This window comes from Hyphomonas sp. NPDC076881 (assembly GCF_050269995.1).
GTDB lineage: Bacteria > Pseudomonadota > Alphaproteobacteria > Caulobacterales > Hyphomonadaceae > Hyphomonas.
Genome location: NZ_JBNNJJ010000021.1, coordinates 1 through 41,142 on the forward strand (window position 1 = coordinate 1; position 41,142 = coordinate 41,142).

Here is a 41,142-nt window from a genome sequence, read left to right on the forward strand (position 1 = left end):
TCCACCGGCATCAGGAACGGCTTGTCCAGCGGACGCTCCGGGGTCGGGATGTACTCATCGACGGCTTTCATCAGCTCGAGGATCGCGTCCTGGCCGATGGCGGCGTCGCGGTCTTCAACAGCGGCAAGCGCCGAGCCCTTGACGATCGGGATCTCGTCGCCCGGGAAGTTGTAGGACGACAAGAGGTCGCGCACTTCCATCTCGACGAGCTCGAGCAGCTCGGCATCGTCAACCATGTCGACCTTGTTCAGGAACACGACGAGCGCCGGCACGCCGACCTGACGGGCCAGCAGGATGTGCTCGCGGGTCTGCGGCATCGGGCCGTCAGCGGCCGAGCACACCAGGATCGCGCCGTCCATCTGCGCCGCGCCGGTGATCATGTTCTTCACATAGTCCGCGTGGCCGGGGCAGTCGACGTGCGCATAGTGACGGTTGGCCGTCTCATATTCGACGTGCGCGGTGTTGATCGTGATGCCGCGTGCCTTCTCTTCCGGCGCCGCGTCGATGTCGGCATATGCCTTCGCCGTCGCACCGCCAGACTTCGCCAGCGTGATCGTGATCGCTGCCGTCAGCGTCGTCTTGCCGTGGTCAACGTGGCCAATCGTGCCAATGTTCACGTGCGGCTTCGTACGCTCAAACTTTGCCTTGCCCATCGGGCCTCTCCTCTAGTTCTTGTACAAGGGGCCCGATTAGGAGCCCGAGACTTCCTGAATGATCTTCTGTGCTTCAGCGCGCGGAACTTCGTCATAGTGATCGAAGAGCATGGTGAACTGAGCGCGGCCCTGCGACATGCCACGCAGCGTGGACACATAGCCGAACATGTTCACCAGCGGCACCATCGCCGTGATCGCAGTGGCGTTACCGCGGGCTTCAGAGCCCTGGATCTGGCCACGGCGGGAGTTCAGGTCGCCAATCACGTCGCCCATATAGTCTTCCGGCGTGACGACTTCCACTTTCATGATCGGCTCCATCAGGCGCGGATCACCCTTCCCTTTCAGCTCGCGGAACGCGCCGCGGGCCGCAATCTCGAAGGCGAGAACGCTGGAGTCGACATCGTGGAAGGCGCCGTCCGTCAGCGTGGCGCGGAAGTCCGTCACCGGATAGCCAGCCAGCAGACCGTTTTCCTTGGCCATTTCCAGGCCCTTCTGGACGCCGGGGATGTATTCCTTCGGAACCGCGCCGCCAACGATCGCGCTGACAAACTGGAAGCCCGAACCCGCCTCAAGCGGCTCGAAGGTCAGTTTGATACGCGCAAACTGGCCGGTACCGCCGGACTGTTTCTTGTGCGTGAAGTCGATCTCGGCCGCGCGGCCGATCTTCTCGCGGTAAGCCACCTGCGGCTGACCGATATTAGCCTCAACCTTGAACTCGCGGCGGAGACGGTCGATCAGGATGTCGAGGTGAAGCTCGCCCATGCCTTTCATGATCGTCTGACCCGACTCGAAGTTCGTTTCGACGCGGAAGGACGGGTCTTCGGCAGCCAGACGCTGCAGACCAACCGACATCTTCTCCTGGTCAGCCTTCGACTTCGGCTCCACAGCGATCTCGATAACCGGATCGGGGAAGGTCATGGTTTCGAGGACGACCGGCTTGTTCGGATCGCAGACCGTATCACCGGTCGTGGTTTCCTTGAGGCCGGCGAGCGCCACGATGTCGCCTGCGAAGGCTTCCGTGATCTCGTCCTGCTTGTTGGCGTGCATCATGACCATCCGGCCCACGCGCTCGCGCTTGCCTTTGGTCGAGTTGAGGAAGGAGTCGCCCTTCGACAGCTTGCCCGAATAGATCCGGGTGAAGGTCAGCGTGCCCATATAGGGGTCGTTCATGATCTTGAAGGCAAGACCCGAGAACGGCTGATCATCATCGGCAGACCGCTCGATATTCCGCGTCTCGGTCTCGTCGCCCGGAGCAAAGCCCATATAGGCGGGAACGTCGAGCGGGCTCGGCAGGAAGTCGACCACAGCGTTGAGCATCGGCTGAACGCCTTTGTTCTTGAACGCGGAGCCGCAGAGAACCGGCATGAAGGACAGCGTCAGCACGCCCTTCCGGATCAGCTTGCGCAGCGTGTCGATGTCCGGCTCTTTACCTTCAAGGTAGCCCTCCATCGCCGCGTCGTCCATTTCGACCGCGATCTCGATGAGCTTGCCGCGCCATTCTTCGGCCAGCGGACGCAGGCTGTCGCGGATTTCGCGCACTTCCCAGGTCGCGCCGAGGTCTTCACCGGCCCACACCCATTCTTTCATGGTGATGAGGTCGATATGGCCTTCGAGCTGGTTTTCCGAACCGATCGGCAGCTGGATCGGCGCCGGCGTTGCGCCGGTGCGGTCCTTGATCATGCGGACACAGTTGAAGAAGTCAGCGCCGATCTTGTCCATCTTGTTGACGAACACGATGCGCGGAACCTTGTACCGGTCGGCCTGGCGCCAGACGGTTTCGGTTTGCGGCTCAACACCGGCGTTGGCATCTAGCACGCAGACCGCGCCGTCAAGCACGGCCAGCGAACGCTCGACTTCGATGGTGAAGTCAACGTGCCCGGGGGTATCGATGATGTTGAAACGGTATTTCGGCGACAGCGCCGTGGAGCCGTCTTCGGTGCGTTCCCAGAAGGTGGTCGTGGCAGCCGACGTGATCGTGATGCCGCGCTCCTGCTCCTGGACCATCCAGTCCATGGTCGCCGCGCCGTCATGCACTTCACCAATCTTGTGCGACTTGCCGGTGTAGTAGAGGATACGCTCTGTGGTCGTGGTTTTGCCGGCATCAATGTGGGCCATGATGCCGAAGTTGCGGTATCGCTCCAGCGGATATTCGCGGGCCATGAGATCAAACCTTCGTTTCTGCTTCCCGGAAGGAAGGGTGGGTCACTCGCCGGGCGAGGTAACCCTGCCGCCCGGCGATTGTACTTGTTACCAGCGGTAGTGGGCGAACGCCTTGTTCGCATCCGCCATGCGGTGGGTGTCTTCGCGCTTCTTGACCGCGTTGCCGCGACCCTGGCTTGCATCCATCAGCTCGCCGGCAAGACGCTCACGCATCGTGTTCTCGTTGCGGCCGGCAGCGGCAGACGCCAGCCAGCGGATCGCCAGCGCCTGGCGGCGCTCGGTGCGGACTTCAACCGGAACCTGGTACGTTGCACCACCGACGCGGCGCGAGCGCACTTCAACGGCCGGAGCGACAGCTTCGAGCGCATTGTGGAAGACTTCCACCGGGTTCTTTTTCGAACGGGTTTCGACCAGATCGAAGGCACCGTACACGATGCGCTCGGCGACGGACTTTTTGCCGTCGCGCATGATCTGGTTCATAAATTTGGTAACGACGATGTCCTTGAACTTCGGATCGGGCAGGACTTGGCGCTTCTCGGCACTGTGACGACGGGACATGAGCCTCTAGCCTCTTACTTCGGTTTCTTCGCGCCGTAATGCGAGCGGCGCTGTTTACGGTTCTTGACGGGCTGGGTGTCGAGCGCGCCGCGCACGATGTGGTAGCGCACACCCGGAAGGTCTTTCACGCGGCCGCCGCGGATGAGCACAACGGAGTGCTCCTGAAGGTTGTGGCCTTCACCGGGGATGTAGCACAGCGATTCAAATCCGGAGGTCATGCGCACCTTGGCCACTTTCCGGAGTGCCGAGTTCGGCTTCTTCGGGGTCGTAGTGTAAACACGGGTGCAGACACCGCGGCGCTGAGGGCAAGCCTTCAGGGCGGGGGTCTTGGTACGGGTGCGCTTTGGCTCGCGCGGATTGCGGATCAGCTGCTGAATCGTGGGCATTCGGGCCTACTGTCTCTTCGTACGTTGCGGCCCGGGGGCCTATAATGACGTGTGCCCCGAAGGCCCTCAATCGGGCTTCCGGGACGAGCGGAAATTGGGGGTCAGCTTCGCCGGAACATTGCTGTTTCGGTGCGGCACTGGACGAAAAGCCCATTTGCCTCTCTGACGATCCGGGGCGTGTAGACTCGCGCGCGCGGCGCGTCAAGGGCGCTGGCGCGGCTTTCCGCATGGCGGCATGTCGTTCTTGTATCGAATCAGAACGGAGACAGGCCGCCCCAGCTTTCAAAGCACATCCAGGCAATCAGCCCGACAGCGGCAATCGCGCAGAGTATGCCCGCAATCTCAGTCCGCCCTGCCCTCATGATCCATGCCCGAAAAGTGAAAAAGCCTGCCATTGCTGGCAGGCTTTTCCGTTTGGTTCAAGTCAGCCTGGCTTATTCGCCGGCCGTGTCCTTCTCGGGAGCCGGCAGGCTGACGAGGGTGATCCCCTCCTCCGCCTTGGCCATTGCGGCGGCGCGCTTTGCCTTCAGCTTCTGGTCGCGTTCGGCAGCCACACGGCGATACTGGCGGATGCCGCCACCCGTACCGGCCGGGATCAGGCGGCCCACGATGACGTTCTCCTTGAGGCCGTCGAGCGTATCGACCTTGCCCTGGATCGCTGCCTCGGTGAGCACGCGGGTCGTCTCCTGGAAGGAAGCCGCCGAGATGAAGCTCTTGGTCTGCAGCGAGGCTTTGGTGATGCCCAGCAGCAGCGGGGTCGCCGTGGCTTCGCGCAGGTCTTTCTTGCGCGAGCGGCGGATGGCCTCATTGGCCTCCTCGAACTCGATCGCATCGATGTGCTCGCCGGTGATGAACGGCGTATCGCCGCCCTCGGTGATCTCGACCTTCTGCAGCATCTGGCGAACGATCACCTCGATGTGCTTGTCGTTGATCGGCACGCCCTGCAGACGGTAAACCTTCTGCACTTCCTCGGTGAGGTAGTTGGCGAGCGCTTCCACGCCCAGCGTCGAGAGGATGTCCTGAGGCGCGGGGTTACCGTCCATCAGATACTCACCGCGCTTGATGAAGTCGCCATCCTGCACCGCAAGGTGCTTGCCCTTCGGCACCAGATAGTCGATCGGCTCGCGCCCTTCCTCGGTCGGAACGATCGTGACCTTGCGCTTGTTCTTGTAGTCGCGGCCGTATTCGACGCGGCCATCGACTTCCGCGATGATCGCATGGTCCTTCGGACGGCGGGCTTCGAAGAGTTCAGCCACGCGCGGCAGACCGCCCGTGATGTCCTTCGTCTTGGCACCGCCCGTTGCGACGCGGGAAAGCGTGTCACCCGGCTCGATCCGGTCACCATCGGAGACCGAGAGGATCGCGCCCACGGAGAGGACATAGCTTGCCGGCGAACCGTTGGGCAGTTTCACCGGTTTGCCATTGGCGTCCACAATCTGGATCGTCGGCTTGAGGTCAGCAGACTTCGAGCTCGTCCGCGGATCAACGACCACGCGCGCCGAGATACCGGTCGCTTCGTCAGTCTCTTCACGAACCGTCTGGCCGTCCACCAGGTCGATGAAGCGGGCTTCACCGCCGACTTCCGACACGATCGGCTGGGCGAAGGGGTCCCAATCGGCAAGCAGCTTGCCGGGGGCAACCTTGTCGCCATCCTTGATCATCAGGCGCGTACCATAGGCGGGACGGAACGACTGGCGCGTGCGGCCGTCGGCGTCCACGATCTCGACCTGCATACGGCGGCCGACAACCACAATCGTCTTGTCCTTGCGGGTAACGATCTCGGCATCGGTAAAGCGCACGGTGCCTTCGAAGCTGGCTTCCAGCGACGACTGGTCGGCCACCTGGGCCGCGCCGCCGATGTGGAAGGTACGCATCGTCAGCTGCGTACCCGGCTCACCGATGGACTGGGCAGCAATCACGCCGACAGCCTCCCCCCGGTTGACCAGCGTACCGCGCGCGAGGTCACGGCCATAGCACTGGGCACAGATGCCGTTCTTGGTTTCGCAGGTCAGCGGCGAGCGCACTTTCACGCGGTCGACAGAGGCAGCGTCGATCTGGGCGGCCACGTCCTCGTCCACATAGGTGTTGGCCGGAACAACAAGCTTGCCATCGGCGCCCTTGATGTCTTCGGCAATCACGCGGCCGAGGATACGCTCGTTCAGCGAGACCACAACGTCAGCGCCTTCCATCACGGCCGTGATGTCGATGCCCTTCTCGGTGCCGCAATCATCTTCATTGATGATGCAGTCCTGGGCCACATCGACGAGGCGGCGGGTCAGGTAACCGGAGTTTGCCGTCTTCAGAGCGGTATCGGCCAGACCCTTACGGGCGCCGTGGGTCGAGTTGAAGTACTCGAGAACGGTGAGGCCTTCCTTGAAGTTCGAGATGATCGGCGTCTCGATGATCTCGCCCGACGGCTTGGCCATCAGGCCGCGCATACCGGCGAGCTGCTTCATCTGGTTCTTCGAACCACGCGCGCCGGAGTCGGCCATCATGAAGATCGAGTTGATCTGCTCCTTGCCCTTCTTGATCTGGACCTTGGAGGCAGACTCCATCATGGCGTCAGCCACCTTGTCGGTGCAGCTCGACCAGGCATCAACGACCTTATTGTATTTCTCGCCGCGCGTGATGAGACCGTCAGCATACTGACGCTCATAGTCGGCCACGAGATCCTTGGTCGCGTCGACCAGTTTCTTCTTCGCTTCCGGAATGACCATGTCATCCTTGCCGAAGGAGATGCCGGCCTTGCAGGCTTCACGGAAGCCCAGCTCCATCATCTTGTCACAGAAGATCACCGTCGCCTTCTGGCCGCACAGGCGGTAAACTTCGTCGATGATCTTGCCGATGGCTTTCTTGGAAAGCACGGTGTTGACGAGTTCCGGACCGATCGCTTTCGAGCGCGGCAGGATGTTCGCCACCATGTAGCGGCCCGGCGTCGTGTCGATGATGCGGCGTTCCGCTTTGCCTTCCGAATTGACGCCATCATACAGCGCCTTGATCTTCGAATGCACGGTGATCAGGCCAGCGTCCAGCGCATGTTCGATCTCGGCGAGGTCTGCGAAAACCATGCCCTCCCCCGGCTCGCCCTTGCGGTCGAGCGAGAGGTAGTAGAGGCCGAGAATGATGTCCTGAGACGGAACGATGATCGGCTTACCGTTGGCGGGCGAGAGGATGTTGTTGGTCGACATCATCAGCACGCGGCATTCCAGCTGGGCCTCAAGGCTCAGCGGAACGTGGACCGCCATCTGGTCGCCGTCGAAGTCTGCGTTGAATGCAGCGCAGACGAGCGGGTGCAGCTGGATGGCCTTGCCTTCGATCAGTTTCGGCTCGAACGCCTGGATGCCGAGGCGGTGCAGCGTCGGCGCCCGGTTCAGGAGAACCGGGTGCTCACGGATAACCTCGTCGAGGATATCCCACACTTCCGGCTTCTCTTTCTCCACGAGCTTCTTGGCCGCCTTCACCGTGCCGGCGAGGCCCTTGGCGTCAAGGCGCGCATAGATGAACGGCTTGAACAGCTCGAGCGCCATCTTCTTCGGCAGGCCGCATTCATGCAGCTTCAGGTTCGGGCCGACCACGATGACCGAACGGCCGGAATAGTCGACGCGCTTGCCGAGTAGGTTCTGGCGGAAGCGGCCCTGTTTGCCTTTCAGCATGTCGGAGATCGACTTCAGCGGGCGCTTGTTGGTGCCCGTGATCGTGCGGCCGCGGCGGCCGTTGTCGAACAGGGCGTCCACCGACTCCTGCAGCATCCGCTTTTCGTTACGGATGATGATATCCGGCGCGCGAAGCTCCATCAGGCGCTTCAGGCGGTTGTTCCGGTTGATCACGCGGCGATAGAGGTCGTTGAGGTCGGAGGTGGCGAAACGGCCGCCATCCAGCGGAACCAGCGGGCGCAGGTCCGGCGGGATAACCGGAATGACCGTCAGGATCATCCATTCCGGTTTCGCTTTCGACTGGAGGAAGGAATCCACCACCTTCAGGCGCTTGGAATACTTCTTCGTCTTCAGTTCCGAACTGGACTCGCGCAGCTCCTCGCGCAGCGTCTCGGCCAGCGTCGGCAGGTCGAGGCTCTTGAGGATCTCGCGGATCGCTTCAGCGCCGATCATCGCGGTGAAGGCATCTTCGCCCAGGCGGTCCTGCGCGTCCATGTATTCTTCTTCGGTCAGCAGCTGGTGCGGCTCAAGCTCGGTCAGGCCGGGCTCGATGACCACATAGCTTTCGAAGTAGAGCACGCGCTCTACGTCTTTCAGCGGCATGTCCACCAGCGTCGCGATGCGGGACGGCAGCGACTTCAGGAACCAGATGTGGGCCACCGGAGCGGCCAGGTCGATATGGCCCATGCGCTCGCGCCGGACGCGCGCCAGGGTCACTTCCACGCCGCACTTCTCGCAAACGATGCCGCGATACTTGATGCGCTTATACTTGCCGCAAAGGCACTCATAGTCCTTCGTCGGGCCGAAGATCCGCGCACAGAACAGGCCGTCGCGCTCCGGCTTGAACGTGCGGTAGTTGATGGTTTCGGGCTTCTTGATTTCACCAGACGACCATGAGCGGATCTTCTCCGGGCTCGCAATCGAAATACGGATCGCCTCGAAGCTCGGGGCGGGCGTATTGGTGTTGAACATATTGGCGACGTCCTGGCGCATAGGGTGTCTGCTCCTTGGGGCGGGCGTTTATGGGGAGGTCTCTCTCCCCTGCCCTGAATAAATCCGGGTCGGCGAGGCCCCGCCGGTAGGCGGGGCCCTATTTTGCAGAAGTCTACTCGGCGGCCACCGGGGCCTCATCTGTTGCGTCGCGCTCCAGGCCATTTTCCTCGAGCAGCTCGACGTTGAGACCGAGCGAACGCATCTCCTTGATAAGCACGTTGAAGCTCTCCGGAATGCCAGCCTCGAAGGTGTCGTCCCCGCGGACGATCGCTTCGTAGACCTTGGCACGGCCGGCCGTATCGTCCGACTTCACCGTCAGCATTTCCTGCAGCGTGTAGGCAGCGCCATAGGCTTCCAGAGCCCAGACCTCCATCTCGCCGAAGCGCTGACCGCCGAACTGGGCCTTGCCGCCCAGCGGCTGCTGGGTGACGAGCGAATACGGACCCGTGGAGCGGGCGTGGATCTTCTCGTCGACCAGGTGGTGCAGCTTCAGAAGGTACTTGTAGCCAACCGTGACCGGGCGCGTGAACGCCACACCGGTGCGGCCGTCGAACAGGCGGACCTGACCCGACGAGTCGAGACCGGCGCGAACCAGCAGGTCGTTGATGTCGTCCTCGCGGGCGCCATCGAAGACCGGGGTGGCAATGGGAACGCCGTTCCGGAGGTTGCCGGCCAGCTCGATGATCTCCTCATCACCCTCCGGCAGATCCTGGCTTTCGCCATAGGCATGGGTCAGCGAGGCTTTCAGCGCCTTGATGTCATGCTTCTGGTGGTACTCTTCCAGTGCCTTGTCGATAATGTGGCCAAGGCCGCGGCAGGCCCAGCCAGAGTGGGTCTCGAGGATCTGACCGACGTTCATCCGTGAAGGCACGCCCAGCGGGTTGAGAACGATGTCGACCGGCGTGCCATCTTCCAGGAAGGGCATGTCTTCGAGCGGGTTGATCTTGGAGATAACCCCCTTGTTGCCGTGACGGCCGGCCATCTTGTCGCCCGGTTGCAGCTTGCGCTTCACAGCCAGGAAGACCTTCACGACCTTCATCACGCCCGGAGGCAGATCATCGCCGCGCTGGACCTTCTCGACCTTGTCGTTGAAGCGGGCATCAAGTTCGCGGATCGAAGCATCGAACTGTTCGCGCAGGGCCTGGAGTTCGGCCTGAGCCTTTTCAGACTTCAGCTCGATATCCCACCACTGACGCTGGTTCAGCTCTTCGAGAGCCGCTTCGGCGATCTTGCCGGCCTTGAAGCCTTTCGGGCCCGTAGCTGCTTCCTTGCCGACGAGAATGTCGTGCAGGCGCGAATAGGTGTTCCGCTCAAGGATCGACTGTTCGTCTTCCTTGTCTTCCTGCAGCTTCTCGATCTGCTCACGCTCGATCTGCAGCGCGCGCTGGTCCTTGTCGATGCCGTGGCGGTTGAAGATGCGGACATCCACAACCGTACCGGCGTCGCCCGGCGGCACGCGCAGCGAGGTATCGCGCACATCAGAAGCCTTCTCACCGAAGATGGCGCGCAGGAGTTTCTCCTCCGGCGTCATCGGGCTTTCGCCCTTCGGCGTGACCTTGCCGACGAGAATGTCGCCGGCCTTCACTTCGGCGCCAACCGCCACGATCCCGGCTTCGTCGAGGTTGCGGAGCGCTTCCTCACCGACGTTGGGAATGTCGCGGGTGATCTCTTCCGGACCGAGCTTGGTGTCGCGGGCGGCAACTTCGAATTCCTCGATGTGGATCGAGGTGAACACATCGTCGCGCACGATGCGCTCGGAGATCAGGATGGAGTCTTCGAAGTTGTAGCCGTTCCAGGGCATGAACGCGACGAGCACGTTCCGGCCGAGCGCCAGCTCACCAAGATCCGTAGACGGACCGTCGGCGATGATGTCGTTCTTCGACACAACGTCGCCAACCTTCACGATCGGGCGCTGGTTGATGCACGAGTTCTGGTTCGACCGGCGGAACTTCGCGAGACGGTAGATGTCCACGCCCGACTTGGAGCCTTCCAGCTCGTCGGTGGCGCGCACAACGATACGCATCGCATCGACCTGCTCGACCACCCCTGCCCGGCGGGCAACGATGGCGGCGCGGCTGTCGCGGGCAACGACTGCTTCCATACCGGTGCCGACGAAGGGCGCTTCGGACTTCACAAGCGGCACCGCCTGGCGCTGCATGTTCGAGCCCATCAGCGCGCGGTTGGCGTCGTCATTCTCGAGGAACGGAATGAGCGAGGCAGCCACCGAGACGACCTGCTTGGGCGAAACGTCCATATACTGAACTTCTTCACGGGCAACCATGGTCGCTTCGCCAGCCACACGGGCGTTGACGAACTCGTTCACGAGTTCGCCCTTCTCGTTGACCGTCGCGTTGGCCTGAGCAATCGAATAGATGCTCTCTTCCATCGCGGAGAGGTACACGACCTCTTCGGTCAGCTTGCCGTTCAGCACGCGGCGGTACGGGCTCTCGATGAAGCCGTACTTGTTGACGCGGGCATGGGTCGCGAGGCTGTTGATCAGACCGATGTTCGGGCCTTCCGGCGTCTCGATCGGGCAGATACGGCCATAATGCGTCGGGTGAACGTCGCGGACCTCGAAGCCGGCACGCTCGCGCGTCAGACCGCCCGGGCCAAGGGCCGAAAGACGGCGCTTGTGGGTGATCTCGGAGAGCGGGTTGGTCTGGTCCATGAACTGCGACAGCTGCGAGGAGCCGAAGAATTCGCGGACAGCGGCCACAACCGGTTTGGCGTTGATCAGGTCGTGCGGCATCACGGTGTCGATGTCGACCGCGCCCATACGTTCCTTGATCGCGCGCTCCATGCGCACGAGACCGATGCGGTAGTTGTTCTCCATCAGCTCGCCGACCGAGCGGACACGGCGGTTGCCGAGGTTGTCGATGTCGTCGACTTCGCCCTTGCCATCCTTCAGGTCGAGGATGACCTTCATGACGCCGATGATGTCCTCGTTGCGCAGGGTGCGCATGTTGTCTTCAGCCGACTCATACTCGCGCACGGCCACCGACAGACGCATGTTCATCTTCACGCGGCCAACGGCCGAGAGATCATAACGTTCGGCATCGAAGAACAGTTGGCCGAAGAGGGCCTCTGCCGCTTCCTGCGTCGGCGGCTCGCCGGGGCGCATGACACGGTAGATGTCCGAGAGCGCCTCGAAGCGGGTCTCGTTCTTGTCGGCTTTCAGCGTGTTGCGCAGCCAGGGGCCACGGCCACCGGCGTCGATGTCCAGCACTTCGATCAGGTCGATGCCGTAATCGCGCATTTCGGCGATGGTCGCCTCCTCCAGCGCATCACCGGCTTCCCCGAAGATTTCCCCGGTTTCCAGATTGACGACATCGCGGGCCAGGAACTTGCCGACGAGGGCTTCGGAGGTAACGAGGATCTCGTCTGTGCCGCTTTCAGCCGTACGCTTTGCCTTGAGCGCGGTGATCTTCTTGCCGGCCTCGGCCACAACCTTGCCGGTCTTTGCGTCGATCAGGTCGAATTCCGGCTTCACACCCTTCCAGGCATCGGCGCGGAAGCTGGTGATCCAACCCTTCTTGTCGAGGCGGTAGATGGAGCGGGTATAGAACTGGTCGAGGATCTGCTCGGTGTCATAGCCGAGCGCATAGAGCATCGTCGTCGCCGGCAGCTTGCGCTTGCGGTCGATCCGGATGTTCAGGATGTCTTTCGCGTCGAACTCGAAGTCGAGCCAGGAGCCGCGATACGGAATGATGCGGGCCGCAAACAGCAGCTTGCCCGAAGCGTGGGTCTTGCCCTTGTCATGGTCAAAGAACACGCCCGGCGAACGGTGCATCTGCGAGACGATCACGCGCTCTGTGCCGTTGACGACGAAAGTGCCCTTCTCGGTCATCAGCGGGATGTCGCCGAGATAGCATTCCTGCTCTTTCACTTCCTTGACCGAGCGGGCGCCGGTGTCTTCATCAACGTCGAACACCACGAGCTGGAGGCGAACCTTCAGCGGCGCCTGGAATGTCAGGTCGCGCTGGACGCACTCTTCAACGTCGAACTTAGGCTGTTCGAACTCGTAGGAGACGTATTCGAGGGTCGCGCGCTCAGAGAAGTCCGTGATCGGGAAAACCGATTTGAAGACACCGCCCAGGCCATCGTCCGTGCGCTTTTCGCGCGGCGTGTTCATCTGGAGGAAGGCTTCGTAGGACTCGCGCTGGACCTCGATCAGGTTTGGCATTTCGATGGCTTCGGGAATGCGGCCGAAGTTTTTGCGGATACGTTTCTTTTCCGTGAAGGAGAGTGCCATCCCAGGTTCCCAGTCTTTCGGCTTGTCCGCACGCGCGCAGACAGCCTGTGATTAGAACGCGAGTACGCGGCGATCCCCAATGGAGACCGCCGCGCAGATCCTTGAACGGGTGACGCCTCGCGCGAACGCCGCCCGGATGCGAAACCGCAGAGCTTACTTCAGCTCGACTTTTGCGCCTGCAGCTTCGAATTTCTTCTTCATCTCTTCAGCGTCAGCCTTAGACACGCCTTCCTTGACGGTCTTCGGAGCGCCTTCGACGAGGTCTTTGGCTTCTTTCAGGCCGAGGGCCGGAACGACTTCGCGGACGAGTTTGATGACTTCGATTTTCTTCGCGCCAGCGTCGGTCAGCACGACATCGAATTCGGTCTTCTCTTCAACAGCAGCAGCCGGAGCAGCGCCGCCGCCAGCAGCAGCGACAGCCACCGGAGCAGCAGCAGAAACGCCCCACTTTTCTTCGAGCATCTTTGCGAGCTCAGCGGCTTCCAGAACGGTCAGAGCCGAGAGATCTTCGACAATCTTTTCGAGATTTGCCATGGTTTCAATTCCTGTTTGGTTCGGTTGTTAAGGTCTTGGTGTTGCGAAAACGGGTGTCTTATGCGGCGTCTTTCGACGCATACGCGGACACCACGCGGGCAAGTTGCGAAGCCGGTGCCTGAATGACGCCCGCAACTTTCGTTGCCGGTGCCTGGATGAGGCCGATGAGCTTGCCACGCAGTTGGTCGAGGGACGGCAGTTTCGCGAGGGCTTCGACGCCTTTGGCATCGAGGACCTGCTCACCCATCACGGCGCCGATGATGACGAGCTTCGAATTTTCCTTCGAGAACTCATCGGCCGCTTTTGCAGCCGACACCGGATCCGGCGAGTAGGCGATTGCCACGGGGCCCTGGAAGAGCTCCTGTGCCTTGTCGCCACCTGCCCCGCCCAGCGCGATTTTCGCGAGGCGGTTCTTGACCACTTTGAAGTGCGCGCCGTCCTTGCGGAGCAGGCCACGCAGCTTCGTCATTTCCGCCACGGTAAGACCGGTATAGTGGGTCACGACGACCACGCCCGCCCCTTCGAAAACCCCTTTGAGGTTCTCAAGAGCCGCGCTTTTTCCAGCTTTATCCATTGCGGGTCTCCATTGAGGCGTCCGGACCATCCGGCCGCCCTGGTGATCGCCAAAACTCCCGAAAGAGCCTCAGCGCCTGCCCAGGGATTGGCCTGCCCGGCTTGCACCCCCTGGAAAATTCCAGAAGATTCCGAACCGTATCAACGCCTCACCCCGTCTGCACAGGCGGCCAGATGGCCCTTAGCAACCCCGAAGGGTATGACCTATGGTCTAGGACAGGAAAACGGGAGGCCGCCGATGCATATCGGAGAACTCCCGTCAAGCGGGGGGCATTAACGCTTTTTCCAGAGGTTCGCAAGCCCCTTCCCTCATTTTTTCACAGGGGTACAAAAAAGCCCGGAGCGGCAAGGCGCTCCGGGCTTCTTCCAATTTCAGTCCCGAAGGGACGAAGATCAGCCTTTGGCTTCAGCCAGGTCGATCGTGACGCCGGCGCCCATCGTCGAAGACAGGGTGACCTTGCGCACGAACGTGCCTTTTGCGCCCGACGGGCGGGCCTTCACGACAGCGGAGATGAACGCCTGAACGTTCTTCTCAATGTCGGCGTCGGTGAAGCTGGCCTTGCCAACGCCAGCATGAACGATACCGGCCTTCTCAACCTTGAACTCGACGGCGCCGCCCTTGGCGTCCTTGACGGCCTGGGTGACGTTCGGGGTCACGGTGCCGACTTTCGGGTTCGGCATCAGGCCGCGGGGGCCGAGCACCTTACCGAGACGGCCGACGAGGCCCATCATGTCCGGCGTCGCGATCACGCGGTCGAAGTCCATGAAGCCGCCATTGACCTTTTCGAACAGGTCTTCTGCGCCGACGATGTCTGCGCCAGCCGCCAGGGCTTCCTCGGCCTTCTTGTCCTTGGCGAACACGGCCACGCGGACGTCCTTGCCGGTGCCGGCCGGCAGGTTCACCACAGAGCGGACCTGCTGGTCAGCATATTTGGGGTCAACGCCGAGATTGATGGCGATTTCGATCGACTCGTCGAACTTCGCCTTGGCGTTCGATTTCACGAGCTTCACAGCCTCGGAGATCGTGTAAGCTTTCGTCTTGTCGACGGTCTGCTCGATTGCGCGGGTGCGTTTACCTTTGGTCGCCATGTCGCTTACTCCACGATCTGCAGACCCATCGCGCGGGCAGAGCCGGCGATGATCTTGGTGGCTGCGTCAAGGTCGTTGGCGTTCAGGTCGTCCATCTTGACCTTCGCGATCTCGCGGACCTGGTCCATCGTCACTTTGCCGACGGTGTCATAACCGGGCTTTTTCGCGCCAGAAGCAGGCTTCTTGCCGAGTTTCAGGCCAGCGGCCTTCTTCAGCAGAACGGTTGCCGGCGGCGTCTTGGTGACGAAGGTGAACGACTTGTCCTGATAATACTGGATCACAACAGGGGTCGGCAGGCCTTCTTCCATACCCTGGGTACGGGCGTTGAAGGCTTTGCAGAATTCCATGATGTTGATACCGCGCTGGCCGAGGGCGGGGCCCACTGGCGGCGACGGGTTGGCCTTGCCGGCCGGGATCTGGAGCTTGATCTGCCCCAGAAGTTTCTTAGCCATTTTGTCCTCACAACTTTGGCGAAGGGGCGGTGGTCTTTCGATCCGCCCGGTTGAATACGAGGCTCCGCGGTTCGGCTGGCAGCCTCCCGCAGAAGCGGGGCGTATGGCCGAAAGCCCCTGCCCGGTCAAGCTGCAGGCATGAAAAAGCCCGGAGCGCGTGGCGTCCGGGCCTTTCGCAGAGGGGGCGGCCCCTTCCCTACATCATCGCATAGCCGCGCGCATTGATGTACTGGCGCAGCTCCTGAGCGCGGCGGACCGGGTCCGGATGGGTCGACATGAACTCCGCCGGGCGCTGGCCCTTGGACTGGGCATCCATCAGCTCCCACAGGCGGACAGACTGTTTCACGTCATATCCGGCATTATACATGTAATCGACGCCGAGGCGGTCGGCTTCCAGCTCATGATTGCGGCTGTAGGGCAGAATGACGCCGAACTGCACCGCCGCCCCGCCGAGCGCGCCGATGGCCGAGCCATACTTGCTGAGCTCCTCGGAAGACGCCACGGCGATCTGGCCGACCATCATGCCGGCCTGCGCCGCCATGGTCACAGACATCCGCTCTGCCGCATGGCGGCCCGTCACATGTCCCGCCTCATGACCCAGCACTGACGACAGCTGGTCGTCATTCTCCGTCAGTTCGGTAATGCCGCGATAGACGCCCACCCGGTTGCCCGGCATCACGAAAGCGTTGACATCATCGGTGTCGAACACCGCCACATCCCACTGTTCATGATCGCGCTTGGCCCCCTTTGCGGTACGGTTCCAGACATTCAGCACGCGGTTGCGCAGAGCCGAATTGGAAGTCTGCGGCACCTGGCTTTTCATGTCAGACCAGGCGGCCGTCGCCATGCTCGCCACTTCCGCGTCGCCCATCAGCAGGAACTGGCTGCGGCCGGTCTCCGGATTGGTCGTGCAGCTCGACACGAAAGGCAGCACCGTGCCAGCCGCGATGCCGGTGATGATCGCGCGGCGCGACATCCGGATCCTGGGCGCGCCAGCGAGAATCTCACCGTCAAAATCAATGCGTTCGACCATTTTTCTCTCCCTGAAACCGGCCATGGAAAGGGTAACTCCCCGGCGGTAAATTGCAATTCCAGCCTGCGATCCCTAGGCCCCCGCCCGTGAACCGCTGCTGAATGTGAACGGCCTCAGGGCTCGGCGCCCTCGCCCACCAGAATGGCCGCCTGCTCCACCCAGCCTTCGCGCTTCACGCGGCCATTGAAGTGCAGATAATCGTCAATCCAGGCGATGTTTTCGGGGCTCCAGTCAGCAATCTGGTCGAAATGATAGATGCCCAGCGAATTCAGCACTTCCTGAATGCGCGGGCCGATGCCGCCGATCAGGGTCAGGTCGTCCGGCGCGCCTTCTACCGGCCGCTCCAGGGCCAGCGGCCGGGCGGGCACCACATCGGCCGCCCCTCCGGCATCGGCCAGCGCATCTTCTTCCTCAAGCCGGCCGAGGATGGTTTCCGCAGCAAACGCGCCCTCATCTTCTTCTTCGTCCTCGTCTTCGAAACCTTCATCATCGCCGTCTTCATCCCCGGCGATGTCTTCCAGCTCGTCATAGGCCTCATCAACCTCAGCGGCCTCATCGAGCGCTTCCCCGGTCTCGTAGTCGGTCTCCACCTCGAACGCCTCGCTGGCGGTCTCCTCGCCCTGCGCAGCGATCTCGTCGGCGACGCTTTCCTGGTCCCCTTCAAAATAGGCCAGCCGGCCTTCCAGATAGCGGTTGCGCCAGCGCAGACGGGCCAGTTCTTCCTCGGGCGACTCCTCATCAGCCTTCGGCTCGGCGGGGGCGATCGCTGCGGCCACCCGGGCCGGCTCTTCCACCTCGGGCGCGGGCGCCGCCGGGGCGGGCTGGGCAGCCACTTCGTTTTCCAGCGCCTTCACGCGAAGCGCCAGATACGAGACTCTCCAGGCCAGCTTGGGGTCTGCCTCGGCGGCGGGGGGCGCCTCAGCCTGAACAGGCGCAGGCACGGGCGCCGCTGCCGCAGCGGCTTCTGCGCGCGCCACTTCGGCGTCCGTCAGCGCCCGGCGGGCTTCGGCCAGCTCTGCTTCAAGCCCGGCAACCTGCGCCTCAAGCTCCTGGGTGCGCAGCATCGCGGCCCCGTCAATCGCAGGCACCGCCGCCATTTCCGGCGCCGGCGCCAGCACGGGCGGCGCGGCCTTCAGCGCGTCGAGTTCATCCCGCGCCGCGCGCAGGGCCGAGAGGGTTTCGGCAAGTTGTTGTTCCAGCGCCGGGTCAGCCTGGGGCGAGACTTGCGCCGCCTCGAAGGCCTGCGCCCCGCCCTGCCCCGCCAGCAGCTTGCGCTGGGCGGCAAACAGGCGCTCGATCTCGTCACGCGCTTCGCTGAGTTCCACCTTCGTCACATCGCGGTCGACTTCCGCCCGGCGCAAGCGCCCGGTCAGCAACATGCCGCGGAGCGACCAGCCCAGCAGCAGTGCCACGAGCGCTGCCCCGGCCAGTGCGATCCACATATGCGCCACAAGCCAGGTCATTCTCCGCTCCGTTCCAAAACTCTGATGTCTACCGGCCGGGCCGCTGCCGTTTCCGCGTCAGCTTCCTGATTAGCCGCCTCGCCGCCGGGGCGACTATAGCTGATAGCAGCCAGCTGCGCGCGAGGCACCCCTGCCGAAACAAGGAAATCCACCAGTTCGGACGCCTGCACATTTCCGGCAGCGACAACCTCGAACCGCTCGGACGCGCCACAGCGGCGGATGATCCCGGCAATCTGGTCGAGCTGCGGGCCGCTTTCGCGGGCGATGGCCGCGCCGCCATGGATGAAGCGGATCTGACCGGCGGCAAGCGCCGCGCGAAGCTCTCCCTGGCAGTCCATTCCCGCGTCCGCTGCAGACATCGGCAGGACATTTCCGGACATTTCCTGGACACTTCCGGACATTTCGGCACCAATCGCCGTCTTCCAGCGGCCTGCGACGCGCGCCATGTCGTCCTTCAGATAATAGAGTGTGCTGGGCCGGGCCTCGCCGTCAAAAATGAACACGCCGCCCGCCGCATCGAATGCCATCTCACCGGTGCGGAACTTTGCAAATTCCGGCAACCCCGCCAGCGCGCCGGCCAGCCAGCCCTCCGGCAGTGCCGCGCCCGGTTGCATCTCGTCACGGATCTCGCCGGCAAAGCCCTCCTCGGCCGCCGCCAGCAGCTGGCGCCGCTCGCCCGCATCGGAGATGGTGCCCGACAGCGTCAGGACATTGTCCGCAAGGCGCGCCCGCCAGCGGATGTCGCCGGTCAGAAGCGGCTCCCCCCGGAAGGGCGCGGCCACGCCCGACACCGCCCTGGCAATCTCCGCCCGAAGCGCCGGATCAGCCACCTCGCCGCGCAGCACCAGACGGTGATCGGTCAGGGTCACTTCCCCTTCGTCCATCTGCGCAAGCTGTTTCAGTGCCAGCCGGGCCACCCCTTGGAAGTTGCCTGCCGGCGCGCCTGCGGCCAGCTGCATCTCGTTATCCACTGCCGCGCGGCCCACAAGGCGGGCATCCTCCACCAGCGTAGCCTGGATCGCCTTGGAGGGCACAAGGCCCGACAGCACGATCCGCCCTTCCGGGGTCTTCGTGGCCCGCCAGACAAAGGGGGAAACCGGCGGGGCCGCGTCGGCCCGGTTTTCCACCAGGGTCACGCCGCCAAAGATCACGCCGCCGGGGCCGCTGCTGCGCCGCACGAAGCGCGCCGCTTCAGTCACCGCGTCATGGGAAGGCGCTGCGCCGGTGATGACGGCCCGCTGGCCATCCATGCGAACGCTGGCCCAATCGGCCCCACCTTCGGCAAGCGCCGCCTTGGCCCGCGCCTCAAGCCGCGCTTGGAGGTTTACAGCGCTCTGTGGGGATTGGTAGATGCCCCACCACATAAGGAAAGGCAGGGCCAGGAGGGCGAGCCCCCCAATAAGGTAGTCAAGCAGGCGCATGACGTCGCTGACCTCCCAAAACCAGTACCCCCACAGCACTCTCTCGGGCGAGGCATGCCCTAACCCTTAACTGATCGCAAGATGAACCAGGCAGGCCCAACCCGGCGATGAAACAGCCCCTCGAACTGATCACCAGCCCCTCCAATCCGCTGATCAAGACCCTGAAAGGCCTTGAGCGCAAGAAGGAACGCACTGAAACTGGTCTGTTCCTGGCCGAAGGCGCCCGGATTGTCAGCGAAGGCCTGGCCCGCGGCTGGCAGCCGGAAACCGTGATTATTGCTGCCGATATGGCAGAACGGCCACAGATCCGTGACCTGGCGCGCGACGCGGCGAAGGCCGGCGCCCGCGTGGTGATGGCGCCTGAGCGGCTGATGAGCAAGATCACCCAGAAGGACAACGCCCAGAGCGTTGTCGCCGCCTTCCGCCAGCGCCATCTCAGCCTTGCGAACCTGCCCGCGCCCAAGGCCGCCCCGCTCTACATCGCCCTTTATGAAGTGCGCGATCCAGGCAATCTCGGCACCATCCTGCGCACGGCAGACTGCGCCGGGGTGAGCGGCGTCATCCTCGTGGGCACCTGCTGTGATCCTTACAGTTTCGAGGCCGTGCGCGCGTCCATGGGGTCAGTGTTTGACGTGCCCTTTGCCCATGCCGATTTCGACAGTTTCAACACCTGGCGCAAGGCCGCCGGAATGCGCCTCAGCGCTGCATCTGTAAACGGGACCGTGCGTCATGACGGGGCTGATTTCACCGGCGGATCCATCATCCTGATGGGCAATGAACAGGCCGGCCTGCCCGGCTGGGCCGAAGCGGCATGCGACACGCTCTGTCTCATCCCCATGCGCGGGGGCGCCGACAGCCTCAATCTTGCCCAGGCCAGCGCCATCATGATCTATGAGGCCTGGCGCCAGCGGGGCTATGCATGACCATGAAGACCGAAACCCGCCTGCTGATCGCCGATGACTGGGAAGACTATGCCCTGCTCGATTCAGGCCACCTGCAGAAGCTGGAACGCTTCGGCAGCCAGACCGTGATCCGGCCCGATCCGCAGGCCTTCTGGGAACCGGCCCGGCCGGTGCAGAGCTGGAAGGCGGACGCCCGTTTCGTCACCAAGGCGCAGGATGAAGACGGCGCGGGACAATGGGAGGTGCTTTCCCCCCGCGCCGCCGAAAGCTGGCCGATGCGCTGGAACGGCCTCACTTTCACCGCGCGCCGCACCGCCTTCCGTCATATGGGCGTGTTCCAGGAACACTCCGTGCACTGGCGGTTTGCGCAGGACCAGATCCGCGCCGCAAAGCGCCCGCTGAAAGTGCTGAACCTCTTTGGCTATACCGGCATGATGTCGCTCGCCTGCGCGGCGGCCGGCGCCGAAGTCGTGCATCTCGATGCCAGCCCGAAATCCAATGGCTATGGCAAGGACAACCAGTCCCTCTCCGGCCTTGATGACCGCACCATCCGCTGGATTGCCGATGACGCGATGAAATTCGTCGCCCGCGAAATCCGCCGCGGCAGCAAGTATGATGGCATCGTGCTCGACCCGCCGAAATTTGGCCGCGGCCCCAAGAATGAAACCTGGCGCTTTGAGGAAAGCCTGCCCGAACTGCTTGACGGCGTGCGCGACCTTCTGAGCGAGGAACCGCGCTTCGTCATCGCGACCGCCTATGCTGTCCGCCTCTCCTATCTCGCCGTGGCGCAGGCCCTTGGCGACCGGCTGAAGCCCTATGGCGGCGTTATGGAAACCGGCGAAATGGCCCTGCCCCAGCAGGGGTCTGACCGCCTGCTGCCGACCGCGCTCTACGCCCGCTGGCGGGCGGCCTGACGCTGCCCTGCCCCGTCGTGGGCGCTAGAGGCTAGAGCGCCTTGCTGCCCGGGATTTTCGCCCGCTCGCGCTCGACCCAGCCTTTTCCGCCGGAGACGACGTCCATCCCCTCCCAGGGCGCATTCTTGCAGATGACATCGCGGGAGCGCGCCACCGCATGCCCGATGATCGGGTAGAAGGCCGTGTCTTCGTCCTGCCCGAAGGTGTTGCCTTCGAAATCATAGCGTGTGCGCGGGCCCATCATCACGGTATCCCGCGCGCAGTTAAGCACCGCATACGGATATTCCTGCCAGGCTACATACCGGCCTTCGAAGGAAACCTCATCCGGCATGTAGACATACACCATCCGGAAAAAGGCAAGGTCTCCCTCGCGCACGGCCGGCTGGCTGATGAAGACCGCAAAGCGCTCGTCCTGCTGGATGATTTTGCGCCATTCCGGCGCGGGCAGGTCCGGCACCGGCGCAAGCGGCGCGGGCGCAGGCGCGGGCGGCGCGCTGGCACACGCGGCGGCGAGGCCCGCCACGGCAAGCCCCGCCAGCATCTTCAGGGGTCGGTTGAGGGTCATGTTGATCTCCCATGTGATGGATGATCCCAGAATGACAGACCCGGCCGGCCTGTAATCCCCCTCAACAGGGGGTGCCCTTCCCCGATGCGAGGCAAATCTGGGCCCAGACAGCCTTGAGCCCGGTTCATGTGAGGCCCCAAGGGGGCCGATACGGAACCCGCCAAAAAAAGAAAACGGCGGCCCCGAAGGACCGCCGTTCCTGTAGGAGAGAGAGAATGGCCGGATTGCTCCGGCCGATCCCGATTAGAAGCGCAGGTTGATACCCACGAAGGCCGAGCGGCCAACCACGTCATAGGTCGACGGGTCGGTGTTGGCCTGAACGTTCGGCGAGTACAGACGCGGCTCTTGGTCGAGCAGGTTGTTGATACCTGCACGGATCGTGACGTAGTCGGTCAGATTGTACGAGCCATTGAGGTCGAAGTACCAGGTCTCCGGAACGCCCGTGTTGGTGATCGAGCTGCCACCGGTGACCGTGTTCGCGTGCTTCATGTTTTGAATGTAGCGCGTCGTCAGGTTCAGCGACAGGTCCTCATACGTGTAGCCGGTACGCAGCGTGACTTTCCACTCCGGCGTAGCCGAACCGGTGGTCGAGCCAATCGTGCCCACGAAGTCGTTGACCGGGTCAACGATGGTGGTTTGCGTCGTGTACTCTTCAACCCAGGTTGCAACGAGGTTCCAGTTCAGGGCCCCCATTGTGTTCAGGTCCACACCCCAACGTGCCGAGATATCGACGCCGCTGGTGTTGATGAAGGCCTGGTTCTGCGAGGATTGCAGGAGGTCGATAACGCCACCGGTATTCTGATCGCGGGTGAACAGCTGACACCAGCTGTTGGACGGATCGTAGGTCGGGTTCGCACCGTCACGGTTGTAGCAACGCTGAACGATCGTCGTTGCGGCCACAGCAGCGATAACGTCTTCCAGTTCCACAGACCAGTAGTCGACGGTCAGACCCAGGCTTTCGACGAACGAGTTGCCCGTGAAGGGCGAGGTCGCGACGAAACCGAAGGTGTAGGAGTTGGAGGTTTCCGGCTCGAGGTTCACGTTACCACCGGTAAGACCCGTTGCCTGACCCGACGGCTGGAAGTAGCTGGAGCCACCAGCAACAACCGACTGAGCCGCGCAGAGTGCTGCCACGTTGGCACCGTTGGCGCCGTTACGGCCCCATTCAGCGTTGCTAGCGTTGGCACCCGTCGTGTTGCAGGGGTCCTGGTTGGTGAAGGTCGGGAAGTTGTTCAGCACCGGAGCGAAGAGCTCGGTAATGCTCGGTGCACGGATGGCTTTCTGATAACCACCGCGGAAGCGGAAGGCATCGTTGACCTTCCAGTCACCGTTGATCTTCCAGGTGTCCGCCGTACCGGAACTGCTGTTGTCCGTCACGCGGTAGCCGAGGGTGAAGTTCAGCTCTTCCATGAACGGCATGTCTTTGACGACCGGAACAAGCGCCTCGGTGTAGAGGTCGTACCAGTCAAGATAGCCGGAAGTGGGGAGCTGCTGGTTGAAGCCGGCAACGAGGCCCGGCTGCAGACCGGAGTCAGGCTGGAAGTCGTAGTCAAGCTCACGGTACTGAACACCGAAAGCCGTTTGGATCGGACCAGCCGGCAGCTGGAACAGCTCACCCTGGATCGAGCCCTCGATGATCCGCTGCTCGATTTCGGTGAGGTTTTTCGCCGTCAGCGAGATGTAATCGATACAGGATTGGCTGATCGCCGCGTTGCCGAATAGGTTGAGACCGCCTGTGCAGAGCGATGCGCCGCCGTCTGCAGCGTCCAGAAGCGTCTGAACGCGGTCACGGCGAACGTTACCCGTTTGGATTTCGTTCAGCGTCGAACGGCCATGCGAGTAATAGACATCATAGGTCCAGGACTCGGTGCCCATCAGAGCGCCGTCGAAACCCATCGTCATCTGCCACACATCGTGCGTAGTCGAACCAACGCGGCCGCCAAGTGCGTTGAAGCGCTTGGAGAGAGCGAACGGAGCCGTCGGGTCTGCACGGGTTGCAAGCAGGGCGGCGAGTTCAGCACCGATGAAGGGGTTCGTGACCGGGACAGTGAAGCCCGTCGTACCACCTGCCGGGGTCGGAGCAAGCTCCTGCTCGGCATTGTAGTTGGTGAAGATGAAGCTACCGTAGGCACGGACGTAATCGTTGATGTCGTAATCAACAGACGAATAGATGTTCCAGCGGTTGAGCGGCAGGATCAGGTTGTTGTCCGGCTCGAAGTTGTACGAGAAAATATCCGGCGCAAAGTTGGTTGCGATAGCCGAATCGGGACCAGTATAGCCGACAATGTCACGCGGATCGTTGGCAACGCCAGTACAGAAGAGCGAACCGTCCGGGTTGAAGCCGAAGCCACCGACGCCGCCGTTCGCGGCACAGGCGCCAGAACCGAAGAGACCGTTAACTGCAGCAAGGCTCGGAGCGTTTGCACCGGGAACCCACGAACCGTCCGGATAGATCGACGTTGTGCTGGATGCCTGTGCCGAGAAGTCACGTGCACCTTTGCCAAGCACTTCACGGGTGAAGTAGTTCATGGAGAGGACTGCGTTACCACGATCATTGGCAAAATTGCTGCCCATCGTGATGCCGCTGCTCCACTCGACAGCGTCGCCGTTTTCCATCGCGGCACGGTACTGTCCGTCGATTTCAACGCCTTCGAAGTTGTCGCGGAGGATAAAGTTGGCAACACCGGCCACAGCGTCGGCGCCGTAGGTCGAAGCTGCACCACCGGTGATGATTTCAACGCGCTCGACAAGTGCCGAAGGGATCGTGTTGATATCAACAGTGCCGCCAGCAAAGGAAGGCATGCCGCGGCGGCCGTTGACGAGCACGAGGTTACGGCCCGAACCCAGACCGCGAAGGTCAAGAACCGCGCGGCCGTTGGAGCTCGGGTTGTTCGACTGGGACGACAGGTTCGGCGTGATCTGCGGCAGCGTGTTCAGGTACTGCTCGACAGTGGTGAGACCCGAGGTGACCAGCGCGTCCTGACCAACGGTGAGGATCGGGCTTTCAGCAACTTCGTCACGGCGCACCAGGCGCGAGCCGGTGACGGTGATGCGCTGCTGGCGTGCTTCGGTTTCGTCGCCCGGCGCAGCGGTGGTTTCAACAACAGGTTCATCTGCTTCTTGCGCAACAGCCACAAACGGGCTGGTGGCAGCAAACAGTGCACCGGCAAACAGCGATGTGGTGAACAGTCGCTTTTTCCAAGTAGGTTCGTTCAACTTACCCTCCAAAAGATAATGTAGCGCGCATGCACGCTATAGCGGCACTCAGCATAAATTTGAGTGTTGGGTCCGACTCCCCGGACCTTAACTGTGAGTAATGAAGTCAAGAATTTGACAGTCAACCACAGTGTCGCAAAACCTTCGACAAATTCCGCGAGTGTGACTATTTGGCTTCAGGTTTATGCGAATCTCCACCCGGAATTACGCAAAATGCGAATTCAATGGGTGCGCCAGCCCCAGCTAGCGGGCATGATCGTGCCAGAATTATTGGATATGGAGCGAAATATCGTGGTCCTCAAAACAGCTTTCAGCGCCGCCGCTTGTCTCTCAGCCACGCTTTCGTGTGTCGCGGTGGCACAGGCGCGCCCCTCCCACCCGATCGATCCCATCTATGCCTGCCAGACCATTCCGGCCGATGCCGAACGGCTGGCCTGCTTCGATCAGGCGGTCGCAACTCTCAAGGCAAGGGAGACAGCCGGTGAAGTCCAGACTGTGGATGTAGCGGCCATCGAGACTATAGAAAAGGAAGCCTTCGGCTTTTCTCTGCCCAGCCTCCCTTCCCTCTTCCGTAGCAACGCAGGCGATCCCGCTCAGCGGGAATCGGTCTCCGAAATCACCGTCCCGGTAAAATCGGCGCGGGTCCAGGGCGTCACCGGCAAGGTCATTGTCGTGCTGGAAAATGGCCAGACCTGGGAACAGACCGACACGGTCAAGCCGAACGCCTTTGCGGTGAAGAAGGCCAAGGAAGCCACGATCCGGAAAGCCGCGCTGGGCAGCTATATGCTGAGCCTCGACGGCGCCAGCGGCTTCCGCGCCAAACGTATATCCTGACTTGGAGGACACGCGCCCCGGCATTAAGGTTTGGCAATCTCTGGCCTGACGCATCAGGACCGCGATCAATATTGTGCCGGACGGCCATTCCCCCGGCGCCGGCAGCACAAGAATTACAGGAGTGTGATCAACATGATAGGTTCCCTGCCCGTGCGCGGGTTGGTTCTGGCGCTTGCGGCCAGTCTTGCAGCCCCCGCAGCGCTGGCCAAACCGATCCCCATCGAGGATCTGGCCAGACTGCCGGCAATGTCTTCCGTATCGGTGTCTTCGGACGGAAAAACCATGGTGGCCCTGGTCGGCCCATCCACCGGCAATGATCAGGACCGCGCGGTTGTCGCCGCCTGGGATCTGACCGATCTCTCCAAACCGCCGGTTACCGTTGCCCCGGATGGGCGGGATTCGGAGTTCATGGTTGTCCAAGCGTTGAAGGACAGCGCTGTGCAGGTCTGGGTCCGTCAGCCCTTCACAGGTCAGCTTCAGGGCTGCGATGAAGGCAATGCTGTGGGGGGAACCCGCACCTGGAGCCGCAAAGCACTGTTGACCGATACAACTTTCAAGAAGTTCAGTGAGCCGTTTATCAATCTTGGCAGCACCCGTGCCCTAAGCAAAGCGCGGGAGGAGTGCATCCGCATGAGCGCGCGTGGGGCCGTTATGAGTGATCTGCCAATGGTTCCGGACAATATCTTCATTCAACGGATGAATTCTGACTTCGTTTTCGAGTTCGGTTTGCTGAACCTCAAGACTCAGGCGTTCCGGCAGACCTTCAAGAATTCCCGGGATTCCGATATGGGATATTTTGATCCGGCCGACGGCGAAGTCATGAGTTCATCCGGCCGTGACGAGAAACGAAACACTTTCGAAGATTATACCCAGCTAAAGGCAACCAAGGGGGGCGCGTTCGAGACACATGACGCCCTCACAGTGGATACCGTTAAGCGCCAGAGTTTGACGATTGCTCACCGTGACCGTGAGTCGGGGCTGTATTATGTGATCACCAACAAGTTCACAGACAAGCAGGCGATCTACACTTACGATCCTGTCAAACGCCAGCTGAGCACCGAGCCGGTCTTCCACAATCCGGATTTCGACGCGGTCAGCGTGGTGACGTCTTCCTCGCCACATGATTTCGGCAAGGTTCTTGGCTACGCCTTCTTGGCGGATATTGTACATTATGAATGGCTGGATGCAGATTACGGCAGCATCGTCCTTGGGCTCCAGCAGCAACTCGGTGCTGAAATAGTCGATATCCTTTACCGATCGGCAAATTATGATCTGATCGTCTTCAGCGCATCGGGCTCCAATATGCCGCCGCGGTACTATATTCTGCGGGACCGCTCGAGCCTTGAACTGTTGGGCGCCGAGCGTCCCTGGATCGATACGGATGATCTCAGCCAGACCAAGCTGGTCTACTATCAGGCACGCGATGGCCGCACTCTCCCCGCGCTCCTGACGCATCGCCAAGGGTGGAAAGAAGGCGATGCGCCAGGCAAAGCCATAGTCCTGCCGCATGGGGGCCCTTGGGCGCGCGACTATGGGGGCTGGGACAGCTCAAACTGGGTGCCCTTCCTGACATCACGCGGATTCACCGTTCTGCAGCCGCAGTATCGCGGCAGTGAAGGATGGGGACTGGACCTTTGGCTGGCCGGCGACGGAAAATTCGGCAACGAAGTCCAAGATGATAAGGATGACGGGGCCGCCTGGCTCGTTTCTCAAGGATATGCCGATGCGGATAAAATCGCGATGTTCGGGTACTCCTATGGCGGCTATGCAGCCATGGCTGCCGCCACACGCCCCAACAGCCCTTATCAGTGTGCAATCGCTGGAGCCGGTTACGGGGAAAATAACAAGATCAGATCAGGCATAGACCGCAGCCGCCTCGGCCGCCTAGTCTACGAGAAAGGCCTCTCCGGCCGGGATGTCATCAAGGATGTCGCCCAGGCGGAAATCCCGATCCTGATCTATCATGGCGACCGGGACGTGCGCGTGCCGGACACGTTCGGCAAGGCCTTCTACAACGCCATCCGCAAGCATACGAAGGCGAAATATCTGAACGTTCCGGACATGCCCCACAGCCTGCCCTGGACGCCGGATCAGCAACGCCTGACACTGACGGAAATCGAGAAGTTCCTGACCGAGGATTGCGGGCTCTAGCCCCTGTCCATTGCCGGACTAAAAATGGAAAGGCGCGCCGCAGGGCGCGCCTTTTTTCTTTGCGTCGTTGGGGACTCATGGGGCCGGTTGCAGCCCCCCTTCCCTGCGCGGTCAGGCGTAGCCCAGCAGCGCGCGCATGCCGGGCATGGCCACATCCACGAGGCGCTTCTGGATCTCCGGCAACTCGTCCGGAATCATGCTGTTGTCGACGCTCAGATTCTCCCGCGCCGTTGCGCTTTGCTCCCGGTCGCTGCCGATACGGATACGCGCCCGCCAGTCCGCCGGCATATCAATGCCGCAATCGTCCAGCAGGCCCCGGAAGAACACTTCTGCTTCCGGTGTGTCGAGGGTCTTCACAGCGCGGACGATATCCTCATACCGGTAAAGCTTGGCGCCCGTACCCATCCAGGCTGCGGCGTTGAATTGGAAGATGTCCACCATCGGCGGGGCTTTCCCGTGGATGCCGAAGATCATCATGTTCATCAGCGCTTCGGCAGAAACCCCCGGCCCCTTCAGATGGCTGAGATTGGCCTCGAAATTTTCCGACACGAAGAAGCGCGCCCGCGCCAGAACCCAGGTATAGGGATCGCGCACCAGCAGGACGTGCCGTGCGGCGCGGGTTGCGATGGCAGAATCGTCCGAAAACAGAAGATGCCCCCAGCTCAGCATCGGCTTGGCCGGGTTCAGCGCCGCGCCGGCATGCCCGCGCAGATTGGGGATCTGGAGGAAGGTTGCGTGATACTGCTGCTCCACCGGCACGAACATGCGCATGATATTGCGGATGAGGTGAGTTCCGGATTTGGGAACGGAGTTCAGGAAAACCGGATGCTGCAGGGGCTGCTGAGTAAACTCGGCATTCCGCTCGTTCAGATTGTCCATCTTCATGGTGATGCGCGGCATGGATCAAACCTTCCATTCACAGGGCCACATAAAAGAAAGCGGCGGGTGAAGCACCCGCCGCTTTCGGTTCTTTCCCGCGTGAAGTCTAGAACTTTTTGCTCATGTTCACGAAGAAGCGGCGGCCCAGCCAGTCATACTGCGAGTAGAACGCCGAGGTACCCACGGTGTTGTATTCGCCCAGACCCAGCGTGGTGACTGCCGGGGGATGCTCGTCGAAGATGTTGGCCACACCCACCCGCACGTCGATGTCGTAGGGCAGTTCCCGGCCGATCGATGCGTTGTGGTAGGTCGTCTGCTCGGTTTCCAGCTTGTAGACAACCGGCACACCGAAATAGGTGCCCGTATTGCCGCCATAGCTGGCAACGTTCGACGTCTCGCCGATGAAGTCCATGCCATAATAGGCCGACCACGGGCCGCGCTCGAAAGCGAAGGAGATTTCGCCCACCCACTCCGGACGGCCGGCTTCGCCGGAGAAGTCTTGCGGCACGCTGGTTGGCAGAGCCTGGAACTCGCTCTCCAGAGTGAAGGTGTGTTGGGTATCCACCGTCAGTGTACCAAAGCTGAAGTCACGGCTGTAGGTCGCCGCCACATCGATGCCTTTGACCGATTGCTTGGCAATGTTGATGAAGTTGTCGGTAACCGTTTCGATCAGATCGTTCTGCGTATTCCGTGTGAACAGGTCGCAGAGTGGATCGGTCCCAAAATTGTCCGAGTTATAGCAAGCCGAAACAATCCTTGCCGGGCCGAGTTGGTCGATCTGGCCATCGACCTCGATCTCGTAATAGTCAACCGACATACGCAGATCGGCGAAATTCGGTGCCCAGACGAGACCAACGTTTAAAGCATCCGACGTTTCAGCCTTCAGGGTACCCGTGGCGTTACCCGAAGAAATGATTGTCGCAGAGGAACCCGAACCCGAGTGGGTCGGGCTGACGCCGTCCAGAGCACAGTTGTCAGCCAAACGCTGCGAGATCGCACCGGTGTCCAAAGCAGCCCCCCAATTGATGCAGGGGTCGATGCTCCGTTGACCAAGGAAGCTGGTCTGGCCAGCCAGGAACAGCTCGAAGAGCGCTGGCGCGCGGAACGACGTGCCGTAGCTCGTACGTGCCCGGACGGTCGGCGTGATCTGCCAGCCGAGGCCTGCCTTGTAGGTCGTGTCGGACCCGTACACGTCCACATCCGTCAGACGTGCCGAGAGCGACAGGTCAACAGCTTCCGCCAGCGGAAGGTCCTTCACCACCGGGATCGAGACCTCGCCGAAGACCGCGCGGGTCATCTTGCGGCCGCGGGTGATGCCCGCGCTGGAAGAACCCCAGGTGTTTCCAGCCCGTGTTGCTTCACCTGGGATGTCGTTGATACGCTCATGGATGCGGCTGAAGCCGATACCACCGCGCACCTCGCCAGCCGGCAGCGTGAACAGCGGACCGTCGAGGAAGAGCTCGAGCTGAGACTGTTCGTAGATTGTCGATCCTTCGTCCACGCCGAACAAAAACGCCCTGTCTTCTGCCGAAATGTTGCCGGCCAGGAATTCCGGATTGTACCAGTCCGGCGTACGGCAAGCGACGCCGCGCACCGGGGTCACATCACCCGCGCCGCAAGGCGTGCCGACGAACCATGCATAGGGAGAAATCGCATCATCATAGATGATGTCGTTTTTGTACGAACCATCAGATTGCGAGAACTGAAAGAAGGCATCCCAGTTCCAGCCCGGCACCGCGAAGTCGCCTTTGGCACCGATGACGGCGTTGATGTAATCAACACTGATGAAATCGTCAGCATGGTCCGTAATTGCCGTGGGGCTCATGCCAATGAAGCTGAAAGCCGTCGGATCGGCTGTCCAGCCAGCGTTACCATAGGCAGGCGTGTTCGTGTACTCATAGCCGAAGTAATTGTACATGTAGTCGTACTGCCAGAACTGGCGGTAGCCGTTGACCTTCGTCTCGCGGCGGTTGACCAGCACTTCCCCATACATCGTCATGGAGTCAGTCAGCTCGTACTCGCCGCTCGCATAGAAGGTTATGCGCTCGACTTCCGGAACCATCGTCTCCTGGTCCTGGAACGGATGGTCGTAGTTGAGCAGCTGCTCCGACAGGAGGGCCGTCGGACCATAGAACGGATCCGGCGTCGCGCCAGGCAGGGTGAGTTCACCAAGACCAACCGGGTACCAACCTGCGGGCAGGTTCAGGCCAAACGAGTTTGGTCCCCAGGGAGCAAGTCCGTTGGCAGCCAGCGTACCATCATAATCATACTGCAGAAGCTGCGGACGGCCCTGCCACGGACGGCCGATAGCGCCTGTCGCAGTGTAATCATACATCCAGACATGGCCCCACAGGAGGTCCTGACATTTGTAGGTCCCGGTGGTGGGGTCGATCAGGTCGGCGCGCGAGCCGTCCTGATTGTAGATGTAGGGCTGGCCGCAGCTGAAATAGCTGCGATCGCCCTGTGCGAGTTCCTCTCGCTTGAAGTAGTCGAGCGAGACCAGCAGGTTGCCGCGATCGGTCACCTTGCCGCTCCAGGTGCCGCTGGCGCGCAGTTCTTCACCGCCGCCCTCTTCCGGGCCGCTGTAGAAGAAGTCCACTTCAGAGCCAGCGTCTTTCTTGGTGATGATGTTCACAACACCGGCCACGGCGTCAGAACCGTAGATCGATGAGGCACCATCTTTCAGGATCTCGATGTTCTCAACAGCCGACAGCGGAATGGCGTTAAGGTCGAACGCCGAAACACCGCCGCGCGTACCGGCCGGGCCTGCCCGGCGGCCGTTGATCAGAGTCAGTGTGCGGTTGGCGCCCAGGCCGCGCAGCGACACGGTTTCCGCACCGATACCGCCGTTCTCGACGAAGGCAGCGGACGTTGCCGCGGTCACCTGCGGCGCGCCAGCGGCAACCGTAGCCGTCTGGAGCAGTTTACCGACGTCAGAGATGCCTTTGAGGCTGGCCGAGTCGGCCGTGATGATGTCGAGCGGGGCAATGCTCGTATAGGGGTTGTTGAGGCGGGAACCGGTAACCCGGACAACGTCCTGACGCGCTTCGTCTTCAACAACTGGCGCCGGCGATGTCGTCACCGGTGCATCTTCTGCCTCCTCGGCCGTTTGGGCGGCCGCCGTGAAGACGAGGCTGGAGCACAGCGCCGTGATAGCGGCCGTGCGATAGAGAAAACTATTGTAATTGGTTCTGGCCATGTCCGCCATAACTCCCCGTTAAAACCAAAAAATGATCCGCTGACGCGCAAAACGCGCCTACGGTAACGCCCTGAACCGCAACATTGCAGTTCTGTTACAAAACAATCAATCCGGAAATTTATGCTGTGGGGGCATCATCTTCCCCCTGTGTGCTTTTTGAGCACCACGAATTAGCGCAAGATTTACCGCGTTTTGGCCGTTTCAGCGCAATAATTCGCAAAAGTCGCGAGATCGCCGCGAAATTCCTGTTCAGGAACTGTTCAGATTGGCACAAGGTCGAAGGCGATCGTCAGGCGCGGCTCCGTCCCCGTAAAAGCCTCGGTTCCATGCCACATATAGGACGGGAAAAGCGCCACCAGGCCCGGCTCCGGCCGCACCCAATGTTCCGCTTCCGGCCCGCCAGCAACGGGAATGCCGGGCCTGCCAAATCGCAGCCAGCCCTCCCGCCCTCCTGCATTCACGGCTGGCGGCAACTCAATGTAGCAGGCCGAGGACAGCCAGCCTTCCTGATGCACATGGTCGACATGATATCCGCCCGGCCGCAGCCAGACCGACCAGTTGCCGATCATCCCCACCCGGCCCGTATTCCGGCGGGTCAGAACATCGCTTCCCTGCCCTATCCGCTGCAGATGCCGGCTCAGCGGCCCCTGCAACGCCTCGAGAAAGGCGGCAATCGCCGGGGTCTGCAGCATCAGGACATGCGGGCGCTGGCTGCCATACCTCACAGAATGCCCGAACGGGTGGGTCCGGAAAGGGTGCGCCTGTTTCAGCTCCGCTGCCAGGTCCAGCACATAGGCGTTCAGGCTTGCCCAACCTTTAGGCACATCAAGATGGCCGACAGACACGAATCGTCCATAATCGTAGAGATCGCGGTAGCGGCGGTCGCCCAGCATCCGCCAGGCCGTCGCCTGCAGGGCAAGCGCATGCTGATTGCCGGGCTGCCGGCTGATCAGCTCCGCCGCCGCCGCTGAGGCGCCCTCCCCATCTCCCGCCGCAAGCCGCGCCCGGATCAAGGCTTCCAGGGCGCCGGAGTGGCCCTCCGCCTTGGCAAAGGCGCGCTCCGCCAGTTCAACCGCCATCTCCGGGCGGCCGAGGCGCGCTTCGATATCAGCGGCGAGCGCCAGTATTTCGGAAGGGCAGCCCGCCTGGCCAAGTGCCGGCTCCAGCGCGGCGCGGGCGGCGGCGGGCTCTTCCATGAACTCCAGGGCCTGCGCTTCAAGAAAGCGCAACATCACCGGCGCGCCGGGCCGGGCCGCGGCCGCCCGGATCTCCGCCAGGGCGGCCTCCCGGTCACCGGTCGACATCCACACCAGCTGCGCCATCTCGAACTGCGCGGGCAGCATGTCCGGCCGCCGCCGGATCACTTCGGCATAGCTTTTTCGGGCAGGCTCCAGCTTTCCCTGTCCCAGCTGCGCCCGCGCCAGCACCAGCCAGGTCTCCGGCGCATCCAGCCCCGTTTTCAGCGCGGCAGCGGCAATTGTCTCTGCCTCTGTATGCGCGGCCACATCCCCCAGCGCGCCGGCCAGATTGTGCAGCGCCACCCCGTTGCCCGGATAGAGCGAAACGGCGCGGCGGTAGGCGTTGATTGCCTCATCCATCCGCCCCGCCGCTTTCAGGCGCTGGGCTTCCTGAGTCAGGTTCGCAAGGGTTGGCTGCATGGCGGTCAGATCTCTCACCGGAAAAGCCCGGCTTGAAGCGGATGAGCGAGGGGGCCGCGAAGCCCCCTCCCCGGCATCAGCCGCCGTTCATCCCGTCGCGGCAGAGGAAGCGCGAGCGGTGGATGTCCTTGGCGTTGTCTTCCCAGCCGGTCAGGGCGGGGTCGACCAGGTTCTGCGTCACCTGCACCCACATCGGCGTGATCGGATACTCCTCCAGCATCACCGCCTCGGCCTTGGCGAAGATTTCCGCGCGCTTCTGCAGGTCCAGCTCCAGGTTCGACTGGGCCAGCAGCGCGTCATACTCGGCATTGGCATAGCGGCCATAGTTCTGCTGGCCGGTGGTCGACTGCAGCAGGTAGAGGAAGTTGATCGGATCATCGAAGTCGGCCAGCCAGGCGGCATCTGACACCTGGAAGTCGTTCTGACGCAGGCGGGCATAGAGCACCTTGGTATCCTGGCGCACGATCACCGGCTGCACCCAGTCGCCGATCTCGGCCCAGTTCTGCTGGGCCACCGGGGCAACCTTCGGATTGTCGCCGGTCGAGCGGTGGGTGAATTCGAAGCGCAGCGGGTTGGACGGGCCAAAGCCGGCTTCCTGCAGCAGGCGGCGCGCTTCTTCCAGGCGCTCGGCGCGCGGCATGCTCTCCCAGGAAACATGCGGGCGCGGCACATCATAATTGCTGATCTCCGGCGGCACGAAAGAATAGGCCGCCTGGAAGCCGGGCGTCATCACATTGCGCACCATGAATTCCCGGTCGAGCGCCATGGAGAGCGCCTTGCGCACGCGCACATCATTGAAGGGTGCCCGCTGCTGGTTGAAGGTCCAGTAGGTGGTCAAGAGGCCCGGCCCGGTGCGCACCCAGCCGGGAAACTTCGCCTCGATCTCGCTCTGGCGCGGACCGGAGAAAGCATTGTTGATGTCGAGTTCACCGGCCGAGATCTTGTTCTCATAGGCGGCTTCATTCTCGATCTCGAAATACACCACACGGTCAAAACAGGCCTCCGCCGCACCAAAGCCGGTCGGGTTCTTCTCCGCCACCAGCTGATCGCCCGTGCGCCAGTAGACCAGCTTATAGGGGCCGTTCACCACAATGTTCTGCGGCTGGATCCAGGCATCGCCATAGGTCTCCACCGCCTGACGCGGCACCGGGAAGGTCGTGTAATGAGAGAGCAGGCCCGGCAGGTAGGGCGCGGGATATTCCAGGGTGATCTCGAAGGTTTTCTCGTCGATCGCCCGCACGCCCATTTCCTCGGGCGGCAGGTCGCCATTGTTCACTTTCTCGGCATTCTTCACCAGCCACAGCATCGAGGCATATTGGGAAGCAACCGTCGGATCCTGGATGCGGCGGAAAGCGAACACAAAGTCCTCTGCCGTCACCGGCGTGCCGTCCGACCAGGTGTAATCGCCGAGCTTGAAGGTCCAGACGGTGCCCGTGTCATCGACCTCCCAGCTCTCCGCCATGCCGGGAACCGGCTTGCCGTCGGCGTCATCCGTGGTCAGGCCGATCATCATGTCGCCGATGATAATGTTCTCCCAGGCGGCGGAGGATTTGTGCGGATCCAGCGTGTCGACCTTGGCCGAAATACCCCGGCGCAGCGTCGGGACATCGCCGCCCGAACCGCCACCGCCACAGGCGGCCAGCGCCACCACCATGATCGCACTGGCCGCGCCAGCCAGCAGGGATTTCATTTTCATCGGCACCTCCTCAAACACCTGATCATCGACAATCTGTCGAACTTGTCAGGTTTGGTGCCAGACCCCGGCGGAAATGCAAAGTCCTACCGGCAGAGAACACGCAGCCTTGATTTGCGCTGCGCAGCTTTCCCGCATCAGCGTTATTCATGCCCTGCAGGCCGGTCAGGCGCGCAATTTACTGCTTTTCAGACAAGCTCGAAGCGAGACCGCGTGGTCGGGGCGCTGTCGGGCGTGATGACGGCGCCGCGGCGCACCAGATCAATCATATGGCCCAGCACGCTCAGCGCAGCGGCCGGATGCAGGCGCTTGTCCACCTCGGCATAGAGCACCGAGACAATATCCGGAATGCTGGTCTGCCCGGCCTTCATCTGGCCAAGGATCGCGGCCTCGCGCGCCCGGCGGTGGGCGGCATATTCACCGATGAACGTGTCCACGAACGCCTTGCCGCGAACGCCTTCGCCATGCGTCGGCCAGAGCGTTTCAAAGCCCCGTGCGCGGATCTTTTCCAGGCTCTCCATATAGGCGCCCATATCCCCATCGGGCGGGGAGACCACCGTGGTCGACCAGCCCATGATATGGTCGCCGGTGAAGCAGGCATTCTCTTCGCGCAGGGCAAAGCAGATATGGTTGGCCGTGTGGCCAGGGGTCTCGATCGTCTCCAGCGTCCAGCCAGGACCAGAGATGACATCGCCATCGGCCAGTTCCACATCGGGCACAAAGGCGGCCCCGCCCTCTCCGCCTTCATCGGCGGCGGTTTCGATGCCGCGATGTTTTGCGTAGGTCTTGCAACCGGCCCACTGCGCCAGCGGGCGGGCAAGCGGGGCGTGGTCGGAATGGCCATGCGTGACGAGCACATGCGTAACCGTCTCGCCTTCAAGGGCGGCTTTCAGCGCTTCGAAATGCTCGGCAAGATCCGGCCCCGGATCAATCACCGCCACGTCGCCCTGGCCGATGATGAACACACCGGTGCCGGTATAGGTGAACGGGCCGGGATTGTTCGCGATCACGCGGCGCACCAGCGGAGACACCTGATCCACACGTCCGTATTCGAACTTGATTTCACGGACGAAAGGAATGGGCATGTCTGCCTCCGGCAGAAAAGTCTGGGGTCGGATCAGCGCTTCCGGGGGGCAAACTTCTCGGCAAAGGCGCGGGCCATGCGGCGGGTCGCGCGCAGCTTGGCGCCCAGCTTCAGGGCCACGGGCGGCCCCATATCGGTCTTGTTCGCGTCCACGATGAAAATCTTGCCGCTCGCGCGGTCACGCAGCACGTCCACTCCGCCCCAATCGAGGCCGATCTCGGCGGCGAAACGTTCGATCATCTTGATCTCTTCCTGAGAGTAGCAGTTGCGCGGCTCGTCCAGCAGCACCTGCACATTCTCATTGAGGAAGCGGCGCTCCAGCGGGCGGCGCTTGCGGAACACGATCACCGGACTGCCGCCCACCAGGCAGCAGCGCAGGTCTTCCACCAGCCCGCCGGGAATCTCATTGTCGATCAGGCGCTGATACGTCTTGCCTTCCACCGGCGCGTCCAGCGGCCGTTCCAGGATACGGCCGTCATGGGCCGCATTCATTTCCGACTTCTCGACCATCCGGCCCGCAAAGGTCGTCGGGTTCACGGCCAGCGACTCGCCGCTGGCTTTCTCGAACGCGGCCGCCACGCGGGACTTGGAAATGTCGGTGCATCCAAAGTTCAGCACATGCGCGCCCGGTTTCACCGCGGGCACGTCATTGGCCGTCTCGGTGGAATCGTCGAACTGCATCACGATGTCGGCGGTAGAAATGTCGTCCACCAGCTTGGCGCCGGACACATGCATCACCGACCAGATGAAATACCAGGGGCGCGGCTTGTCGGGATAGAACGCCATGGTCGGGCGTTTATGGCCGGTGAGGAGGCGCCAGGTGCGCCAGTTCTGCACGAAGAAATAGAAGCAGAACCAGATAAAGATGCTGTGCGCCAGGGCCAGGTCGGGAACAATCCGGTGCCCCGTCTTCTTGACGAGGATGGCTCCCGCTTCGAGCTTGAAATCATCGGTCCAGAGGCGACCTGACATACGCTCTACTCCTGACACGCCTCTCGGGCGGATTCTCAACGGTGAGAGCCCTTGCACGGCTCACGCCCGGCATCAACACCCGGTTTGCGGCACAAGTGTGATCCTGCCTGCAATTACAGCAGTTCCCGCAGGCTGGAGAGATCATACCCCGCCCCGGCGGCGGCCTCAATGATATCCTCCCCGGCGCCCTGCCCGGAATGGACCAGCGCCCAGGCCGTGATGCAGCGTGTGCCCGTCCGGCAATAGGCCAGCACCGGCTGAGGCGCCTCGTTGAGGATCTGGGCCATCCGCTCCACGATTTCAGGCGTCGGCGCGCCGGAAAACGGCAGGGCCGCGAATGTCAGCCCCAGGGATTCGGCTTTCACGCGAATTGGGCCCATGCGCGGCTGGTCCACGCCGCCTTCCCCATCCGGGCGATTGGCGATGATCGTCTTGAAGCCGGCAGCGGCAATTTTTTCCACGTCCGCCTCGGAAATCTGCGGCGCAACGGCAAAGTCGGGAGTGACCCGGCGGATGTCAGCCATACTCTAAATTCTCCTGCTCCTGCAGCCATCGCTTGATCGGTCTGCCCGACAAGCTAAGGAGTGTTGGGGGCCCTGCCAAGCTGGCTGATGGCCTGAGCCTTATCAACCCACTGTGACAAGAGGCTTTTTTACTTGTGACAACGCTTCAGCGCGCCTTTGGACGTATCCCGTGGGGCTATACGCTCCGGCGCCTGCTGATCGCAATCCCTACGATGCTTGCGATCATCACGGTGGCTTTCCTCATGATGCGGGCCGCGCCCGGGGGTCCCTTCGATGGGGAGCGCCGGCTCCCGCCCGCCACCGAGGCGGCCATCGCCGCAAAATTCGGCCTCGATAAGCCGCTTTACGAGCAATATTTCAGCTATGTCGGCGGCGTGCTTCAGGGCGATTTCGGCCCCTCTTACAAAACCCTCGGCAAGAGTGTGAACGATCTCATCTCCGATGGCCTGCCCATCTCGATGACCATCGGCGCCCTCACCATGGTCTTCGCCCTGATCGTCGGCACCACGCTGGGCATCTTCGCGGGCCTCCGGCAGAACACGGCGGCCGATTACGGCGTCATGGGCTTTGCCATGTTCGGCATCTCCGTGCCCACCTTCGTCACCGGCCCGATCCTGATCCTGCTTCTTTCCCTCGGCGCGGGCATCTTCGCCGTCGGCGGCCTGGGCACATGGCCAAACATCGGCATGAGCTGGCATAACATGACCCTGCCGGTACTGACCCTCGCCCTCCCCCAGATCGCCATCATCTCGCGCCTGATGCGCGCCTCGATGATCGAGACGATGCGCGCCAACCATATCCGCACCGCCCGCGCCAAGGGCCTCGCCGAGCGCGACGTGATCGTGCGCCATGCCCTGCCCTCCGCGCTGCTGCCGCTCGTCTCCTATGCCGGCCCGGCCATGGCCGGTGTCATGACCGGCTCCGTGGTGATCGAGAAGATCTTCAGCCTGCCCGGCCTCGGCAGCTATTTCGTCGATGGCGCCCTCAACCGCGACTACACGCTCGTGATGGGCGCGATCATCGTCTACGCCGCCCTGATCATCGTGCTCAACCTCGTCGCAGACATCCTCTACGCGATGCTCGATCCGAAAGTGAAATACGACTGATGGCGCATATCGACCCCATGCTTGACCCGGCCGGCCGCGTCGAAGCCGTCAAGACCGCCATCGCCGGGGGCCGCTCCCTGTGGGATGATGCCCGCGCCCGCCTCCTGCGCAACCGCGCCGCTGTTGTCTCGATGTGGATCCTCGGCTTCCTCGTCCTCATCGCCGTCTTCGGCCCGATGGTCTGGGTCCACGACTACCGCACCATTTCAGACCTGCGCACCATCAACCCGACCTTCGAGAACTGGCACATCTTCGGCACAGACCTTCAGGGCCGCGATCTCTTCGCGCGCACCATGATCGGCCTGCGCATCTCGCTGCTCGTCGGCGTGGTGGCCACCGCCGTCTCCCTCGTCATCGGCGTCACCTGGGGCGCCACGGCAGGCTATCTCGGCGGCCGCATCGACAATCTGATGATGCGCTTCGTCGATGTGCTCTACGCCCTGCCCTTCATCTTCTTCGTCATCCTCCTGCTCACCGTGTTCGAGCGTAACATCGTGCTGATCTTTGCCGCCATCGGCGCCATCGAATGGCTGACGATGAGCCGTATCGTCCGGGGGCAGACGCTCGCCATCAAGGGCAAGGAGTTCATCGAGGCGGCCCGCGCCGCCGGTGTCTCGCGCCGCGGCATCATCTTCCGCCACATCCTGCCCAACGTCATCGGCCCGGTGGCCGTCTATGTCACGCTCACCATTCCCGTGGTGATTCTGGCAGAGAGCTTCCTCTCCTTCCTCGGCCTCGGCGTGAACGAGCCGCTGACCTCCCTCGGCGTGCTGATTTCCGACGGCGCCAGGATGATGGAAGACAAGCCCTGGATGCTGCTCATTCCGGCCGGCGTCATGTCGGTCGCCCTCCTTTGTCTGAACTTCATCGGCGATGGCCTGCGCGACGCGCTCGACCCCAAGGAACGCTGAGGCAAGCGGGCCATGCCTCAACCCGCCGCCCACAGCTTCGCCTCCTTCGATGGCACGGCCATCGGCTACCAGACCCTCGGTGAAGGCCGCCCCGTGCTGCTGCTGCACGGGTTCAGCGGCAATGCGGAGGTGAACTGGTTCGGCCCCGGCATCGCCCAGAAGATCGCGGCGGCCGGCTACCGCGTCATCGCGCCGGACCTGCGCGGCCATGGCGCCTCGCCGGTGGCAGATCCAGGCGCCCCCTGGCCGCGCGATGCCATCGCCCGCGACCAGATCGCACTGGCGAAACACCTCGGGCAAAAGCCCTATGGCGTGGTGGGCTATTCGATGGGCGCGCTCAGCGCCCTGCGCTATCATCTTCTCTCGCGCGATGGGGAACGCCTCATCCTCGGCGGCATCGGAGACGCGGCGGCCGATGAAGCCAACACCGATCGCAACACCGCCTTCCGCGCCGCGCTCGACGCCGCCATCGCCGGCGAAGACACGCCCGCCGCCAAAGCCATGAAGGCCCGCGCCAAGGCCACCGGCGGCACCCTCGAAGGCTTCCGCGCGGCCCTCGCCGCCCGCCTCTATACCGGCCGAGACCTGCTCGAAACCTTCACGATCCCCACCCTCATCCTCACCGGCGACCAGGATCTCGACAACGGCTCCGGCCCGACGCTCGCAGAGATCATTCCGGGGGCAGACTATGTGCAACTCAGCGGCACCCACCTCTCCGCCGTCGGCGACCCGGCCTTCCCCGAAGCCATCATCGCTTTTCTCAACGCGGGCCGCTAGGCCCATCACCTCCCACGCCCTCCGGACGCGGCCTGCTACGGGCGTTTGCAGGGCAAACGCTAATCCTCCGCAGCCTCTCCCGGGGGGAGAGGGGTTGGGACTTTACCTCAAGCGCACCGCAAAACCCCTCTCCCTCCGGGAGAGGAGGGGCCCATTGCACAGCAATGGGAGGTGAGGGCTGCAAGAGTGAGGATACGCGCGCCGCTATCCAACACGCCCCGCCCCCTCCGAGAAATCGCGCAGCGATTTGTACGTGCCTCTCACACACCCCCATGTCATCCCGGCCAAGGCCGCGCAGCGGCTGCAGAGCCGGGACCTTCTCTCCGCTCTTGCGCCATCCTCACCAAGGTCCCGGACCGGCCCTGCGGGCCGTCCGGAATGACATGCGCGAAGAAACCTTATCCACCCGGGTCCCCCACCCGCGCAAACTCCACGCATCCTTCCCACAGGAGCCGCGCCGGTACCGTTCGGTTTGGGGGGAGGTCGCCCCGGAGGATGGGGTGTGGTGGGAGTAACGGCCCATCGCATCTCTAGGGA

At 62.4% G+C, this 41,142-nt stretch carries 29 protein-coding genes; 7 read left to right on the plus strand and 22 right to left on the minus strand.

Features of this window, described 5'->3' with window-relative positions; translation table 11 throughout:
* The 13 genes from ACQKI2_RS17280 to ACQKI2_RS17340 form a co-directional block, all read right to left on the minus strand.
* On the minus strand, positions 1 to 653 hold a 653-nt coding region (locus ACQKI2_RS17280), incomplete at its 3' end, for a GTP-binding protein (RefSeq protein WP_427380872.1).
* Between the two features lie 36 nt (positions 654 to 689).
* Positions 690 to 2,813, minus strand: a complete 2,124-nt coding sequence (gene fusA / locus ACQKI2_RS17285; protein WP_427380873.1) for an elongation factor G — start codon at positions 2,811 to 2,813, stop codon at positions 690 to 692.
* Between the two features lie 87 nt (positions 2,814 to 2,900).
* The gene (gene rpsG, locus ACQKI2_RS17290; RefSeq protein WP_035594174.1) at positions 2,901 to 3,371 is read right to left on the minus strand and encodes a 30S ribosomal protein S7; all 471 of its coding nucleotides are present in this window, start codon (positions 3,369 to 3,371) and stop codon (positions 2,901 to 2,903) included.
* A gap of 14 nt (positions 3,372 to 3,385) precedes the next feature.
* Positions 3,386 to 3,757: a 30S ribosomal protein S12 gene (gene rpsL, locus ACQKI2_RS17295; protein WP_011647831.1), complete on the minus strand. Its 372-nt coding sequence runs from the start codon at positions 3,755 to 3,757 to the stop codon at positions 3,386 to 3,388.
* A gap of 434 nt (positions 3,758 to 4,191) precedes the next feature.
* Positions 4,192 to 8,403 carry a DNA-directed RNA polymerase subunit beta' gene (gene rpoC / locus ACQKI2_RS17300; RefSeq protein WP_427380874.1) on the minus strand — a complete coding sequence of 1,404 codons (4,212 nt, stop codon included), beginning with the start codon at positions 8,401 to 8,403 and terminating at the stop codon, positions 4,192 to 4,194.
* 112 nt (positions 8,404 to 8,515) lie between these two features.
* Positions 8,516 to 12,655, minus strand: coding sequence for a DNA-directed RNA polymerase subunit beta (rpoB, locus tag ACQKI2_RS17305; RefSeq protein WP_427380875.1), 4,140 nt, complete (start codon positions 12,653 to 12,655; stop codon positions 8,516 to 8,518).
* A 153-nt stretch (positions 12,656 to 12,808) separates the two neighbouring features.
* On the minus strand, positions 12,809 to 13,189 hold the full coding sequence (gene rplL / locus ACQKI2_RS17310; protein WP_291055018.1) for a 50S ribosomal protein L7/L12: 381 nt from the start codon (positions 13,187 to 13,189) through the stop codon (positions 12,809 to 12,811).
* A 58-nt stretch (positions 13,190 to 13,247) separates the two neighbouring features.
* Positions 13,248 to 13,763, minus strand: a complete 516-nt coding sequence (rplJ, locus tag ACQKI2_RS17315) for a 50S ribosomal protein L10 (protein ID WP_035594165.1) — start codon at positions 13,761 to 13,763, stop codon at positions 13,248 to 13,250.
* A gap of 392 nt (positions 13,764 to 14,155) precedes the next feature.
* Positions 14,156 to 14,851, minus strand: coding sequence for a 50S ribosomal protein L1 (rplA, locus tag ACQKI2_RS17320; protein WP_291055012.1), 696 nt, complete (start codon positions 14,849 to 14,851; stop codon positions 14,156 to 14,158).
* A 5-nt stretch (positions 14,852 to 14,856) separates the two neighbouring features.
* The gene (rplK, locus tag ACQKI2_RS17325; RefSeq protein WP_291055009.1) at positions 14,857 to 15,303 is read right to left on the minus strand and encodes a 50S ribosomal protein L11; all 447 of its coding nucleotides are present in this window, start codon (positions 15,301 to 15,303) and stop codon (positions 14,857 to 14,859) included.
* 196 nt (positions 15,304 to 15,499) lie between these two features.
* Positions 15,500 to 16,336 (minus strand): M48 family metallopeptidase, encoded by an 837-nt coding sequence (locus ACQKI2_RS17330; protein ID WP_051612204.1) that lies wholly within the window; start codon positions 16,334 to 16,336, stop codon positions 15,500 to 15,502.
* A gap of 113 nt (positions 16,337 to 16,449) precedes the next feature.
* Positions 16,450 to 17,799: a hypothetical protein gene (locus ACQKI2_RS17335; protein ID WP_427380876.1), complete on the minus strand. Its 1,350-nt coding sequence runs from the start codon at positions 17,797 to 17,799 to the stop codon at positions 16,450 to 16,452.
* Complete coding sequence (locus tag ACQKI2_RS17340) at positions 17,796 to 19,220, minus strand: hypothetical protein (protein WP_427380877.1); 1,425 nt, start codon at positions 19,218 to 19,220, stop codon at positions 17,796 to 17,798. The genes ACQKI2_RS17335 and ACQKI2_RS17340 overlap by 4 nt, the downstream gene beginning before the upstream one ends.
* 107 nt (positions 19,221 to 19,327) lie before the next feature.
* On the opposite strand from ACQKI2_RS17340, the gene ACQKI2_RS17345 reads away from it, so the two are divergent.
* Together ACQKI2_RS17345 and ACQKI2_RS17350 are read left to right on the plus strand one after the other, a co-directional pair.
* Positions 19,328 to 20,143 carry a TrmH family RNA methyltransferase gene (locus ACQKI2_RS17345; RefSeq protein WP_427380878.1) on the plus strand — a complete coding sequence of 272 codons (816 nt, stop codon included), beginning with the start codon at positions 19,328 to 19,330 and terminating at the stop codon, positions 20,141 to 20,143.
* A complete protein-coding gene (locus tag ACQKI2_RS17350) occupies positions 20,140 to 21,036 on the plus strand; it encodes a class I SAM-dependent methyltransferase (protein WP_427380879.1) in 897 nt (298 codons plus the stop codon). The genes ACQKI2_RS17345 and ACQKI2_RS17350 overlap by 4 nt, the downstream gene beginning before the upstream one ends.
* A gap of 31 nt (positions 21,037 to 21,067) precedes the next feature.
* Here the strand turns inward: ACQKI2_RS17350 and ACQKI2_RS17355 are convergent, their stop codons facing one another.
* Positions 21,068 to 21,601 carry a hypothetical protein gene (locus ACQKI2_RS17355; RefSeq protein WP_427380880.1) on the minus strand — a complete coding sequence of 178 codons (534 nt, stop codon included), beginning with the start codon at positions 21,599 to 21,601 and terminating at the stop codon, positions 21,068 to 21,070.
* A 243-nt stretch (positions 21,602 to 21,844) separates the two neighbouring features.
* Positions 21,845 to 24,817, minus strand: coding sequence for a TonB-dependent receptor domain-containing protein (locus ACQKI2_RS17360; RefSeq protein ID WP_427380882.1), 2,973 nt, complete (start codon positions 24,815 to 24,817; stop codon positions 21,845 to 21,847).
* A gap of 213 nt (positions 24,818 to 25,030) precedes the next feature.
* On the opposite strand from ACQKI2_RS17360, the gene ACQKI2_RS17365 reads away from it, so the two are divergent.
* Entirely contained in the window at positions 25,031 to 25,651 is a 621-nt protein-coding gene (locus tag ACQKI2_RS17365) for a hypothetical protein (RefSeq protein ID WP_427380883.1), read from the plus strand.
* A gap of 132 nt (positions 25,652 to 25,783) precedes the next feature.
* The gene (locus ACQKI2_RS17370; RefSeq protein ID WP_427380884.1) at positions 25,784 to 27,802 is read left to right on the plus strand and encodes an alpha/beta hydrolase family protein; all 2,019 of its coding nucleotides are present in this window, start codon (positions 25,784 to 25,786) and stop codon (positions 27,800 to 27,802) included.
* 111 nt (positions 27,803 to 27,913) lie between these two features.
* Here ACQKI2_RS17370 and ACQKI2_RS17375 read toward each other — a convergent pair whose 3' ends face one another.
* From ACQKI2_RS17375 to ACQKI2_RS17405, 7 genes are all read right to left on the minus strand, one after another.
* Positions 27,914 to 28,702 (minus strand): hypothetical protein, encoded by a 789-nt coding sequence (locus ACQKI2_RS17375; RefSeq protein WP_427380885.1) that lies wholly within the window; start codon positions 28,700 to 28,702, stop codon positions 27,914 to 27,916.
* A gap of 85 nt (positions 28,703 to 28,787) precedes the next feature.
* Positions 28,788 to 31,763, minus strand: coding sequence for a TonB-dependent receptor domain-containing protein (locus tag ACQKI2_RS17380; RefSeq protein WP_427380886.1), 2,976 nt, complete (start codon positions 31,761 to 31,763; stop codon positions 28,788 to 28,790).
* Between the two features lie 377 nt (positions 31,764 to 32,140).
* Complete coding sequence (locus ACQKI2_RS17385; protein WP_427380887.1) at positions 32,141 to 33,538, minus strand: putative 2OG-Fe(II) oxygenase; 1,398 nt, start codon at positions 33,536 to 33,538, stop codon at positions 32,141 to 32,143.
* 76 nt (positions 33,539 to 33,614) lie between these two features.
* Positions 33,615 to 35,234, minus strand: coding sequence for a peptide ABC transporter substrate-binding protein (locus ACQKI2_RS17390; protein ID WP_427380888.1), 1,620 nt, complete (start codon positions 35,232 to 35,234; stop codon positions 33,615 to 33,617).
* Positions 35,235 to 35,419: 185 nt separating this feature from the next.
* Positions 35,420 to 36,316, minus strand: a complete 897-nt coding sequence (locus ACQKI2_RS17395; RefSeq protein WP_427380889.1) for an MBL fold metallo-hydrolase — start codon at positions 36,314 to 36,316, stop codon at positions 35,420 to 35,422.
* Between the two features lie 32 nt (positions 36,317 to 36,348).
* Positions 36,349 to 37,287 carry a hypothetical protein gene (locus tag ACQKI2_RS17400; RefSeq protein ID WP_427380890.1) on the minus strand — a complete coding sequence of 313 codons (939 nt, stop codon included), beginning with the start codon at positions 37,285 to 37,287 and terminating at the stop codon, positions 36,349 to 36,351.
* A 113-nt stretch (positions 37,288 to 37,400) separates the two neighbouring features.
* Positions 37,401 to 37,811 (minus strand): TIGR01244 family sulfur transferase, encoded by a 411-nt coding sequence (locus ACQKI2_RS17405; RefSeq protein WP_427380891.1) that lies wholly within the window; start codon positions 37,809 to 37,811, stop codon positions 37,401 to 37,403.
* Between the two features lie 134 nt (positions 37,812 to 37,945).
* Here ACQKI2_RS17405 and ACQKI2_RS17410 point away from each other — a divergent pair, with 134 nt between their 5' ends.
* From ACQKI2_RS17410 to ACQKI2_RS17420, 3 genes are read left to right on the plus strand one after another with little or no spacing between them, the layout of a single operon-like run.
* Entirely contained in the window at positions 37,946 to 38,917 is a 972-nt protein-coding gene (locus tag ACQKI2_RS17410; RefSeq protein WP_427380892.1) for an ABC transporter permease, read from the plus strand.
* Positions 38,917 to 39,828 (plus strand): ABC transporter permease, encoded by a 912-nt coding sequence (locus ACQKI2_RS17415; protein WP_427380893.1) that lies wholly within the window; start codon positions 38,917 to 38,919, stop codon positions 39,826 to 39,828. Before ACQKI2_RS17410 ends, ACQKI2_RS17415 begins: the two co-directional genes overlap by 1 nt.
* A 12-nt stretch (positions 39,829 to 39,840) precedes the next feature.
* Positions 39,841 to 40,605: an alpha/beta fold hydrolase gene (locus tag ACQKI2_RS17420; RefSeq protein WP_427380894.1), complete on the plus strand. Its 765-nt coding sequence runs from the start codon at positions 39,841 to 39,843 to the stop codon at positions 40,603 to 40,605.
* Positions 40,606 to 41,142: the final 537 nt, after the last annotated feature.

What these genes read in the sequence shown, in the direction of transcription:
- ACQKI2_RS17355 (WP_427380880.1), bottom strand. Translation starts at nt 21,601, where the DNA reads ATGACCCTCAACCGACCCCTGAAGATGCTGGCGGGGCTTGCCGTGGCG.
- rplL (WP_291055018.1), bottom strand. Translation starts at nt 13,189, where the DNA reads ATGGCAAATCTCGAAAAGATTGTCGAAGATCTCTCGGCTCTGACCGTT.
- ACQKI2_RS17385 (WP_427380887.1), bottom strand. Translation starts at nt 33,538, where the DNA reads ATGCAGCCAACCCTTGCGAACCTGACTCAGGAAGCCCAGCGCCTGAAA.
- ACQKI2_RS17415 (WP_427380893.1), top strand. Translation starts at nt 38,917, where the DNA reads ATGGCGCATATCGACCCCATGCTTGACCCGGCCGGCCGCGTCGAAGCC.
- ACQKI2_RS17350 (WP_427380879.1), top strand. Translation starts at nt 20,140, where the DNA reads ATGACCATGAAGACCGAAACCCGCCTGCTGATCGCCGATGACTGGGAA.
- rpsG (WP_035594174.1), bottom strand. Translation starts at nt 3,371, where the DNA reads ATGTCCCGTCGTCACAGTGCCGAGAAGCGCCAAGTCCTGCCCGATCCG.
- ACQKI2_RS17340 (WP_427380877.1), bottom strand. Translation starts at nt 19,220, where the DNA reads ATGCGCCTGCTTGACTACCTTATTGGGGGGCTCGCCCTCCTGGCCCTG.
- ACQKI2_RS17370 (WP_427380884.1), top strand. Translation starts at nt 25,784, where the DNA reads ATGATAGGTTCCCTGCCCGTGCGCGGGTTGGTTCTGGCGCTTGCGGCC.
- ACQKI2_RS17395 (WP_427380889.1), bottom strand. Translation starts at nt 36,316, where the DNA reads ATGCCCATTCCTTTCGTCCGTGAAATCAAGTTCGAATACGGACGTGTG.
- ACQKI2_RS17375 (WP_427380885.1), bottom strand. Translation starts at nt 28,702, where the DNA reads ATGCCGCGCATCACCATGAAGATGGACAATCTGAACGAGCGGAATGCC.
- rplA (WP_291055012.1), bottom strand. Translation starts at nt 14,851, where the DNA reads ATGGCGACCAAAGGTAAACGCACCCGCGCAATCGAGCAGACCGTCGAC.
- rplJ (WP_035594165.1), bottom strand. Translation starts at nt 13,763, where the DNA reads ATGGATAAAGCTGGAAAAAGCGCGGCTCTTGAGAACCTCAAAGGGGTT.
- ACQKI2_RS17420 (WP_427380894.1), top strand. Translation starts at nt 39,841, where the DNA reads ATGCCTCAACCCGCCGCCCACAGCTTCGCCTCCTTCGATGGCACGGCC.
- rpsL (WP_011647831.1), bottom strand. Translation starts at nt 3,757, where the DNA reads ATGCCCACGATTCAGCAGCTGATCCGCAATCCGCGCGAGCCAAAGCGC.
- rpoB (WP_427380875.1), bottom strand. Translation starts at nt 12,655, where the DNA reads ATGGCACTCTCCTTCACGGAAAAGAAACGTATCCGCAAAAACTTCGGC.
- ACQKI2_RS17345 (WP_427380878.1), top strand. Translation starts at nt 19,328, where the DNA reads ATGAAACAGCCCCTCGAACTGATCACCAGCCCCTCCAATCCGCTGATC.
- ACQKI2_RS17365 (WP_427380883.1), top strand. Translation starts at nt 25,031, where the DNA reads ATGCGAATTCAATGGGTGCGCCAGCCCCAGCTAGCGGGCATGATCGTG.
- ACQKI2_RS17405 (WP_427380891.1), bottom strand. Translation starts at nt 37,811, where the DNA reads ATGGCTGACATCCGCCGGGTCACTCCCGACTTTGCCGTTGCGCCGCAG.
- rpoC (WP_427380874.1), bottom strand. Translation starts at nt 8,403, where the DNA reads ATGCGCCAGGACGTCGCCAATATGTTCAACACCAATACGCCCGCCCCG.
- ACQKI2_RS17400 (WP_427380890.1), bottom strand. Translation starts at nt 37,287, where the DNA reads ATGTCAGGTCGCCTCTGGACCGATGATTTCAAGCTCGAAGCGGGAGCC.
- ACQKI2_RS17330 (WP_051612204.1), bottom strand. Translation starts at nt 16,336, where the DNA reads ATGGTCGAACGCATTGATTTTGACGGTGAGATTCTCGCTGGCGCGCCC.
- rplK (WP_291055009.1), bottom strand. Translation starts at nt 15,303, where the DNA reads ATGGCTAAGAAACTTCTGGGGCAGATCAAGCTCCAGATCCCGGCCGGC.
- fusA (WP_427380873.1), bottom strand. Translation starts at nt 2,813, where the DNA reads ATGGCCCGCGAATATCCGCTGGAGCGATACCGCAACTTCGGCATCATG.
- ACQKI2_RS17390 (WP_427380888.1), bottom strand. Translation starts at nt 35,234, where the DNA reads ATGAAAATGAAATCCCTGCTGGCTGGCGCGGCCAGTGCGATCATGGTG.
- ACQKI2_RS17335 (WP_427380876.1), bottom strand. Translation starts at nt 17,799, where the DNA reads ATGACCTGGCTTGTGGCGCATATGTGGATCGCACTGGCCGGGGCAGCG.